At 69.6% G+C, this 57,671-nt stretch carries 46 protein-coding genes (2 of these 46 only partly in view); 21 read left to right on the top strand and 25 right to left on the bottom strand.

Annotation, left to right across the window (positions count from 1 at the left end; translation table 11 throughout):
• The 6 genes from ACT535_RS16315 to ACT535_RS16290 all read left to right on the top strand — a co-directional run.
• On the top strand, positions 1–1,241 hold the 3' portion of the coding sequence (locus tag ACT535_RS16315) for an acetate--CoA ligase (protein WP_476365220.1). Its footprint begins 445 nt before the window's first position; 1,241 of the gene's 1,686 nt are visible here — the last part of the coding sequence; the start codon falls outside the window, past its left edge; the stop codon is at positions 1,239–1,241.
• Positions 1,225–1,962, top strand: coding sequence for an FCD domain-containing protein (locus tag ACT535_RS16310; RefSeq protein WP_168459528.1), 738 nt, complete (start codon positions 1,225–1,227; stop codon positions 1,960–1,962). Before ACT535_RS16315 ends, ACT535_RS16310 begins: the two co-directional genes overlap by 17 nt.
• A complete protein-coding gene (locus tag ACT535_RS16305) occupies positions 1,959–2,678 on the top strand; it encodes a nitroreductase (RefSeq protein WP_476365219.1) in 720 nt (239 codons plus the stop codon). Before ACT535_RS16310 ends, ACT535_RS16305 begins: the two co-directional genes overlap by 4 nt.
• Positions 2,679–2,766: 88 nt before the next feature.
• Positions 2,767–3,528, top strand: coding sequence for an SDR family NAD(P)-dependent oxidoreductase (locus ACT535_RS16300; RefSeq protein ID WP_476365218.1), 762 nt, complete (start codon positions 2,767–2,769; stop codon positions 3,526–3,528).
• A 155-nt stretch (positions 3,529–3,683) separates the two neighbouring features.
• Positions 3,684–4,919: an ABC transporter substrate-binding protein gene (locus tag ACT535_RS16295; RefSeq protein ID WP_476365217.1), complete on the top strand. Its 1,236-nt coding sequence runs from the start codon at positions 3,684–3,686 to the stop codon at positions 4,917–4,919.
• A 57-nt stretch (positions 4,920–4,976) separates the two neighbouring features.
• Entirely contained in the window at positions 4,977–5,747 is a 771-nt protein-coding gene (locus tag ACT535_RS16290; protein WP_476365216.1) for an MOSC domain-containing protein, read from the top strand.
• 30 nt (positions 5,748–5,777) lie between these two features.
• On the opposite strand, the gene ACT535_RS16285 is transcribed toward ACT535_RS16290, so the two are convergent.
• The 9 genes from ACT535_RS16285 to ACT535_RS16245 form a co-directional block, all read right to left on the bottom strand.
• Positions 5,778–6,707, bottom strand: coding sequence for a LysR substrate-binding domain-containing protein (locus tag ACT535_RS16285; RefSeq protein WP_476365215.1), 930 nt, complete (start codon positions 6,705–6,707; stop codon positions 5,778–5,780).
• Positions 6,708–6,813: 106 nt separating this feature from the next.
• Complete coding sequence (locus ACT535_RS16280; RefSeq protein ID WP_476365214.1) at positions 6,814–7,848, bottom strand: CobW family GTP-binding protein; 1,035 nt, start codon at positions 7,846–7,848, stop codon at positions 6,814–6,816.
• The gene (locus ACT535_RS16275) at positions 7,845–8,141 is read right to left on the bottom strand and encodes a hypothetical protein (protein ID WP_476365213.1); all 297 of its coding nucleotides are present in this window, start codon (positions 8,139–8,141) and stop codon (positions 7,845–7,847) included. Before ACT535_RS16275 ends, ACT535_RS16280 begins: the two co-directional genes overlap by 4 nt.
• Before the next feature lie 34 nt (positions 8,142–8,175).
• Positions 8,176–9,057, bottom strand: a complete 882-nt coding sequence (locus tag ACT535_RS16270) for a polysaccharide deacetylase family protein (protein ID WP_168459535.1) — start codon at positions 9,055–9,057, stop codon at positions 8,176–8,178.
• 18 nt (positions 9,058–9,075) lie between these two features.
• Entirely contained in the window at positions 9,076–9,990 is a 915-nt protein-coding gene (locus ACT535_RS16265) for a PDR/VanB family oxidoreductase (protein WP_476365212.1), read from the bottom strand.
• Between the two features lie 230 nt (positions 9,991–10,220).
• Entirely contained in the window at positions 10,221–11,822 is a 1,602-nt protein-coding gene (locus ACT535_RS16260) for a TolC family protein (protein WP_476365211.1), read from the bottom strand.
• Positions 11,823–11,826: 4 nt separating this feature from the next.
• Positions 11,827–13,764 (bottom strand): FUSC family protein, encoded by a 1,938-nt coding sequence (locus ACT535_RS16255; protein ID WP_476365210.1) that lies wholly within the window; start codon positions 13,762–13,764, stop codon positions 11,827–11,829.
• Complete coding sequence (gene mdtN, locus ACT535_RS16250) at positions 13,748–14,797, bottom strand: multidrug transporter subunit MdtN (RefSeq protein WP_168459538.1); 1,050 nt, start codon at positions 14,795–14,797, stop codon at positions 13,748–13,750. The genes ACT535_RS16255 and mdtN overlap by 17 nt, the downstream gene beginning before the upstream one ends.
• Before the next feature lie 3 nt (positions 14,798–14,800).
• Positions 14,801–15,124 (bottom strand): YtcA family lipoprotein, encoded by a 324-nt coding sequence (locus tag ACT535_RS16245; protein WP_476365209.1) that lies wholly within the window; start codon positions 15,122–15,124, stop codon positions 14,801–14,803.
• Positions 15,125–15,351: 227 nt separating this feature from the next.
• Here ACT535_RS16245 and ACT535_RS16240 point away from each other — a divergent pair, with 227 nt between their 5' ends.
• Complete coding sequence (locus tag ACT535_RS16240) at positions 15,352–16,473, top strand: linear amide C-N hydrolase (RefSeq protein WP_476365208.1); 1,122 nt, start codon at positions 15,352–15,354, stop codon at positions 16,471–16,473.
• Positions 16,474–16,495: 22 nt separating this feature from the next.
• On the opposite strand, the gene ACT535_RS16235 is transcribed toward ACT535_RS16240, so the two are convergent.
• The 3 genes from ACT535_RS16235 to ACT535_RS16225 are packed head-to-tail and all read right to left on the bottom strand — an operon-like array spanning position 16,496 to position 21,821.
• Complete coding sequence (locus tag ACT535_RS16235; protein ID WP_476365207.1) at positions 16,496–19,597, bottom strand: efflux RND transporter permease subunit; 3,102 nt, start codon at positions 19,595–19,597, stop codon at positions 16,496–16,498.
• Positions 19,594–20,652, bottom strand: coding sequence for an efflux RND transporter periplasmic adaptor subunit (locus tag ACT535_RS16230; protein WP_476365448.1), 1,059 nt, complete (start codon positions 20,650–20,652; stop codon positions 19,594–19,596). Before ACT535_RS16230 ends, ACT535_RS16235 begins: the two co-directional genes overlap by 4 nt.
• A gap of 14 nt (positions 20,653–20,666) precedes the next feature.
• The gene (locus ACT535_RS16225) at positions 20,667–21,821 is read right to left on the bottom strand and encodes an efflux RND transporter periplasmic adaptor subunit (RefSeq protein ID WP_476365206.1); all 1,155 of its coding nucleotides are present in this window, start codon (positions 21,819–21,821) and stop codon (positions 20,667–20,669) included.
• A gap of 236 nt (positions 21,822–22,057) precedes the next feature.
• Between ACT535_RS16225 and ACT535_RS16220 the strand changes: the two genes are divergently transcribed.
• A complete protein-coding gene (locus tag ACT535_RS16220; RefSeq protein ID WP_168459544.1) occupies positions 22,058–22,639 on the top strand; it encodes a TetR/AcrR family transcriptional regulator in 582 nt (193 codons plus the stop codon).
• 63 nt (positions 22,640–22,702) lie between these two features.
• The gene (locus ACT535_RS16215) at positions 22,703–23,593 is read left to right on the top strand and encodes an alpha/beta fold hydrolase (protein ID WP_476365205.1); all 891 of its coding nucleotides are present in this window, start codon (positions 22,703–22,705) and stop codon (positions 23,591–23,593) included.
• 9 nt (positions 23,594–23,602) lie between these two features.
• On the opposite strand, the gene ACT535_RS16210 is transcribed toward ACT535_RS16215, so the two are convergent.
• The 3 genes from ACT535_RS16210 to ACT535_RS16200 form a co-directional block, all read right to left on the bottom strand.
• The gene (locus tag ACT535_RS16210; RefSeq protein ID WP_476365204.1) at positions 23,603–24,709 is read right to left on the bottom strand and encodes a YeeE/YedE family protein; all 1,107 of its coding nucleotides are present in this window, start codon (positions 24,707–24,709) and stop codon (positions 23,603–23,605) included.
• 80 nt (positions 24,710–24,789) lie between these two features.
• Complete coding sequence (locus ACT535_RS16205) at positions 24,790–25,161, bottom strand: ArsR/SmtB family transcription factor (RefSeq protein WP_024280680.1); 372 nt, start codon at positions 25,159–25,161, stop codon at positions 24,790–24,792.
• A 32-nt stretch (positions 25,162–25,193) separates the two neighbouring features.
• On the bottom strand, positions 25,194–25,574 hold the full coding sequence (locus tag ACT535_RS16200) for a thioredoxin fold domain-containing protein (protein ID WP_168459548.1): 381 nt from the start codon (positions 25,572–25,574) through the stop codon (positions 25,194–25,196).
• 116 nt (positions 25,575–25,690) lie between these two features.
• Here ACT535_RS16200 and ACT535_RS16195 point away from each other — a divergent pair, with 116 nt between their 5' ends.
• The gene (locus ACT535_RS16195; RefSeq protein ID WP_476365203.1) at positions 25,691–26,416 is read left to right on the top strand and encodes a cytochrome c biogenesis CcdA family protein; all 726 of its coding nucleotides are present in this window, start codon (positions 25,691–25,693) and stop codon (positions 26,414–26,416) included.
• A gap of 9 nt (positions 26,417–26,425) precedes the next feature.
• Positions 26,426–26,992, top strand: a complete 567-nt coding sequence (locus ACT535_RS16190; RefSeq protein WP_476365202.1) for a SoxW family protein — start codon at positions 26,426–26,428, stop codon at positions 26,990–26,992.
• Positions 26,993–27,028: 36 nt separating this feature from the next.
• On the opposite strand, the gene soxX is transcribed toward ACT535_RS16190, so the two are convergent.
• Both soxX and soxA read right to left on the bottom strand, forming a co-directional pair.
• The gene (soxX, locus tag ACT535_RS16185) at positions 27,029–27,655 is read right to left on the bottom strand and encodes a sulfur oxidation c-type cytochrome SoxX (RefSeq protein ID WP_476365201.1); all 627 of its coding nucleotides are present in this window, start codon (positions 27,653–27,655) and stop codon (positions 27,029–27,031) included.
• 14 nt (positions 27,656–27,669) lie between these two features.
• Positions 27,670–28,500 (bottom strand): sulfur oxidation c-type cytochrome SoxA, encoded by an 831-nt coding sequence (gene soxA / locus ACT535_RS16180; protein ID WP_476365200.1) that lies wholly within the window; start codon positions 28,498–28,500, stop codon positions 27,670–27,672.
• Positions 28,501–28,755: 255 nt separating this feature from the next.
• On the opposite strand from soxA, the gene soxY reads away from it, so the two are divergent.
• The 7 genes from soxY to ACT535_RS16145 all read left to right on the top strand — a co-directional run bounded on the left by soxY (position 28,756) and on the right by ACT535_RS16145 (position 35,507).
• A complete protein-coding gene (soxY, locus tag ACT535_RS16175) occupies positions 28,756–29,244 on the top strand; it encodes a thiosulfate oxidation carrier protein SoxY (RefSeq protein ID WP_476365199.1) in 489 nt (162 codons plus the stop codon).
• Between the two features lie 87 nt (positions 29,245–29,331).
• A complete protein-coding gene (gene soxZ, locus ACT535_RS16170; RefSeq protein ID WP_024280673.1) occupies positions 29,332–29,661 on the top strand; it encodes a thiosulfate oxidation carrier complex protein SoxZ in 330 nt (109 codons plus the stop codon).
• Between the two features lie 97 nt (positions 29,662–29,758).
• Positions 29,759–31,453 (top strand): thiosulfohydrolase SoxB, encoded by a 1,695-nt coding sequence (gene soxB / locus ACT535_RS16165; RefSeq protein ID WP_476365198.1) that lies wholly within the window; start codon positions 29,759–29,761, stop codon positions 31,451–31,453.
• 77 nt (positions 31,454–31,530) lie between these two features.
• On the top strand, positions 31,531–32,844 hold the full coding sequence (gene soxC, locus ACT535_RS16160) for a sulfite dehydrogenase (protein WP_476365197.1): 1,314 nt from the start codon (positions 31,531–31,533) through the stop codon (positions 32,842–32,844).
• Positions 32,828–33,601, top strand: coding sequence for a c-type cytochrome (locus ACT535_RS16155; protein ID WP_476365196.1), 774 nt, complete (start codon positions 32,828–32,830; stop codon positions 33,599–33,601). Before soxC ends, ACT535_RS16155 begins: the two co-directional genes overlap by 17 nt.
• Positions 33,602–33,709: 108 nt before the next feature.
• A complete protein-coding gene (locus ACT535_RS16150; RefSeq protein WP_029555570.1) occupies positions 33,710–34,231 on the top strand; it encodes a DsrE family protein in 522 nt (173 codons plus the stop codon).
• Between the two features lie 4 nt (positions 34,232–34,235).
• Positions 34,236–35,507, top strand: coding sequence for an FCSD flavin-binding domain-containing protein (locus tag ACT535_RS16145; protein WP_476365195.1), 1,272 nt, complete (start codon positions 34,236–34,238; stop codon positions 35,505–35,507).
• Between the two features lie 6 nt (positions 35,508–35,513).
• Here the strand turns inward: ACT535_RS16145 and ACT535_RS16140 are convergent, their stop codons facing one another.
• On the bottom strand, positions 35,514–36,659 hold the full coding sequence (locus ACT535_RS16140; RefSeq protein ID WP_476365194.1) for a cupin domain-containing protein: 1,146 nt from the start codon (positions 36,657–36,659) through the stop codon (positions 35,514–35,516).
• Between the two features lie 275 nt (positions 36,660–36,934).
• On the opposite strand from ACT535_RS16140, the gene arsH reads away from it, so the two are divergent.
• Together arsH and ACT535_RS16130 are read left to right on the top strand one after the other, a co-directional pair.
• A complete protein-coding gene (gene arsH / locus ACT535_RS16135) occupies positions 36,935–37,657 on the top strand; it encodes an arsenical resistance protein ArsH (RefSeq protein WP_476365193.1) in 723 nt (240 codons plus the stop codon).
• Positions 37,654–38,838 carry an MFS transporter gene (locus ACT535_RS16130; protein ID WP_476365192.1) on the top strand — a complete coding sequence of 395 codons (1,185 nt, stop codon included), beginning with the start codon at positions 37,654–37,656 and terminating at the stop codon, positions 38,836–38,838. The genes arsH and ACT535_RS16130 overlap by 4 nt, the downstream gene beginning before the upstream one ends.
• Before the next feature lie 3 nt (positions 38,839–38,841).
• On the opposite strand, the gene treY is transcribed toward ACT535_RS16130, so the two are convergent.
• From treY to ACT535_RS16095, 7 genes are read right to left on the bottom strand one after another with little or no spacing between them, the layout of a single operon-like run.
• Complete coding sequence (gene treY / locus ACT535_RS16125; RefSeq protein WP_476365191.1) at positions 38,842–41,364, bottom strand: malto-oligosyltrehalose synthase; 2,523 nt, start codon at positions 41,362–41,364, stop codon at positions 38,842–38,844.
• Entirely contained in the window at positions 41,361–43,394 is a 2,034-nt protein-coding gene (malQ, locus tag ACT535_RS16120; protein ID WP_476365190.1) for a 4-alpha-glucanotransferase, read from the bottom strand. Before malQ ends, treY begins: the two co-directional genes overlap by 4 nt.
• Positions 43,391–45,142 carry a malto-oligosyltrehalose trehalohydrolase gene (gene treZ / locus ACT535_RS16115; RefSeq protein ID WP_476365189.1) on the bottom strand — a complete coding sequence of 584 codons (1,752 nt, stop codon included), beginning with the start codon at positions 45,140–45,142 and terminating at the stop codon, positions 43,391–43,393. Before treZ ends, malQ begins: the two co-directional genes overlap by 4 nt.
• The gene (gene glgX, locus ACT535_RS16110) at positions 45,139–47,241 is read right to left on the bottom strand and encodes a glycogen debranching protein GlgX (RefSeq protein ID WP_476365188.1); all 2,103 of its coding nucleotides are present in this window, start codon (positions 47,239–47,241) and stop codon (positions 45,139–45,141) included. The genes treZ and glgX overlap by 4 nt, the downstream gene beginning before the upstream one ends.
• Positions 47,241–49,472, bottom strand: a complete 2,232-nt coding sequence (glgB, locus tag ACT535_RS16105) for a 1,4-alpha-glucan branching protein GlgB (protein WP_476365187.1) — start codon at positions 49,470–49,472, stop codon at positions 47,241–47,243. Before glgB ends, glgX begins: the two co-directional genes overlap by 1 nt.
• Positions 49,469–52,753: a maltose alpha-D-glucosyltransferase gene (treS, locus tag ACT535_RS16100; RefSeq protein ID WP_476365186.1), complete on the bottom strand. Its 3,285-nt coding sequence runs from the start codon at positions 52,751–52,753 to the stop codon at positions 49,469–49,471. Before treS ends, glgB begins: the two co-directional genes overlap by 4 nt.
• Positions 52,750–55,947 (bottom strand): alpha-1,4-glucan--maltose-1-phosphate maltosyltransferase, encoded by a 3,198-nt coding sequence (locus ACT535_RS16095; RefSeq protein WP_476365185.1) that lies wholly within the window; start codon positions 55,945–55,947, stop codon positions 52,750–52,752. The genes treS and ACT535_RS16095 overlap by 4 nt, the downstream gene beginning before the upstream one ends.
• A 289-nt stretch (positions 55,948–56,236) precedes the next feature.
• Between ACT535_RS16095 and ACT535_RS16090 the strand changes: the two genes are divergently transcribed.
• Positions 56,237–57,671, top strand: the start of a protein-coding gene (locus tag ACT535_RS16090; RefSeq protein ID WP_476365184.1) for a beta strand repeat-containing protein. Its footprint extends 3,542 nt past the window's final position; the window shows 1,435 of its 4,977 coding nt (coding positions 1–1,435); it begins with the start codon at positions 56,237–56,239; the stop codon falls past the right edge of the window.

The raw sequence follows: 57,671 nt of genomic DNA, 5'->3' as shown, positions 1-57,671 counted from the left end.
TCGCGAACGTGATGGGGGAGGTGCCGGTGCGCCTCGCCCTTGCCGGTCCCCGCGGCGGCGCGCCCGGCTTCGAGCCGCTGGAGGAGGCGCTGGCCTCTGGCGACGAGGCCTTCGCGCCGGTGACCGTCAAGGCCGACGACCCCGCCGTCCTCTATTACACCTCCGGCTCCACCGGCCAGCCGAAGGGCGTGCTGCACGCCGCGCGCGGGCTCTATGCCTGGCGCGGCTCGGCCCTCGCCTGGCTCGACCTACGGCCAGGCGACACCATCTGGTGCACGGCCGACACCGGCTGGAGCAAGGCCGGCACCTCCATCCTGTTCGGGCCGTGGAGCTGCGGCGCGGCGAGCTTCTTCTACGACGGCCCGTTCGACCCCAAGGAGCGCCTGCGGCTGCTGGAGCGCCATGGCGTGACCGTCTATTGCGCGCCGGGCACCGAGCTGTTCCGCGTGGTGGATGCCGGCGTCGCCGAGCACGACCTCTCGCGCCTGCGCCACACCGTCTCCTCGGGCGAGACGCTGAACCCCGCGGTGGCGGCGCGCTGGCAGGCGGCGACGGGCATCCCCATCCTGGAAGCCTACGGCCAGACCGAGACGCTGATGACGCTGCTCAACTATCCCTGCCTTGCCCCGCGCGAGGGCTCTATGGGCAAGCCGCTGCCGGGCCTCGACCTCGCCATCATCGACGGCGCGGGCAACCGCCTGCCGCCGGGGGCCGAGGGCGACATCGCCCTCCTCACGCCGAACCCGCAGATGATGCTCGGCTATCTCGACGAGCCCGAGCGCACCGCCGCCGCGTATGTGGAGGGGCCGGAGGGGCGCTGGTTCGTCACCGGCGACCTCGGCATGGTGGATGCGGACGGCTATTTCTATCACCGCGGTCGCAATGACGACGTCATCAATTCCGCCGGGTACCGCATCGGCCCCTCGGAGGTGGAGAACGCTTTGCTCGATCATCCGGCGGTGCAGGAATGCGCGGCGGTGGCGGCGCCCCATCCCGAGCGTGGCGAGATCGTGAAGGCCTTCGTGGTGCTGCGCCCCGGCTTCACCGGCGACGAGGCGCTGGCCGCCGCCTTGCAGGATCACGTGAAGCGTGTCACCGCTCCCTACAAATATCCCCGCGCCATCGCGTTTCTCGGCGAGCTGCCGAAGACCATGACCGGGAAGGTGCAACGCAAGGTGCTGCGGGACCTGGAGAAGGCCCGCGCCGCCGAGAGGATGGTTTCCGATGACGCTCGCGCTTGATCCGGTGCAGGTGGAGCCCGCCTTCCGTCTCGTCGCCCGCACCATCGAGGACAAGATCCTGGCGGGCGAGATCGCGCCGGGGGATCTTTTGCCCTCCGAGGCCGGGCTCGCCGAGAAGCTGGGCGTGAACCGTTCCACCATCCGCGAGGCCATCCGCGTGCTGGAGCAGAACGGCTTCGTGCGGCGCGAGGCGGGCAAGAAGAAGCTTTATGCCTCCATTCCCCAGTCCGGCGACATCTCGCGGCGGCTCACCGCGGCCATGGTGCTCCACCAGGTGACGTTCGAGGAATTGTGGGAGGCCATGTTCGCCATCGAGCCGGCGGCAGCCGCCTCCGCCGCCCAGCGCAGCGATGAGGCCGACCTCGCGGCGCTGGAGCGCAATCTCGAGGAGACGCGCAAGGCGCTGAAGGATTCCACCAGCCTCACCGCGCTCGACATCGAGTTCCATGAGCTGGTCGCGCGGGCCACCCGCAACCGCGCCATCCAGATGGCCCGTCTGCCGCTCTCCGAGCTGTTCTACCCGCCGTTCCTGAAGGTGATGTCGCGCCTCAATGCCGGCGAGCGCCTGCTGGTTGCCCATGAGGCCATCTTCGCCGCCGTCCGCGACCACGACGAGAAGCGCGCGCGGGACTGGATGGAAAAGCACATCCTCGATTTCAAGCGCGGCTACGAGCTGGCCAATCTCGACATGGCGACCCCCGTGGACATGCCCGGAAAATGAGTGCGCCCGCTTCCTCCCCCGCCGCTGTCCCGTCCGGTGCCCTCTCGGCCGAAGAGGCCATCCGCTCCCGCCGCTCCATCCGCGCCTTCCTGCCGGAACCGGTCGGCGACGAGACGGTCGCGGCCATCCTGGAGCTGGCGGCCCGCGCGCCCTCCGGCACCAACATCCAGCCATGGCAGGTGCTGGTGCTGCGGGGCGAACCGCTCGCGGCGCTGGCGCGGGAGCTTCATGCCCTCTCCCTCGCCGGCGATCCAGGGACGGAGGAATTTGCCTATTATCCCCGCCAGTGGCGCGAGCCCTATCTTTCCCGCCGCCGCAAGGTGGGGTGGGACCTCTATGGCGCGCTCGGCATCGCCAAGGGGGACGGCGAGCGGATGCGCCGGCAACTCGCGCGCAACTTCCTCTTCTTCGACGCGCCGGTGGGGCTGATCTTCACCATCGACCGCGACCTGGAGCGGGGCTCCTGGCTCGACTACGGCATGTTCCTTGAGAACATCATGATCGCCGCGCGGGCATTCGGCCTCCATACCTGCCCGCAGGCCGCCTTCAACGCCTATGGCGCCGTCATCGCGCAGCGCCTCGCCATTCCCCCGACGCAGATGATCGTCTGCGGCATGGCGCTCGGCCATGCCGATCCCGCGGCGCCGGAGAACACCTTCACCACGGTGCGTGAGCCACTGGAGCGCTTCGTTCGCTTCGTCGACGCGATCGCCTGAGCCGCAGGCGACATTTCATTCCCGATCGTTTCGCCCGTCCCGCCCCTGCGGGGCGATCGCCGACCCATGCCCGATGAATGAGGTCATCATGGATCTGAAGGACAAGGTTGCCATCGTCACCGGCGCCGCCTCCGGCCTTGGCAACGCGACCGCGCGCCGCCTTGCCGGCCTCGGCGCCCGCCTCGCGTTGGTGGACTTGCAGGAGGCGGGCATGTCGGCCCTCGCGCAAGAGACGGGGGCGCTCGCACTCGCCTGCGATGTCGCCGACGGCGCGGCGTCCGAAGCCGCCTTCGCGCGCATCCTCGCCGAACGCGGCCGCCCGCACCTGCTGGTGAATTGCGCGGGCATCGCACCCGGCGCGCGGATCGTGGAGAAGGAGGGGCCGGGCTCGCTGGCGGAGTTCGAGCGCATCGTCCGGGTCAACCTCACGGGCACCTACAATTGGCTCCGCCTCGCCGCCGCCGCCATGGCGGGAAACGAGCCCGACGCGGAGGGCCAGCGCGGCGTCATCATCAACACCGCATCGGTGGCGGCCTATGAAGGCCAGATCGGCCAGACGGCCTACGCGGCGGCGAAGGGCGGCGTGGCGTCCCTGACCCTGCCGGCGGCCCGCGAGCTGGCGCGCCACGGCATCCGCGTCGCCGCCATCGCGCCCGGCCTGTTCGGCACGCCCATGGTGGAGGCGATGACGCAGGAGGTGCAGGATCGCGTCTTCGACGTCATCCCGTTCCCGAAGCGCGCCGGCCGGCCCGACGAGTTCGCCCGGATGGTCCTCGGCATCGTCGACAACCCGATGGTGAACGGTGCGGTGTTCCGGCTCGACGCCGGATTGAGGATGCAGGCCCGATGAGGCCATCGACGCGGCCGCCCCATGCCGGACGGATTAGCTGAACTCATTCATCCGCGTGAATAAATAGCTTGTGAAGACATGCGGCCCGATGGGAACTGGAAGGCAATCAAACTGGGAAAAATTCCAGGCGATCACTTCCAGAACGAGGGTCCAAGATGGATCACCTAAGGTCGTTTGCTTCGGTGCTGGCCGCTTTGGCCTTGTTGATGCCCGCAACGCACGCATCTGCACAGAATTCGGGCGCCAGCGCCTACTCCGACGGAATTATCAAGCTCGGTGTTCTCACCGACATGTCGGGCCCCTATGCCGATTACGCGGGACCCGGTTCCTACGCCGCGGTCAAGATGGCGGTGGAGGACTTCGGCGGCAAGGTGGGGGAGACGCCCGTCGAGGTGGTGGTCGCCGACCACCAGAACAAGAGCGACATCGGGGTCTCCGTCGCCCGCTCCTGGTACGACGTGGACAAGGTGGACGCCATATTCGACATCTCCAATTCCGCCGTGGCGCTCGCGGTCATGGGCGTGACGCGGGAGAAGGACAAGGTGGTGGTCCTCGGCGGCGTCAGCTCCCCGAAGGTGACGACGGATTCCTGCACCGCCAACAGCGTCCAGTACATCTACGACGCGAACATGCTGTCGAACGTGGTGGGCAAGGCCATCGTGCGCGACGGCGGCAACACCTGGTTCTTCCTGACGGTCGATTTCGCCTTCGGGCATGGGCTGGAGAAGACCACCGCCGACGTGGTGAAGGCCAGCGGCGGCAAGGTTCTGGGCAGCGTGCGCTTCCCCCTGAACACCGCGGATTTCTCCTCCTTCCTGCTCCAGGCCCAGGCATCGAAGGCCAAGGTCATCGCCCTCGCCAGCGCCGGCGCGGACACCACCAACGCCATCAAGGGGGCGACCGAGTTCGGCATCTCCGCCGATGGCAGCCAGCGGGTGGCGACGCTGCTGACCTTCATCACGGACGTCCATTCCATGGGCCTTCAGCAGGCGCAGAACCTGCTGCTGGCCACCGCCTTCTACTGGGACCGGGACGAGGCGACCCGGCAGTTCGCCAAGCGCTTCTTCCAGCGCACCGGGAAGATGCCCACCATGGTGCAGGCGGGCATGTATTCGGCGGCGACGCACTACCTCAAGAGCGTTGCCAAGGCCGGTACCGACAGCGGCGCCAAGGTCGTCGCCCAGATGAAGGCCGGGCCCATCGATGACTTCTTCTCGCGGGGCGGCCGGATCCGGCCCGATGGCCTGCACGAGCACGAAATGCAGCTCATGCGAGTGAAGACCCCGACAGAATCCAAGGCGCCGTGGGACTATTACACGCTGCTGGCGACGGTTGCCGCGGCCGATGCGGTCTCGCCCATGACGCCCGGCGCCTGCGCCATCGCCCAGTAGGCCGGTGCGCGGCGGTCACGCAGCGATCGCCGCGCCCGCATTCCCCGTGAGGTGAACATGCGTGTCGTCTCCCTGTTCCGGTATCCGTTCAAGGGCCTGTCCGCCGAGCCCATGGCGGAGGTCGCGCTCGAGGCGGGGTTCGGCTTTCCCCGCGATCGCGCCTATGCCGTCACCGACGGGTCGCTCGCGTTCGATCCCGCCGCGCCGCGGCCTGCCCCGAAGACCCAGTTCCTCATGCTCGCCCGGTATGAGAGCCTGGCGCGCCTGAAGTGCCGATACCTGGAGCAGCCGGACCGGCTGGAAATCCGCGACGGGGACGAGGCGCAGACCTTCCCGCTCGATGACGCTGAGGGCCGCGCCGCCCTCGCGCGCTTCCTCGCCGCCGTCGTCCAGGCGCCGCTGCCGGGGAGCCCGGAGGTCGTCCATGCCGCGGGGCATCAGTTCACCGACGTCAGCGTCCATTCGGTCGCGCTCATGCGCTCGATTTCACTCATCAATCTCGACACGGTTGACGACCTCTCCACGCACTTGTCCATGGCGCTCGATCCCATCCGCTTCCGCGCCAACCTGTATTTCTCCGGCTCGCTCCCCTGGTCGGAGCTGGAATGGGTGGGGCGGCGGATGGCCATCGGTGAGGTGGTGCTGAAGGTGGTCCGGCGCACCCGGCGCTGCGCCGCCACCAGCGTCGATCCGGGGCGGGCCATCCGCGACGTGAACCTGCCCATCGCCATCCGCGACTACCAGGGCCACGGCGACCTCGGCTTCTATGCGGAGGTCGAGGCCGGTGGGCGGATCATGCCCGGCGCGCAGCTCCGCTTCATCGACTAGAGCGGCGGCCCCAGGTCCTGGAACCCGCCGTCAGCACTGGCCGACGAGCCAGCTGGAGAACAGCTTCACCTCGCTGGCGAGGGCCTTCTCCTTCGGGCACAGGAGATAATAGCCGCCGGCGCTCTGCACCCGCAGGGGGAAGGGCTGCACCAGCTGGTCGCTCCATTCGAGATTGTCGATCTCGATCGTCGGCACGCAGGCGATGCCCTCGCCGTCCCGCGCAGCCATGACCGCCATGAAGGAGTGGCCCACATCGATCCGCCCCGCCCCCTCGGTGGGCGGTGCGCCGGCGGCATGCAGCCAGGCGGGCCAGCAGTCCGGCCGCTTGAGGTTGTGGATCAGGCGGAAGCGCGCCAGATCCTCCACCGAGGCGACCGGGCCGTGCCGCTCGAACAGCCGGCGGCTCATCACCGGGGTGATGCGGTCTTCCCACAGGGGCGTGACCGCCACGTCGTCCCAGCTCTCCGTCATCCGGAAGGATATCTGCGGCGCGGCGGGGTCGTGGATCGCGCCCGGCAGCTTGCCGACCCGCAGCGCGACGTCCACCCCCTCTCGCTTGAAGCTGACGGGCTCCAGCGAGGAGGAGACCTGCAGGCGGATCTCGGGATAGGTCATCATGAAGGTCGTCAGCCGCTGCATCAGCCACAGCACGCCGATGGTCGGCAGGACGCTCACCGACAGCGCGCGCGCCTCCTGCAGGCTCTGGACGGTGGCGCGCTCGATCTCGTCGAGGGCGGAGGTGGCGGCCTCGAGATAGCTCTGGCCAAAGGGGGTCAGCTCCACCTGCCGGGTCAGTCGCCGGAACAGGGGGGCATGGAGGAACTCTTCCAGAAGCTTGATCTGCCGGCTGACCGCGCCCTGGGTCACGTTCAGCTCGTCGGCGGCGTTGGAAAAGCTCAGATGGCGCCCGGCGGCCTCGAATGCGCGCAGGGCGAGGAGCGGCGGCAGGCGGCGCTTCATCGTTTCCCTCCGGACAGGGTGCGCGGGCTCGATGCCGGTGCCGGGCGCAGGTTGGGGCGGGCGGATGCCTGCATCGGGGGAGCTTAGCCTTTCGCGGGGTCCGGGCTCAACGCAGGTCGCGCGCTGCATGCTCGTCCTGCGCCGGAGTGCTGGCGAGGGATGCAGGCCCCACGCAGGCGGTGAACGATCGCGCGATTAGATGTTGCGGCGGCCCATCCACGATGAACACCAGGAAAGAGGATGTCCCGGCCGCCTCCCCGGCGGGCCGGTGCTCCGGGAAATAGGCGATGTGCCGCACGCAGTTGAGGAGCACCGGCGCATCTGCGCCCTCCAAGTGGAGGAAGCCCTTGATGCGCGGGATCCTCTCCCCGTGCCGGTGCAGCAGCAGCGACAGCCACAGGGCGAGCCGCGTCCAGTCCAGGCGCCCGGACATGCTCAGGCAGAAGGTGTCGGGGGCCGGAGGCCGGCAGGCAAAGCGCCCGGTGGCCGCCAGGAACGCGCTGTGCGCCAGCCGGTCGGCGCGCAGGTGCCGGGCCTCCGCCACGAGGCCGTCGAATGCGGTCTCCGCCGCGCTCAGGCACGGCGCCAGGGGCTGCAGCGCGGCCGCCCGCGCCGCGGCCGCGGCGGTCTCCTGCGGCGTCGCCAGGTCCACCTTGGTGAGCAGCACGATGTCCGCCCCCGCGATCTGGCGCCGATGCTCCACGGTGCCGACGCTCTGCGCGTCGTGCAGGCAATCCACCAGGGTCACCACCAGGGCGATCCGCAACTGGCCGTCGAGGAAGGGGTCGGAGACGATGGTGGCGATCACCGCCAGCGGATCGGCGAGGCCGCTCAGCTCCAGCACCACCCGGTCGAAGTCGCCGCGCGCGCGGTGGAGCGCGAGCACCCGGTGCAGCTCCTCCTTCACCCCGCGGTCCATGCGGCAGCACAGACACCCGTTTGCGAGCAGGGCGACGGCGGTGGAATCGCTGCGCAGGAGCCGGTCGTCCACGCCGAAGGCCGCCGCCTCGTTCACCAGCAGCAGGGCGCCGGCGAGGGCGCCGCTCTCCTGGGCGCGGCGCAGATAGGTGGTTTTGCCACTGCCGAGGCTGCCGGTGACGATGTGGAGCGGGATGCGCCGATCGCCGGCGGCCGGGGTCATCGCCGTGCGGCTCCGAGCGCTTCCACGCCGGCGATGAACGCCTCGTCGAGCGGATCCATCTCCCGTCCCGACAGGCGCCTGACCCCCTCCCATACCTGCGGGAGGCTCTCGACGATCAGGGTGCCGCCGGAGCGGTCTTCCAGGATCCACGCCGACAGCATCCAGTCCCGCACCCCGATGCCCGCGAGCGCGCAGAAGGCGGCGAGGGCGCGTGCCTGGGCCATGCGCGCGGCCGCCGGGGCCGCGGCCGGCACACCGGCCGGCAGCCGTCCGGCGTCGGACCAGTGCGCCATTCCGGCCCACAGGCCACACATCCCGCACATGGCCTCAGCCCGCGAACGGATGGGCGCGGTCGAACGCGACGGCGATCTCCTCCAGCGTCCTGAACGTAACCCCCGGCCGGCTGGCCATGTGCTCGATCAGCCGGGAGAGCATGCGCAGCACCTGCGGCCGGCCGGCCACATCGGGATGCAGGCAGAAGCTGACCACCGCCTCGTCCAGCTCCTCATAGATCCAGTCGAACTGCTCGCGCCACAGCTCCTCGATGTCCCTGGGATTCATGAAGCCGTGGCTGTTCGGCGACTTCTTGATGAACATCATGGGCGGCAGGTCGTCGAGGTACCAGCTCACGGGGATTTCGATCAGCCGGGTCTCCCGCCCCCGGACGAGCGGCTTCATCCAGCTGGCCGCCGGCTGGCCGTAGTCGATCGCCGTCCAGCTGTCGCCCGTCCGCAGCCGGTAGCACGAGACGTCCCGGTGCATCATGGAATGGTCGTAGAGCACGCCCCGATCCATCAGCAGCTTGGGCGTGTTGGGGCTCAGCTCCCACCACGGCGCCGCGTAGCCCACGGGGCGGCGGCCGGCGAGGGCGGTCAGCAGCTCGATGCAGCGGTCGAGCACGTCGGCCTCCTGCGCGGGCGACATGGCGAGCGGATTTTCATGGGTGTAGCCATGGAGCCCGACCTCGTGGCCCCGCGCCACCACCTGCGCCATCTCGTCCGGAAACGTCTCGACGGAGTGGCCGGGAATGAACCAGGTGGTCTTGAGCCCGTAGCGGTCGAACAGATCCAGCAGCCTCAGGCTGCCGACCTCGCCGGCGAACAGGCCGCGGGAGATGTCGTGGGGCGAATCCGCGCCTCCGAAGGTGCCGATCCAGCCGGCGACCGCATCGACGTCGACGCCGAATGCGCAGGTGATGTTCTTGGCCATGCCAGTCCGTCCAGGGTTTCAGAGATCGAGAACGAGGGGGGCGCCGGGCGCGGCCCGGGCGGTGCATATGGCGACGTAGCGGTCGCGCTCGGGTTCGCCGAGGCAGGTGTCGCGATGGACCGGCGTCCCGGCCAGCCAGCGGGTGGCGCAGGTGCCGCAATAGCCTTCGCGGCAGGAATGGTCGACATCGAGCCCGGCGGCGATCAGGCGGTCGAGAATGCTCTCGCCGGGCCCGATCTCGAGCGTGAGGCCGCTCGCCTTGCAGTCCACGGTGAACGCCCCGTCGTCGGGGCCGTCGGTCGCCCGCGGGTCGGCGCCGAAGGCCTCGAAATGGAGAGACAGCCCCTCGCACGACCGCCCGGCGTCGCGCACCGCCGCCATCAGGCCGGAAGGGCCGCAGCAATAGACATGGGTGCCTGGGGGCTGGGCATGCAGCAGGGCCGGGATGTCGAGCCGGCGCGCGGGATCGCCGCCGTCGAGCACGAACTGGACCCGGCCGTGTCGGCGGGGGCCGAGCAGATCCTCGTAATAGACGAGGCTTTCCTCGCTCCGGCTGCAGACCACGAGGTGATAGGGGCGGCCGTCGCGCTCGCAGGTCTGCGCCATGCAGAACAGGGGGGTGATGCCGATGCCGCCGGCCACGAGAAGCGTCCGTGGCGCGGGCCGGAGCGGAAAATGGTTGCGGGGCGCGCTCACCTCCAGCGTTTCGCCCACCCGCAGATGCTGGTGGATCCAGCGCGAGCCGCCGCGCCCCGCGTCCTCCCGCTGGACGGCCACGACATAGGGCTCTCCCGCCTGGAACGGGCGCACGAGAGAGTATTGACGGGCGCCGATGCCCGGCAGGTGAATGTCGATATGGGCTCCCGCCTCATAGGCTGGAAGCTGAGCGCCGTCGGATGCTTCGAGAACCAGTTCGCGCGCCGTTGAATTCAAGTTCCGGCTGGTTGTGACGTGAACTATTATTCTGCGGCTGTCCGCATCTTTCATCTGGACGCACCCTTTCAGTCTTGACTGTCAGGGTTGCAGTGATGCCGGATCGCGGCAAACGATTTGTCCTGCCGCATGGATCAGTTTTGCTCATGGGCCGGAGGGTCGCGTCCCGGCGTGTCGCCCGCCGGGGCCGGCTGGCCGCTCAGCCCCGGGTTATCGTCACCGGGCAACCCTTATCGGGCCACGAGCCCCATCGGGACATCGCGCGAGGTCATGGCGCCGAGGACGAAGGCGAGGTTGGCCGCCGCGGCCAGCGAGGCGGCGTGGGCATCCGAACGGGCCTGGCGGGCCACCAGCAGCCCGCTGTCCGCGGCCGTGGCCACCGATATGTTGCCGACGCCGGCCTTGTAGGCGGAGAGCGCCGCGTCGTAGGTGACGGCCGCCGCGTCCGCGAGGGCGGTCGCCGCCCGGTAGGAAGCGAGCGCCGAGCGCAGCGTGTTGGCGCTGGCAACGATCTCGCGGGCGGCGGTGTCCCGCACCTTGTCGAACGTCGCCTCGGTCGCCGCGGCGAGGGACTGCGCATTCTGCACCTGCGCCGCCCTGAGGCCGCCGTCGAAGATGGGTACGGTGGCGCCCATCATCACGCCGGAGGCGGAGGAGATCTGTCCGATGTTCGGCAGCCCGGACGCCGACAGGCTGGTATTGCCGGTGGCGGCCACGGCGCTGAGATAGACCTTCGGCATGAATTCCGCCTGCGCCGCGGCGATGCCCGACTGACTCGCCTTCATCGCCGAGAAGGAGGCGAGCACGTCCGGCCGGCGGGCGAGGGCGGCCTCGATCATCTTTTCCGTGGGCGTTCCGATGCTCTCCGGCAGGCTGCGCCCGGCCGCCGGCCGCACCCGGATCTGCGTGACCGGGCTCACCCCCACGGCCCCGAGGAGGATCTGGTAGGCGTCCCGCTCACTCCCCTCGGCCTGCACCAGGGCGAAGCGCGACTGCGCCAATTGCTGGCGCGCCTGGGCCACCTCCACGGTGTTGCCGATGCCGTTCTTCAGCCGTGCCTCCGCCGCATCGAGGATGTCGCGGCTGTTGGCGAGGGTCTGGCTGGCCGCGTCCACCCGGCTGCGCGCGGCGCCGTAGAGGAAATAGCTGCGCGTGACATCGTAGATGATCTTCTGGTGGACCCCATTGAACAGCACGTTGGCGGCGTTGGACGTCTCCTTCGCCGTCTGGTGCAGGGCACTGCGCTGGCCGAAGTCGAACACCAGCCACTGCAGCGCCACCTGCGGCGACAGGCCGGTCACCGTGCTCTGCACCTGGTTGACGCCGCCGATGGTGAGGGGCAGCGGGTTGGCGAACGTCTGGTAGCCGCCGATCACATTGGCGGTGATGAGGGGCACGTAGGTCGCCTCCACCATGCCGGCCGCCAGCGCCGCCTGCCGGGCCTGCTGCCAGGCGAGGCGGGTGGCCGGGTTCTGGCTCTGGGCGAGGTCGATCAGCTCGGCGAGGCCGTAGGTCCGGCTCGGGGAGATGTCCGGCGTCGGCTTCATCAGCGCGGCGGCGGGCTCGGGGGGCACGGCGAAATTCGGCGCCGGCGGGGAGGCCGGAGCGCCTGCCGATGCGGCCCCGGCGGCGGGCCCTGCCTCCGCCGTCGGCGCCGGCGGTTGCGCATCGGCCTGCTGCTTGGGCGTCCAGGGCTGCGAGGGGTCGGCCGGCGCGCTGTCGAGCGCGTTGAGGGCGCAGGCCGGCAGCAGCATGCAGGCCAGCAGGAGGAGGGTGCGGCGGATGAAGCTCGCAAAGGGGGTCGGCCGCGGGCGCGGAGGGGGGCGCATCATGTCCTCACCCCGCCGCCAGCCGCTCGATGCGACGGACCTGCGCCGCGAACCCGCCGCGGTCGCCCTCGCCGTCGCCCGTGTCGGGGAGGCTGCCGCCGCCCCGCGCCACGTCTTCCGCGGCGCGGGCGAAGAGCGCCTTGGTTTCCGCCGAGGGCGCGCCGGCGAAGAGGAGAACCGGCAGGGCCGCGCGCACTTCCGCGATCAAGGCGTCGAGGCGCGCGATGCGGGACGGGGCCGGGCGCTGCGAGGCCGGCTCGAACGGCAGCAGCAGCAGGTGCTGCCGGGCCTTCTCCACCTCGGTTTCCACCAGCGATGCGTCGTCGACCGCCTCTGCGCGCGCGGCAGGCTCCCGTTCCGCCAGCCGTGCCAGCGCGGACAGCGCTCGCGACAGGCGGGCCTGGACGTCGAGGACGGCGCTCTTCGGCCAGATGCCGGTAAAGATGAGGTAGACCACGAGGTTGCCGAGCAGGATGCCGACGATGCGATCCCGCCCCGCCGCCATGTCGAGGCTCGGTGCGAACCCATTCAGAATGGTGAGGAGGAAGGCGAGCCCCACCTGCACCCCGGCGTAGGAGATGCGCTCGCTGCCGGCCGAGATCCAGGCCGCGGGGAGGATGCCGAGGAAGACCAGCGCCATCAGCCCGCCCACCGATTCCAGATGGGGAATGACGAACAGGATGGACAGGAAGCCCAGCCCGGCTCCGAGCAGGCATCCGGCGATGCGGAGCGCCAGCTTGTGGACGGTCTCCGCCGTCGTCCCCAGCGTCGCGACGTAGCAGGTGATCATGGCGGTGTGGATGCCCGTCCAGCCGATCAGCGAATAGGTCACGTAGCACAGAACCGCCGCGGCCGTGGTCTTCAGGGCATAGCGCTGGTAGTCCGGATTCGTGAAGGCGTCGGCGGCGAGGAAGGGGGGCTTCGGGGCCACCGCGTCGGTGCCGCCGTCGTCCCGGGCGAGGCCGGCGAGGGCTGCCGTGACGGCGGCTTCTTGGGCAGTGAGCGCCGCCGTGACGGCGGCTTGGGCAGCGGAATCCTGCGGGCTTCCTGGCCCGGCCCCAGGCATGGCTTGGGGCAGCGGCGCCGGCGGCCGCTGGCCGGCAGCCACGCGCCCGGCGGCCATGCGGCAGTGCTCCGCGAGCGCGGCGCGGGTCTCCGCCGTCATCCCGGAGGGGAGGGCGGCGACGGCGAGCAGCAATTGGTAGCTGGTGCGCGCGGCGCCGGACAGCCACGTCACCTCGGCGGATGGAGCGGTGTGGAACAGGCGGGCGAGCGTCACCTTCTGTCCGTCGGCGTCGATGCCTTCGGCGAGGGGCGCGGCGAGCCGTTCCGGCGCGGTGTCCGGCGGCAGCGACAGGGCCTCCGCGACCGCCGCGAGGCGTTCCGCCACCGTCCTGCGCAGCAGGCGATGGGGAGAGGTGCCGAACACGAGGTTGAAGACGATCATCAGCACCATCGGCATGGCAGCCATCTGCCACGCATAGAGCAGTCCCCGCGTGGCGATCTCCCCCGCCGGGAGTTGGTCCACCAGGGTCAGCACGAAGACGATCACGAGGGCGATGATGGAGCCGGTCTCGCCGAGCTGCGAGGCCGCGCCGAGGAACACGAAGACGAAGGAGAGGAGCGCCAGGATGGCGATGCGCAGCAGCGGTTCATCCGCCGTCGCCGCGATCAGCGGCGCCATGGAGAGCACGACGATGCCGGCGAGAATGATGAGGCCGATGCCCTGGCCGACGCACTCCGCTCCGTCCGGCCGGGCGAGAAAGATGACGAGGTAGCAGCCGATGGCCGCTTCCGGCACCCTGTAGACCATCGCCACCGCAGCCACGAGCGCGCACAAGAGCGCCACGCGCCATGTCAGCCCGGCCCGGTCCGGGAAGGGCAAGAGGTCGCGCCACGCCTGGCGCGCCATGGCCGGCCACGGCCGGTCAGCAGCGGCTGCCATGATGCACCGTCGCTGTGGCGGAGGCGCCGATGCGCATGAGGCTCTCAGGTGGATCGAGGAGACGGATGCGCACCGGGAAGCGCTGGGCGACGCGCACCCAGTCCAGCGACTTGGGCACGATGGGCATCGTCCGCGGCAGCTTGATGAGTTCTTCCGACGCCACGCCCCAGCCGATCCCCTCGACCCGGCCGCGGATGGGCCGGGCGCGGTCCGCCAGGGCATAGACGGTGGCGCAATCGCCGGCGGCGATTCGGGGCAGCTCCGTCTCGAGGAACGCGGCGGAGACGTACCAAGCGCCGGTGTTGATGAGGGTGAAGACCGACTGGCCGGAGATGATGAACTCGCCCGGCGATACGGCGAGGCCCACCACCTTGCCATCGAACGGCGCGCGGACCTCGGTATCGGCGAGCGCCCGCTGCGCCAGCCCCAGCGCCGCCCGTCGCGCGTCCACCAAAGCGGCTGCGGCTGCGGCGTCGCTGACCAGGGCGTCGGCGGCGGCCTGCTGGTGCAGGGCCTGCTTGAGCGAGATTTCGGCATCGCGCCTGGCGGTGGCGGCGTCGTCCACCTGCTGGGCGCTCACATAGCCCTTGGGCCGCAGCGCTTCGAGGCGGCCGAGAGTCTGGCTGGCCAGTTCGAGGTTGGAACGGGCGCGCGCCACCTGCTCCTGCGCGATCACGGCGTTGGAGCGTGCGGCCGAGACGGCCCGCTCCCGGTCCGCCAGGGCCGCCTCGGCGATCCTGAGGTCAGCGGCGGCCTGCTCGGCCTGCAGCCTGTAGGAGGTGGCATCGAGCGCGAACAGCAGCGCATCCTTGCGCACGCTGCCGTTGTCCTTCGCCTCGATCACCGAGATGCGCCCGGGGACGGCGGCCGAGACGTTCACCGTGTCGGCGGTGACGATCGCATCCTGGGACAGGGGATTGGTTTCGGCAGTGTGGATATAGCGCCAGCCGAAGACCACCGCTGCCGCCACCGCCACGAGGCTGACGACGACACCGGCCGTGCGCCGGGGGAGGGCCTTGTCCGCGTTTTCCACGACCTATCGCCCGAAGCTGACGATGGAGACCAGGAAGCCGATGCCCGCCGCCACGCAGACATAGACGGGCAGGCGCGCCGGGATGACGTCGTCGATGCCGAGGCGGATCAGCACCACCCGCACCAGCACGGCACCGACGATGCCGATGCCGGCGCACAGCAGCCAGGAGGGAAAGAAGGCGCCGAAAAAGGGAATCGACGGCGCGCCGGCCGGCACGCACCCGCCGAGGGCCGAGGCCGTGATTACGGCGGTCACGAACACGGGGACCTGAAGGCTTTTCAGCCGGACGATGCCCCTGCGGAGGTCGCGGATCAATCGATGGGACACCTGGGACGATCCTCCGCCAATGAACCTGCACGGGGGACGGATGCCGCTCTTGAGCGGTATTCCCGTGCATCGTCCCATCTTCAAGTCCTAACAAGAGCTTAACGCTAAATCAAACCCGGAAGGCGTTGAAGCGTGGTTGTACGCGGCCTTTGCGCACGGCGCGAAGTGTGCGACCAAGCGCGGGGCCGCGCACGGTGCGGGGCGTCCGATTCCGGGGAGACGCCGGCATGTGTACAGCGCTCGTCTACAGGGATGCCGCGGGCCGGTCTTATCTCGGCCGCACGCTCGAACTGACGGTCGAGCTGCCCTATGAGCTGGCCTACTTCCCGGCGGGGGTCCCGGTGCGCTCGGCGGTTCCCGGCCATCCGGCGCTGGCCTATGCAGTCGAGCACGCCTTTCTCGCCATCACCATGCCCGGGCGGGTGCCGACGCCGCAGGCGCCGCTGGGCATCGCGGACCTGAAGGTCGTCGAGGGACTGAACGACACGGGCGTCACCTTCAGCGTGCTGTCCTATCCGTCCGCCGCCGGCCGGGGGCAGGCGGTGGAGATGACGCGCGCGGTGCTCGCTGCCTCCGACCTCGGGAGCTGGGTGCTGGGCCGGTTCGCGAGCGTCGCGGAGGTGAAGGCGGCGCTCGGCAGCCAGCCGGTCGTGCTGGAGGCGCTGGCCATTCTCCAGGGGGCGGTGTCGCCGTTCCACTATGTGGTGAACGACGCTTCGGGCGCCTCGCTGGTGATTGAGTTCCACAAGGGCACGATGGAGCTTTACGACAACCCCGTGCGGGTAATGACCAACGGCCCCCGCTTCGACTGGCACCTGACCAATCTCGACAACTACACCTTCCTCAGCAACGTGGACCGCCCGGCCGCGACCTTCGGCGGCTATGCGGCCCGCCAGCCGGATTCCGGCATCGCCACGGCCGGCCTGCCTTCGTCCAGCACCTCGGTCGGGCGCTTCGTGCGGGCGGTTTACTATGCGCAGTTCGCCGAGCCGGCGGACACGCCCGATGGGGCGGTGAGCGCGCTCGCCCATGTGATGAACAATTTCGACCGCCCGCGGGGCGTCTCCATCGATTATCCGGGGGCGGGCGGCGGCCACATGGAGGTGGCGGGGCTGAAAGAGGACGGCGCGCGGCCCTACGCCACCGAGTTCACCTCCTGGACCAGCCTGTCGGATCTCGACCGGCGCCTGTTCTTCGTGCGCGACTATGCCGGCATGAACTTCACCCGCTTCGACCTTGCCGCGCTCGCGGGCACGGCGACGCCGCGGGTGCTGCCGCTGGCGCGGCTGTCGGCGCTGCCCGTGGACGCGACCGACGCCCTGAAGGCCGCGCAGCCGTCCGCCGCCTGAGCCGGACGGCTGTCGCCGCCGTTCAGGCCGGGCTGTCGGCGTGGGCGGCGGGGGCAGGCCCCGCCGCGGCCGCATCGTCCCCCGCCTTCGGGGCGGGGATGCGGAACCACGCGACATAGAGCGCCGGCAGGAACAGCAGCGTCAGCACCGTTCCCACGATGATGCCGCCCATCATGGCGTAGGCCATGGGCCCCCAGAACACCTCACGGGCGATGGGGATGAGGCCGAGGCTCGCCGCCGCGGCGGTCAGCAGGATGGGCCGCATCCGGTGCTCCGTCGCCTCCCGCACCGCGTCCCACGGCGGGCGGCCCTCGGCGCGCAGATGCTCGATCTGCACGATCAGGATCACCGAGTTGCGGATGAGGATGCCGATGAGGGCCAGCACGCCGAGGATGGCGACGAAGCCCAACGGCGCACCGCTCGGCACCAGCGCGGCGACGACGCCGATGAGCGCCAGCGGCGCGACGGCGAACACCAGCACCAGCCGCTGGAAGCTCTGCAGCTGGATCATCAGGATGGTGGCCATGATGAACAGCATCAGCGGCATTACCGCGAGGATTGGCGCCTGGCTCTTCTGGCTCTCCTCCACCGCGCCGCCGATGACGACGCGATAGCCGGGCGGCAGCTTCGCGTTGAAGGCGGCGACGGCGGGGGTGAGCTGCTCCACCACCGTGTTCGGTTGCGCGGCATCGATGATGCCGGCCTTCGCCGTGATGGTCGGCAGCCGAGAGCGGCGCCAGATGGTGGGCTGCTCGATCTCGTAGCGCAGGGTCGCCACCGCCGCGAGCGGCACGGAGCGTCCGCCGGAGCCGGGCAGCTGCAGGTCGCGCAGGGTCTCGATGGACTGGCGCTCCTGCGCAGTGGCGCGGCCCAGCACGGTCACGAGATAGATGTCGTCCCGCACCTGGGTGATGGACGTGCCGTCCAGCACGCCGTTGAGCGCGCCGGCAATGTCCTCGGAGGTGACGCCAAGCTGGCGCGCCTTGTCCTGCAGCACGTCCACCTTGATGACGCGGGCGGGCTCCATCCAGTCGAACACCACGTTGCCGAGGTGCGGGTTGCCGCGCATGACGCCGGCGAAGGCGAGGGCATAGCTGCGCACCTGCTGGATGTCCGGCCCGCTCACGCGGTACTGCACCGGGCGGCCGACCGGCGGGCCGATGTCGAGGAAATGCACGAAGGCGTCGGTGCCCGGCATGGCCTTGTCGAGATAGGCCTGGAACTGCCCCTTGAGCCGGTTGCGCTCCTCCAGCCCCTTGGTGACGATGATGGTCTGGCCGAACGCCACGTCCGCCGGCTGCACGTCCACCGGCAGCACGAAGCGCGGGGCGCCCGTGCCCACATAGGTGGACCAGTGGTCGATGTCGGGATTGCCCTTCAGCACCTCCTTTTCGAAGCGCGCCATCTGGGCGTTGGTCTCGGCGATGGAGGCGTTCTGCGGTAGGTTCCAGTCGACGATCAGCTCCCGGCGGTCGGAGGACGGGAAGAACTGCTGCTGCACGAGGCCCATGCCGGCGAGGGACAGGATGAAGACGAGGATCGTGATGCCGATGGTGGCCCAGCGCCACAGCATGGCCCGCTTCAGGATCGCGGCGAAGGCACGGGCGAAGCGGCCGCCGCCTTCCTGATGATGCGGCAGGCTCTTGGGCAGGATGGCGACGCCAAGAAGAGGCGTGAACAGCACGGCCACCAGCCACGACACCAGCAGGGACACGGCGATGACGACGAACAGGGTGAAGGTGAATTCGCCCGCATTGGAATTGTTGAGGCCAATGGGGATGAAGCCCGCCACCGTCACCAGCGTGCCCGACAGCATGGGAAACGCCGTCGAGGTGTAGACGTAGGTGGCGGCCTTCCTGAGCGTGTCGCCGGCCTCCAGCCGCGCCACCATCATCTCCACCGCGATCATGGCATCGTCCACCAGCAAGCCGAGGGCGATGATGAGCGCGCCGAGCGAGATGCGCTGGAGCGAGATGCCGGAATAGGCCATCACCAGGAACGTGATGGCGAGCACCAGCGGGATCGAGATCGCCACCACCAGCCCGGCACGCAGGCCGAGGCTGACGAAGCTGATGGCGAGCACGATGATGACCGCCTCCATCAGGGCGCGGGTGAAGCCGCCCACGGCCTCCTCCACGATCTGCGGCTGGTCGGAGACGAGATGCACGCCGACGCCCACCGGCAGGTCGGCCTCGATGCGCGCCATCTCCGCCTTCAGCGCCTCGCCGAACTGCAGCAGGTTGGCGCCGGCCTTCATGCCGATGGCGAGGCCGATGGCCGGCTCCCCATTGAAGCGGAACAGCGACTGGGGCGGGTCCACATAGCCGCGCCGGATGGTGGCGATGTCGGTGAGGGGGAAGAAGCGGCCGTTGATCCTGAGGTTGATGGCCTTGAGGCTCTCCTCGGAGGTGAACTGCCCGTTGACGCGCACGGCGATGCGTTCCGGCCCGGCCTGCAGCACGCCCGAGGGCACCAGCGCGTTCTGTGCCTGGAGCGCGGTGAGGACGGCGCGCTGGTCGATGCCGAGCGCAGCCATCCTGCGGGTGGAGAATTCGAGGAAGATCACCTCGTCCTGCGCGCCGATGATGTCCACGCGGCCCACGTTGGGCACGGTGAGGACCTCCGCGCGCACCTCCTCCACCCGGTCGCGCAGCTGGCGCTGGGTGAGGCCGTCGCTGGTGAAGGCGTAGATGTTGCCGTAGACGTCGCCGAACCGGTCGTTGAACTGCGGCCCCGTCACCCCCTGCGGGAACGTACCGCGGATGTCGTTGACCATGTTGCGGACCTGCAGCCAGGTGGGCACCACGTCGCGCGCCTTGGTGGTGTCGCGCAGGTTCACGAAGATGGTGGTCTGGCCCGGCACGGTGAGGCTGCGGGTGTAGTCCAGCGCCTCAAGCTCCTCGAGCTTCTTCTCGATGCGCTCGGTGACCTGCCGGGTCATCTCCTCCGCCGAGGCACCGGGCCATTGCGCCTGGATCACCATGGTCTTGATGGTGAAGGCGGGGTCCTCCTCGCGGCCGAGCTGCAGGTAGGACAGGAAGCCCGCGAGCACGAAGGCGAGCATGAAGTACCAGACGAGCGAGCGGTGCTCGAGCGCCCAGTCGGACAGGTTGAACGACTTCACGGCTGGGCATCCTGCTCTAGACGCACTTTCTGGCCCTCGGACAGGCTGTGGACGCCGGCCGTCACGAGGCGCGTTCCCACGGCCAGTCCGCCGGTCACGCGGGTTCGGTCACCGGTGGTGGCAGAAACGGCGACTTCCTGCGCATGCACCGTCCGGTCGTCGCTTGCGACACGCCAGACGAAGGCCTTGCCGTCGCGGGTGAAGACCGCCGATCCGGGAATGAACAGGTCGGCGGCAAGATCGCCGGCCGGTCGCGCCGCCACCGTGCTGCCGAGCCGGAACGCCTCGGGCGGATGGTCGAGGGTGATGCGCACGCGGCGGGTGCGGGTCACGCTGTCGGCCTGGGGGGCGATCTCGCGCACCCGGCCGGTCGCGGTCGGCGCCCCGTCGAGCTGAAGGCTGACCTGGAACGGCGACCCGATCCGCACGTCGCCGATGAAGTCCTCGCCGATATCCACCACCGCCTCGCGCACGTCGGGCCGCGCGATGGTGACGACGCTGCGCCCGGGGGAGACCACCTGCCCGGCCTCCGCGCCCACCGCCGTGACGACGCCGGCGAACTCGGCCTTCAGCTGGGCATAGGCCAGCTGCTCGCGCGCCTTGACGAGGTTCGCCTGGGCGCGGGCCACAGAGGCCTCGGCGGCGGCGCGGCTCTGCTCGGCGGTCTCGAATGTCGCGCGGCTGGTGGCGGCGGTCTCCAGCAGGGTCCGCTGGCGCTGCTCCGTGCCGGACGCATTGGTGAGCTGGGCCTGGGCGTTGGCCACCTCCGCGAGGGCGGAGCGCACCGCGAGCTTCAGGGCGGTGTCGTCGATGGCGGCGACGACCTGATCCTTCGCGACCACATCGCCCACGTTCACCGACCGCACGAGCAGCCGCCCCAGCACGCGGAAGCTCAGCTCGGTCTGCACCTGCGGCTCGATGGTGCCCACCACTTCGAGCCCATCGCGCGACAGGGGTTGCACCACCGCCGTGAGCACGGGACGGGGCGGAACGGCGGGGGCGGCCGCCTGCTCGCCGCAGCCGGCGAGGGCAGCCGTTGCGGCGAGCGCCAGCATCAGATGGGCGTGTCTCACGAGCCGCTCTCCAGGGTGTAGTCGACGGTCTGGCCGGTGCTGAGGCGCTTGGCGCCCTCCACGACCACGATGTCTCCCGGCGCGAGGCCGGAGGAAATGACGATGGAGCCGGTCTCGAAGGCGTCCACGGCGACCCTTGCGAGGGAAACCGCGCGGGTCTTCGGATCGATCCGCCAGACGGCCGGGTCCGCGCCCTCGGACGCCAGCGCGCTCCAGGGGAGGACGATGCGCGGCCGTGCCTTCGACGTCACGGTGGCGGTCACCGGGCTGCCGAGGGCCATGGCATCGGGCGGCGCATCGATGGCCACCTTCACCCGCACCGTGCCGTTGCTCGCGTCTATGACGGGCGAGACCTCCCGAACGCGCCCTTGCGCGGCGACCTTGGGATCGGAGACCAGCGCCACCTTGATGCGATCGGCGTCGCGGTTGCGGAAGAAGGTTTCGTAGACGTCGAACACCGCGTCGCGCGTGCCGTCCTCGGCCAAAGTGAACGCCGCCTGTGCGGGCTGCACCACCTGCCCCACCTCGATGGTGCGCGCGGTGATGACGCCCGCCGCGCCGGCCCGCAGCTCGGCATAGCCCAGCGCATCGCGCGCCGTGCCGAGCTGGGCCCGCGCGGTCTCCAGCGCGCTTTCCGCCGCGCCGGCCGTCTCGGTGGCCTGATCGTAGGTGGAGCGGGTGGTGTAGCCCTTGGCGAGCAAGGTCGCCTGCCGATCGAAATTGGCATTGGCCACGCGCAGCCGGGACTCGGCGGCGGCGACGGCGGCCGTCGCGGCGTCGAGGTCGGCCTGCTGCTCGGTGGGGTCGATGCGCGCCAGGAGATCGCCGGCCGCGACGTGCGCGCCCACGTCCACCAGCCGTTCCGTGACCCGACCGCCGACGCGGAAGGAGAGCTGGGTGAGCACCTTGGCCTCCACGTCCCCGGTCAGCGAGGCGGAGGTCGCGCGGTCCGTCATCGCCACGGTCGTGGCCCGGACGAAGATAGCGGGCCGCCCGGCCTCCGGCGTTTTGCGGGGCGTTGCTTCCCCGTCGCAGGCGGCGAGCAGGCCCGCCAGGGCAAAGACCGAGATCAGTGCGGCCGTCGGCCGTCGCGCAGGCGAACGGGCGCCCGCTCCGGCGTTTGCCGCCGGGTCACGATAGAAGGCGTGCATGGGGGATCAGGCCGTCCTGTTCGGGAACCGGGGCACGGCGCAGCCGGTTGGCGAATGTCGAGCGGGCATCTGTCTGAAGGGCGCGCGCCGGTGCATAGGCATGGAAATCTCCACTGCGGAACCTCGCGCCCCTCGGTTCTGCTATCCATCTAGATCAGCCGGCGGGCGGAAGTCAACAGCTGTTGACCTCTTGCCCGTGGCCTCCTACGCCTCAAGACCGGACGAGGACGGATGTGATGACCAAACCGCGTGACAGCTCGGCGCCCGCGCCCGGGCGGGAGAGAATCCTCGCGGCTGCCGTCGCGCGGTTCTCGCGGCAGTCCTACGACGAGACCGGACTGCGCGAGATCGCGGCCGACGCCGGCGTGGATGTCGCCTATGTGCATCGTGCGTTCGGCTCCAAGGAGCAGCTGTTCCATGCCGCTGTGAAGCGGGCGATGCAGACCGAGACGTTCCTCGATGATCTCGGCACCGATCCGGCCCGCATGCTGGCGGCCCATGTTGTGTCCAAATCCAAGGCAGACGCGGACTGCGAGGCCGGGCCGATGGGCATCCTGCTCCACTCCCTGACCAGCCCGAAGGCGGCGGCGGTGCTGCGCGCGGTGGTGATCGAGGACTTCGTGGCGCCGCTGGGCACGCAGCTTGACGCCAACGCCACGCAGCGCGCGGCGCTGGCGGCAGCGCTGCTGATGGGGTTCGGCATCCTGCGCGACGTGCTGGAGCTTCCGGATCTGACGGAAGGACCGGGCGGCGCCCTGGAGCGCGGTCTCGCCGATGCGCTGGCGGTGGTCCTGGGGCAAGGAAATCCGAAAATTTAATCCGGGTAATATTGACGTAAATTTATCCGGGTCTTAATTGGGGCGTGTCTCACGGACTGCGCTATGACCCTCGCGACGGCCAACAGCCTCGATCTCGCCTATGACAGCTTCGGCTCCGCGGACGACGCGATTTTGCTGATCGCCGGCCTCGGCGTGCAGAGGCTCCGCTGGCCGGACCCGTTCTGCGCCGCCCTTGCCGGGCACGGCTTTCGCGTGATCCGCTTCGACAATCGCGACGCCGGCGGCTCCACCCATCTCGGCCACCACCCGCCGCCGGACCTCGGCGCGCTCATCGCCGCGCTGAGGGCGGGGCGGCAGCTGGAGGTGCCCTATACCCTCCTCGACATGGCGGCCGACGCGGTGGGCCTGCTGGATGCCCTCGCCATTCCCCAAGCGCATGTGGTCGGCCTGTCCATGGGCGGCATGATTGCGCAGATCATGGCGAGCGAGCATCCCGGACGGGTGCTGTCGCTCACCTCCATCATGTCCGGCACCGGCAATCCGACGCTGCCGCAGGCCGAGCCGGACGTGATGGCGCTGATGTTGCGCCCGGCGCCCGATCCGGCTCGCGACGAAGCCGGCTTTCTGGCCCATAGCCTCGCCTTCGCCCGGCGCATCGCCGGCCCCGCTCATCCGGTGGACGAAGCGGTCCATCGCCGCCTTGTCCTGGAGGAGGCGAAGCGCAGCCATGATCCCGCCGGAGCAGGACGGCAGCTCGCCGCCATGGTCGTGGCCGGGGACCGCCGCGCCCGGCTCGCGACCATCGGCGTGCCCGCGCTGGTCATCCACGGCGCGTGCGATCCCTTGATCCCGCCGGCCTGCGGCGCCGACACCGCCGCCGCGATCCCCGGCGCCGAATTCCTGCTGATCGAGGGCATGGGCCACCATCTGCCGGCGAGCCTCCACGCGAGGGTGGCGGATGCCATCGTGCGTCTGGCGCGGTCCGCGCGGTAGCGCGCGCCCTCAGGGCTTGTTGTGGAAGCCGAAGCGGCCGGCCACGCTCTGGCGCACGAAGCCGGTGAGGGAGCCTTCCATCAGCAGCGCGATGCCGAGCCGCGCGCCCACCGCCATGCCCGCCACCCCGAGCGGCCAGGACAAGGCGAAGAGGGACCCGGCCGTGAGTCCCTGCCCGATGGTGCAGCCACCGCAGAGGATGCCGCCGGACCCCATGAGCACCGCGCCGAGCAGATGGCGCTTCATCTCCCGCGGGTCGTCGAACGCCTCCCAGCGGAATTCGTCCGCGAGGCGGGCGGCGGCGAAGGCGCCGAGGGCGACGCCGAACACGCTGCCGGCGCCGAACTCGGCGAGGCTCGTGGGCTCGAACAGCACGCCAAAGAGGGCGCGCGCCACCGGCGAGACGAAGGTGAGGCTCTGCGGGGCGGTAGGGTGGGCGAACTCGTCCACCAGCCAGGTGGTGGCGAGCCAGCCGGCCACCACGCCGAGGCCCAGCATCACGCCTGCGGTCATCAGCCGTCCGGCGCGGCGCAGCCTGCGGTCGGCGAAGGCCGGCGCCACCAGCGCGACGCCGGCGACGGCGGTGAGGATGCCGCGGAAATCATGGCCCGTGAGCCGCCCCATGATGGAGGGCAGGTCGCTCGCGGTGCCGGCCGGCAGCAGAAGGGCGACGCGCTCCAGCCCGTCCACCCGGAGGCCGGCGAAGATGCCGCGCAGGGTCGCGTAGGCGACGGCGCCGAACACCAGCAGCACGACGAGGCTGCGCAGGTCGCCCGAGCCCAGGCGCACCAGCGAGCCGAACGCGCAGGTGCCCACCAGCGCCATGCCGAGGCCGAACAGCACGCCGCCGGTGAGGATGCCGAGCCAGGGCAGGGCGGTGGTGACGTAGTTCGTGCGGTCCGGGCTGAGAATGCCGGCCATGGCGAGGGCCTGCGTGCCCAGCACGGCGAGGCCGAGGGCGAGCGCGAACACCTTCATGCGGCGCCAGTCGTGGCCCACCATGGCGTCTTCCAGCGCGCCGAAGGTGCAAAGGCGGGCGCGGAACACGGCGAAGCCGACCACCCCGCCCACGGCGAGACCGGCGAGCGCGGTCCACCAGGGGCTTGAAACATCCATTGCGCGCCTTCCTCCCTGAGATGGCCGGAGCGGGACTTGTGAGACGTCCCGTCGCCGGCCCGGCGCATTTTTACTGAGGCTTACTTTGCGTCCGATGCGGGGGTGCCGCAATACATGTCGTAGATGACCGAGATGACCCGGCGCACATCATCGTTGGCGAGGCTGTAATAGATGGTCTTGCCGTCGCGCCGCGTGGTGACGAGATCATCGAGGCGCAGGCGCGCCAATTGCTGGGAGACGGTGGGCTGGCGGAGCGAGAGGATGTTCTCCAGCTCCGTCACCGAGCGCTCGCCTTCCGCCAGCAGGCACAGCAGCAGCAGGCGGTTCTCGTGGGAGAGCGCCTTGAGGAAGTCGCTCGCCTTGCGGGCGTTGCGCATGAGGCGGTCAAGCTCGGGCGAGATCTCCGGGCCTTCCCGCAGCTCGTCCTCAAGGCGCCTGGAAACGATCGACATCTGCCTGCCTTCTCAATCCCGGCGGGGCGGCCTCACGGCCGCGGGCCCGCGCTCTTGTCCTCGATGGAGCCGAGCAGGCCCCAGAACGCTTCATCTGAAGCATAGCCGGTAATGCGCCCGACTTCGCGCCCCTCGTCCACCAGCACGAAGGTGGGCGTGAAGCGGACCGGGGCGGCCAGCACCACGTCGCGCGGCGTGCCGTCGGACAGGTCCACGCGCCGGAGCGGGGCGCGCTGGCCCTCTTCGGTCTTCTCGTAGATGGGCGCCACGTCGTGGTCGAACTTCAGGCAATAGGCGCAGCCCTTGCGCTCGAACATCAGCAGTTCGCGCGCCGAGGCAGCAGGCGCGAGAAACACCGAAAGGCCGGCCGCGATGAGGCCGGCTGCGAGCGTGAGGCACGCTGAAGGGCGCATGAATTCACAATCCCGACGTGGATTTCACGAGACATATTATCGCATTCGCATATATCTTGGGCAAGGACCAATCCGCGCACCTTCAAAGACGCGGTTTCCCACGATCGGGGAGGAGCATGTCTCTCGATGTCAGCCTTGCAGGGGCGTTCCTTGCCGGCCTGCTCTCGTTCGCCTCGCCCTGCGTGCTGCCGTTGGTGCCGGCCTATCTCGGCTTCCTCGCCAGCGCCGCGACCGAGGGCAGTGACGGCGCGCCCGCGCGGCGCGGCGTGCTCGGCGCGGCGTTGCTGTTCGTCCTCGGCTTCGCCTCCGTCTTCATCCTGCTCGGGGCCACCGCCTCTTCGCTGGGGCGGGTGCTGATGGATCATATCGAGACCCTGACGCTGCTCTCCGGTGCATTGCTGGTGGTGTTCGGGCTGCACATGACGGGGCTGGTCCGCATCCCGCTGCTCTACCGGCAGGCGCGGCTGGAGCCGATGGCGCGGCCGGCGGGGCTGATCGGGCCCTATGTGGTCGGGCTCGCCTTCGGCTTTGGCTGGTCGCCCTGCGTGGGACCGGTGCTGGCGGCGATCCTGCTCGTTGCCGGCGCCGAGGCGTCGGTGGGGCGGGGGATGCTGCTGCTGGGCATCTACGCCGCCGGCATCGGCATCCCCTTCCTCATCGCCGCCGCGTTCACCGAGCGGTTTCTCGCCTGGACGCGGGCGGCGCGCAGCCGGCTCGGCCTCGTGGAGAAGATCGCGGGCGGGCTGCTCATTCTCACCGGCATCGCCTTCATGACCGGCTTCATGCCGCAGATCGCCCAATGGCTGCTTGACGCCGCGCCCGGCCTCGGCCGCATCGGATAGGAGGACCCCATGGCACATCCCACGCTCAGCCGCCGGCGCCTCTTGCAGGGCTCTGCCGGGCTCGCGGCGGCGCTCGTTCCCGCCGCCGCGCAGGCCAAGGCGCACCTCGGCGACGACGGGCTCTATACGGAAGATTGGTACGTGGACAGCTTCCTCGACCTGCCGGAAGACTTCGCCGCCGCGCGCGGGAAGGGGCGGGGCTTCGCGCTGCAGTGGAGCCAGCGCGGCTGCATCTATTGCAAGGAGCTGCACACCGCCTATTTCGCTGATCCGGCCATCGAGACGCCCATCCGGGAGGCGTTCGACATCGTGCATCTGGACCTGTTCGGCGCGCGGGAGGTGACATTCCTCGACGGCGCGAAGCTCAGCGAGAAGGCCCTCGGCCAGCGCGAGCGCATCCGCGCCACGCCCACCTTCCAGTTCTTCGCGGAGGTGGATGGGAAGCCGAAGGAGGTGGCACGCATGCCGGGCCTGCTGCCGCGCCCGGAATTCTCCGCCCTGTTCCGCTATGTGGCGGAAGGCGCCTATGCGAAAGAGCCCTTCGATGCGTGGCTGGGCCGGCAGGGCAAGGGCTGAAAGGGCGGGGACGCCGGAGCGCCCCCGCCGGTCTCGTCATTTCGCCGGCTTGTTCACCGGCGAGTTGGGATCGAACAGATAGGCCACCACGTCCTTCATCTGCTCCTCGCTGAGCACGCCGTTGTGCCCGAAGCGCGGCATGGGTGAGCAGGCGAAGACGGCCTGCGCGTTGTAGACCTTCGCGTAGGCGGCTTTCGCATCGTCGGCGGAGAATTTCCGGTCCGCGCCGTAGTTGACGAGGCTGGGGCCAAGGGTGCCGTAGCTGACTTCCTTCGGGTCCATCTGGTGGCAGGCGTAGCAATTGCCGCCGCTCACCGTGCCGGGCGGATCGGAGAACTGGCCGCCGCGCCCGTTCTGCGCAACGTCCGCTCCCTTCTTCCAATCCCCCAGAACGCTGCCCTGCGGATACTTCACCGTCTTGGCCTCGCGGGCCATGATGGCCTCCGCCTGCTTGGCGGACGGCTGGTTGCGGGTGACCGAGCAGATTTCCATGGTCTCGTCCGGCACGAGCCGCGCGGCCCAGCCGTCGGGCAGCTTGGTGAAGCTCTCCTTCACCACCCTGTCCACCACGGCGGGCGGGGCAGGGGGGATCTGCTGGGCGAGGGCGATTCCGGGAGCGACCTGCGGGAGAAGAAGCGCCGCAGCGATGATGATTCTCTTCATGGCTCTTCCTCCCCTCAGCGCTTGATGGACGGCACGTTCAGCTCGCCCCCGGCCGCCTGCGCCTGCAGGAAGACGGTGAGCGCGGTGACGGCTTCGGACGCATAATCGGGCGGAGGCATCCGCATCTGGCGATAGCAGTCCCACAGCCGGTGCTGCATGGTCCTGAGCGAGCTCTGGGAGACGCGGTAGGTGGGCCAGGAGGCCATGGTGAGCTGGGCGTCCTTGCCCGGCTTGTCGAGCTGCGGCAGGCCCTGGAGCCGTATGCGCTTGCCGGGATCGCCGTGGCAGGTGGAGCAGGAGAAGTCGTTGATGGACGAGCGCCGGTAGAACAGCGCCTCGCCGATGGCATAGGCCTCCTTCTCCTTCGGGTTGGCGAGCGGGATGTCGATCTTCATGCCGTTGGACTTGTTGGCGATGAAGGCGACCAGATCCTCCATGTCCGAGCCGCGGCCGGGTCCGGAGAAGGGCTTGGCCATGATGGGCTTGATGTCCACGCCCTGGATCTTGTCCATGCACCACAAGAGGCGCTGTTCGAGGTCCATCACCTTGCCGGCATCCGCGAAATAGCGCGGCAGAGCGGCATAGGCGCCTTCGAGCTTGCCCGGCCCCTGGCCGAGGTCGCAGGCTTCCAGCGAGACGTTCTTGGTGCCGCGTGGATCGGCCCATATGGCCTCGCCGCGATCCACGGCGAGATAGCCGGGATTGGCCATGGGGTCGTTGATCATGGCGCGGTAGCGCTCGATCTCCTTCTCGCTCGCATCGTCCTGCGCGCGGGCCGTGACGAGGGGTGAGAGCGCCAGAGCAAGGGCGCACAGGCATGTGAGAAGCGTGGCTTTGGGTCGCATGTATCCTCCCCAGCGAGACGTCCGCGGCGTGGGGCCTTCTGCGTGAAGCCCTTGAGCCGCGGCGATCCACTTGCGACGCTCCATCCCTCATAGATGGATGCGATCGGCGGATAGGAGCTACTTTACATTCAAAAAATTCGATATCACAATATGTGAAATTGATCCCCGGCGACCACCGCCGTCGCGGGGACGAAATTCAACAAGAACAACGCCAAAAGCCGGCGCTCGATCGCCGGTCGTGCCAGGAGGAAACGCATGCCGCTCCACCCCGACGCCACCCTTGCGCCCGCGCACGGCCTCCCGACACGCCGCCGCGCGCTGAAGCTCGCGGGCCTCGCCGCGTTCGCGGCCGTGCTGGCCCCGCGCATGGCGCTCGCCACCGAGGCGCAGGTGGCGGACGAAATGAAGAAGCTGTTCGCCGGCAAGGCCATGGGCGAGGGCAAGATCAAGCTCGACATGCCGGAGATCGCCGAGAACGGCCTCGTCGTGCCCATCAACATCGATGTGGAAAGCCCGATGACCGACGCGGACTTCGTGAAGTCCGTCCACGTCTTCGCCGACGGCAATCCGCTGCCGCAGGTGGTGACCTATCACTTCACCCCCGAGAGCGGAAAAGCCTCTGCCTCCACCCGCATGCGGCTCGCGCAGACCCAGAACGTCATCGCCGTGGCGGAGATGTCCAATGGACAGCTTTATTCGGCCAAGGTGCAGGTGAAGGTCACCATCGGCGGCTGCGGCGGCTGATCCGACAGTCGAATCACGGCCCGAACACACAAAAGAACAGAACAGGCGCGCGCCAGACCGCCGCCGAGCAGAAACCGGAGGAAACCCATGGCCCTCAAGTCCCAGCCGCGCGTGCGCGTGCCTGCCCAGGCCAAGGCGGGCGAGATCATCGAGATCAAGACCCTGATTTCGCACGAGATGGAAAGCGGGCAGCGCAAGGACGCCGCCGGCAAGACCGTGCCGCGCGACATCATCAACAACTTCCAGGCCGCGTTCAACGGCAAGCCCTTCTTCACCGCGGAGTGGTTCACCTCCATTTCGGCGAACCCCTACCAATCCTTCTTTTTCAAGGCGAAGGAGAGCGGCGAGTTCACCTTCACCTGGAAGGATGACGGCGGCGCCGAGCAGAAGGCCACCGCGAAGCTCACCGTCGCCTGAGGCGGCGCCCCTCGCATTGTTCCGTTGACGGTGGATATGCCGCCGGATCAGGCGATCCGGTGGGCGGTCCCGCCATGACCTGAGAAAGCGTGGCCCCATGATCTCAAGGCGCGATTTTCTGTCCGCCGGAACGGCCCTCGCCGGCCTGCTCGCCGCCTCCGGCACGGGGCTGGCGCAGGCGGTCGGCGCGCAGGCGCTGAGCCAGGCGGACTTGCTGAAGTTCGGCAACGCCGGCACCTTCACCATCCTGCACATCACCGACATCCACGCCCAGCTCGTGCCGCTCTATTTCCGCGAGCCCTCCACCAATCTCGGCGTGGGCGACGCGCGGGGCGTGCCGCCGCACCTCACCGATGCAGCCTTCCTCAAGTATTTCGGCCTGAAGGCCGGCACGCGGGACGCCTATTCCCTCACGTCGGAAGACTTCACCCAGCTTGCCCACACCTATGGCCGCATGGGCGGGGTGGACCGCATCGCCACGCTGGTGAAGGCCATCCGGGCCGAGCGCGGGGCGGACAAGGTGCTGCTGCTCGACGGCGGCGACGGGCTCCAGGGCTCCTGGTCCTCCCTGAAGACGCAGGGCGAGGACATGGTGAAGGTGTTCTCCGCCCTCGGCACGGACGCCATGGTCGGCCACTGGGAATTCACCTACGGCGCGGATCGCGTCACCGAGATCAAGGAGAAGGCGCCCTTCGCCTTCCTCGCCCAGAACGTGCGCTCCGCCGAGTGGCAGGAGCCGGTGTTCGATGCGGCGAAGACCTTCGAGAAGGGCGGCGCGAAGGTCGCCGTCATCGGCCAGGCCTTCCCGCGCACCCCCATCTCCAACCCGCGCTGGATGATCCCGGACTGGGAGTTCGGCATCCGCGAGGAGGAGATGCAGAAGCAGGTGGACGCCGCCCGCGCCGGCGGCGCCGATGCGGTGGTGGTGCTCTCCCACAACGGCTTTGACGTGGACCGCAAGATGGCGTCCCGCGTGTCGGGCATCGACGTGATCCTCACCGCCCACACGCACGATGCCATGCCGCGCGTGGTGGAGGTGGGCAAGACCCTGCTGGTGGCCACCGGCTCCCACGGCAAGTTCGTGTCCCGCCTCGACCTCGACGTGAAGGACAAAAAGGTCACCGGCTATCGCTTCCAGCTCATCCCGGTTTTCTCGGACGTCATCACGCCGGACCCGGAGATGGCGAAGCTCGTCGCCGACATCCGTGCGCCCTATGCCAAGGATCTGTCCCGCGAGCTGGGCCGCGCCGACAGCCTTCTCTACCGCCGCGGCAATTTCAACGGCACGTTCGACGACATGATCTGCGATGCGATCATGAAGGAGCGCGACGCGGAAATCGCCCTCTCCCCCGGCTTCCGCTGGGGCGGCACGCTCTTGCCGGGCGATCCCATCACCTTCGACGCGATCGCCAATGCCACCGCCATCACCTATCCCGCCTGCTACCGGAACACCATGACCGGCCGGCAGCTGAAGGACGTGCTGGAGGACGTGGCCGACAACATCTTCCATCCCGATCCCTACTTCCAGGGCGGCGGAGACATGGTGCGCGTCGGCGGGGTGGGCTACGCCATCGACGTGTCCAAGGGGACGGGCCAGCGCATCTCCGACCTCACCTTCCTGAAGACCGGCAAGCCGCTGGAGGCCGACAAGGCCTATACGGTCGCCGGCTGGGCCTCCATCGCCCAGAATGTGGAAGGCCCGCCGGTGTGGGAGCTGGTGGAGCGCTACGTGACCGACGCCAAGTCCGTGAAGATCGCCCCCAATGCCTCGGTGAAGGTGACCGGCGCATGAGGCGCGCGGCCATCCCAGGACCGCATTCCGATCAAAATATTCAAAACTACGAATAAGAGAATATCAGGGAGGAGGCCATGTCCGACACCAGTCTGCCCCCGACGGAGCGCGCCAGCGGCGCGACACCGTCGCTTTCCCGGAGGCGCTTCCTCAACCTTGCGGGCATAGGCGCGGGCGCCGTTGCCGCCGGAGGCGGGGCGGCCCTTGCCGCGCCGGCCGCCGGAACGCCCGATCCCAACATCGTGCCGGTGCCCGACTGGACCAAGACCCTCGGCGCGCCGGTCAACGAGAACCCCTATGGCAAGCCCTCGGTGTTCGAGAAGGACGTGGTGCGCCGGGAGGTGACTTGGCTCACCGCCAGCTCGCAGAGCTCGGTCAGCTTCACCCCGCTCTATGCCCTCGACAGCGTCATCACTCCCAACGGCCTGTGCTTCGTGCGGCACCACGGCGGACAGGCGGAGATCGACCCGGACAAGTATCGGCTGATGATCCATGGCCTCGTGGACAAGCCCCTCGTCTTCACGCTGGAAGACCTGAAGCGCATGCCCGGCCGGGTGAACCGCGCCTACTTCCTCGAATGCGCGGCGAATTCCGGCATGGAGTGGCGCGGGGCGCAGCTCAACGGCTGCCAGTTCACCCACGGCATGATCCACAATCTCTTCTACACCGGCGTGCCGCTGAAGACGCTGCTGGACATGGCCGGCGTCAATCCCAAGGGCAAATGGGTGCTGGCCGAGGGCGCCGACGCGGCGGTGATGACGCGCTCCATCCCGCTGGAAAAGGCCATGGACGACTGCCTCGTCGCCTTCGGCATGAACGGCGAGGCGCTCCGGCCCGAGCAGGGCTATCCGGTGCGGCTCGTGGTGCCGGGCTGGGAAGGCAACATGTGGGTCAAGTGGCTGCGCCGCCTCAAGATCGGCGACCAGCCCTGGCAGCAGCGGGAGGAGACGTCGAAATACACCGACCTCCTCGCCGATGGCCGCTCCCGCCGCTTCACCTTCGTGATGGATGCGAAATCCGTGGTGACGAGCCCGAGCCCGCAGGCGCCCCTGAAGCACAAGGGGCCGAACGTGCTCACCGGCATCGCCTGGTCCGGGCGCGGAACCATCGCGCGGGTGGACGTCTCGCTGGACGGCGGCCGCAATTGGACGACCGCCCGCCTCGACGGGCCGGCACTGCCCATGTCCATGACGCGCTTCTATCTCGATTTCGACTGGGCCGGGCAGGAGCTGATGGTGCAGTCCCGCGCCATGGACGACACCGGCTATGTGCAGCCCACCAAGCAGGAGCTGCGGGCCATCCGCGGCACCAATTCCATCTACCACAACAACGGCATCCAGACCTGGCTGGTGCGCTCCAACGGGGAGACGGAAAATGTGGAAGTCGGCTGAGAGGCTGCTTGCCGCCACCCTTCTCGCCGGTGGGCTCGTCGTCGCTGGCGTCGCCGTGGCGGAGCAGCCGGGCGGAAAGCCCACGGCGAAGGCCGAGAAGGCCGGCACCGACAAGGCCCGGCAGGCGGTGAACGTACCTGCGGCAGCCCCCGCGCCGCCGGTCGCCGCCAAGGCCATCGCCCTCGGCCGCCCCGCTCTGCCCGAGGAGATCGCCGCCTGGAACATCGACGTGCGCGCCGATGGCGAGGGCCTGCCGCCGGGCAAGGGCTCGGTCAAGGAGGGCGAGGAGCTGTTCCTACAGAACTGTGCCCAGTGTCACGGCGAGTTCGGCGAGGGCGCGGGCCGCTGGCCGGTGCTGGCCGGCGGGCGCGGCACCCTGAAGTCCGAGCGGCCGGAAAAGACCATCGGCTCCTTCTGGCCCTATGCCTCCACGGTCTATGACTACGTGCACCGGGCCATGCCCTTCGGCAGCAACCTGTCGCTCACCCCGGATCAGACCTACGCCATCGTCGCGTATCTTCTGAACCTCAACGATCTCGTGCCCGAAGACTATGTGCTCTCGAAAGAGAATTTCCCGAAGGTGGACCTGCCCAACGAGGCGAATTTCTACGACGACGACCGGGAGACTTCGGAAAAGGCCTTCTGGAAGAAGAACCCCTGCATGAAGGACTGCAGCGGCGAGGTCCATGTCACTGCCCGCGCGCAGATCCTCAACGTGACGCCGGACGGCGATCCGCCCAAAGGAAATCTGGAGTGAGGAATCTGGAGTGAGGCGCGCCGCCCGCCCCGCCGTTGCGGAACGGGGGCGGCGGGTGGCACAGTTGAAGGCACACGGCGCGCCAGACGCCGATGACGGGAGAAAACCATGCCCCAGTTCGACCGCCGGGCCTTCCTCGGCACCATGGCCCTTGCGGGCGCCGCGCCAATTGCGGCCTCGACGTCGGCTCATGCCGCCGTGCAGTCGCTCCAGCTCGCCGACATCAAGAAGGAAGCGGACACCGCCTGCGTCTACCACGTGGACTATGGCGACCATGCCCGGTTCGCGCAGACGCTGAATAACATCAACAACCACTACGCCTCCTACGGCGCGGACCCCTTCGCCCTGCAGATCGTGATGGTGGCCCACGCCGGGGGCATCAAATTCTTCCTCGACAATCTCAACGGCACCATGTGGGAGAAGGAAACCCTCGATCCCACGCTCAATGAGAAGATCGCCGCCCTCGCCAAGAACGGGCTGAAGGTCTACCTCTGCGCCTACACCTTCGAGCGCAACCATGTGCCCAAGGAGAAGGCGCGCGATGAAGCCTTCATCGCCTTCGTGCCCTCCGGCATCGCCACGGCGGGCGCATTGCAGGGCAAGGGGTTCGGCTACCTTAAAGTCGGCTGACGGCATGAGCCGCGCGGGCGTCTCGCGGCGGGCGCTGCTGGGCGGTTCGGCGCTCGCGGCGGCAGTGCTCTGCGCGCCGCACGTCGCCGCGCAGGGGAAGCCGCGCGTGGTGATCGTGGGCGGCGGTGCGGGCGGGGCGAATGCCGCCCGCGCGCTGCTGCGCGATGGCCGCGTGGAGGTCACGTTGGTGGAGCCGGAGCCGCGCTACGTGGCGGTTTTCCATTCCAATCTCTGGCTCGGCGGCGTCATCGATTTTGCAACGCTGGAATTCAGTTACGACGGCCTCGCGCGGGCCGGCGTGCGTGTCGTGCCGCAGCGGGCCGAGGCCATCGACCGGGAACGGCGGGAGGTGCGGCTCGCCGATGGCGGGCGCCTTGCCTACGACCGCCTCATCGTCTCCCCCGGCATCGATCTCGATTATGAGAGCGTGCCCGGCTGGAGCCGCGCCGCCGAAGCGACCATGCCCCACGCCTGGAAGAGCGGCGCGCAGCTCCGCATCCTCAAGGAGCGGCTGGATCGGGTGCCGGACGGCGGCCTGATCGTCATCATCGCGCCGCCCAACCCCTTCCGCTGCCCCCCGGCGCCCTATGAGCGCGCCTCCATGATGGCGCATCGGCTGAAGAGCACGGGGCGCGGCGGGGCGCGCATCGTCATCGTCGACCCGAAGCCGAAATTCTCCATGCAGGGCCTCTTCCAGGAAGGCTGGGAGGGCCACTATCCCGGCATGGTGGAATGGATGGCGCCGGACATTTCCGACGGCCTCGTCTCGGTGGACCCGGCCACCGGCACCGTCGTCACCGGATTCGAGACCTATCGCGATGCGGCGCTGGTGAACGTGATCCCGGCGCAGAAGGCCGGCGCCATCGCCCGGCAGGCGGGGCTCGCCGACGCCTCGGGCTGGTGCCCGGTGGATGCCGGTTCCATGGCCTCGACGATGGACCCGGCCGTCTTCGTCATCGGCGATGCCGCCATCGGCGGCGAGATTCCGAAATCCGCCTTCGCCGCGGGAAGCCAGGCGCAGGTGGCGGCGCGCGCGCTGCTCTCCGGCCTGTTCGGCGAGGCTGCCCCATCGGCCAGCTATGCCAGCACCTGCTGGAGCCTCATCACGCCCGACGACGCGGTGAAGGTGAGCGGGCTGTACCGGCCGCAGGACGGCCGCATCCGTGAGGTGGAAGGCACCGTCTCAGGCGCCGGCGAGCCGGCGGCCCTGCGCCGCCGCCAGCGTGAGGAGAATGCCGACTGGTATCGCGCCATGGTCGCCGGCATGTTCGGCTGAGCCGGCCTATTCGTAGAGATAGCCCACGGGGCTGCCGGCGAGGCGGTCCGAGCGCAAATCGGCGCGGGTGATGATCTGGCCGGCGAGGGCGTCGATCTCGTCCCGCTGGTTGGGCGTCCACATCTTCAGCGCATCGAAGCCGTTGAGGAGGCCGAGCCGCAGGATCTGCGTGTCCTCGCCGATCTCCGCAAGCCGGATGGCGCCTGCGCCGGCGGTCACCGTGTCGCCCGTGGCCAGCTCGATCATCTTTCCCGCACCATCCGCGAAAGCGGCGGTGCCTCGAATGAGGCGGTAGACGACGACCTCGCCCTTCGCCAGCCCCTCCGCATCGGCCGCCGCCGCCGACTTGGGCAGCACCGCGCCGCCGCGCGGGTCGGTGGCGATGATGTGGCCGGTGACGAGATGGCCGCTTGGCACCTCGATGCCGAGGTCGCGCACATGCACCGGCAGGGGCGAAGCCACCGGCCCCAGCGCGTCGGCCGGGTAGGGACGGAACAGCGCGTCGAGGGCGAGCGGGTCTTGGACCCAGAAGCCGGCGCCCTTTGGCCGGTTGTGGAGCGGGTGTTTCCACGCGGTGCGGGGTGTCTCGTCCTCGCGGATCTCCTGCGGCCCGACCACGGTGGGGTTCGGGAAGGTGGAGGGATCGGTGATGAAGGCTTCCAGGAACTTGCCGGAATAGCCCATGCAGAGCGGGTCCGGCACCACGGTCTGCGGGGTCTTCAAATTCTCTTCCGTCGAGAGACCCGACCATGTGTAGAAGAGCTGGCGGTGGACGATGGCGCTTTGCAGCATCGCCGCGCCCGGCCCCACGTAATGGACCTTGCCGTCATAGTCGAAGGTGAACATGCCGGAGGTGACGAGCACCAGCTGGAAGCCGCCCGGCGGCAGGTGCAGGTGGAAGTCGGTGGGCCCCGTGTCTTCGCGGTAGATGGGCAGGTTGGTCGCGACCTCCTGCAGCAGGAAGGCGCCGTTATTGGCATGGAGGCCTTCCAGTGCGCGATGATAGAGCGCCTGCGGCCGGTACACCGGATCGTAGCTGATGTCCTTGTAGCGATCGATGGCGATGAAGGCGTCGCGATTGAGCGTGATGCGCGCGCCGTCCGGTCGCATGAGGCCAGGCCATTTGAAGTCACCGATGGACTGCAGACCCATGGCAATCTCCCGTGATGTCGAAGGCTATATTCTGTCGATGATGCGTGGCGTCAATCGAATAGTTCGGGAAGGGCGGAAGTGGCGGGATATGGACCGAAAAGTCTCCCCATTCTGCGTATTATTTGTACTTTTGCTGATGTTTTGACTTTCTGCTGCCCAAGCCGAATGCAGGTCCTGCCGACCCCTCGCCGCGCCGGCTCCGCGCCGATGGGTGCTGTGGGCCGCGCCCGACGCTGCTATGAGAGCGGCGGAGCGAGATCAGGCGAGGCGTACCCGTGACCGACGACACTTTGCCCAACGTAACCGAGGCCCTGTTTCACGTCCCGAGCCTCGACCGGCTGATCCCCGCCGCGCCCGCGCGCCATCCGCCGCGCATCCTGCTGCTCTACGGCTCCCTGCGCGAACGCTCCTATTCCCGTCTGCTGACGCTGGAGGCGGAGCGGCTGCTGAAGCGGCTCGGCGCGGAAACGCGGGTCTATCACGCGGATGGCCTGCCTTTGCCCGATGGCGCCCCGGTGGAGCATCCGAAGGTCGCGGAGTTGCGCGAACTCACCTTGTGGTCCGAGGGGCAGGTCTGGTGCAGCCCGGAGCGGCACGGCGCCATGAGCGCGGTGATGAAGGCGCAGATCGACTGGATCCCCCTCGCCCTCGGCGCCATCCGCCCCACCCAGGGCCGCACGCTGGCGGTGATGCAGGTGTGCGGCGGCTCGCAATCCTTCAACGCGGTGAACCAGATGCGCATCCTCGGCCGCTGGATGCGCATGCTCACCATCCCCAACCAGTCGTCCGTCGCCAAGGCCTATCAGGAGTTCGACGAGGCGGGCCGCATGAAGCCCTCCGCCTATTACGACCGGGTGGTGGACGTGATGGAAGAGCTGGTGAAGTTCACCTTGCTCACGCGCGACATCTCCCCCTACCTCACCGACCGCTACAGCGAGCGCAAGGAAGCGGCCGAGGCGCTGGAGGCGCGGCTCGCCCTCGGCGCGGCCGTGCGGTGAGCGCCGCCGCTTCACCCGCCGGGACGGAAGGCGCGGGCCGTTCGGTCATCGCCGCGCTGGGCGTGGTGCAGATCCTCACCTGGGGCTCGTCCTTCTACCTGCTCACGGTTCTGGCCGGGCCGATCGCCGCGGACACCGGATGGCCGCTGCAAGGCATCGTCGGCAGCCTCTCGCTGGGGCTGCTGGTGGCGGGCTTCATCTCGCCGAAGGTGGGCGTGCTCATCGGAGCCCACGGCGGACGGCCGGTGCTCGCCGGTGGGTGTGCGCTGCTGGCCTGCGGCCTCGCCGTGCTGGCGCTGGCGCCCGGCCCGCTGGTGTTCGCGCTGGGCTGGTGCATCGCCGGCGCGGGCATGGCGGCGAGCCTCTATGACGCTGCCTTCGCTGCGCTCGGCCGGCTCTACGGCGCGGGGGCGCGGCGGGCCATCACCACCCTCACCCTGTGGGGCGGTTTCGCCAGCACGGTGTGCTGGCCCATCACGGCCTATCTCGATGCGCACCTGGGGTGGCGCGGCACCTGCCTCGTCTATGCGGGCGTGCATGTGGTGGTCTCCATCCCGCTGGTGGTGGCGTTCGTGCCTGCGGTTGCGCGGCGGGAAGAGACCGGCCCGGCGCGGGGCGGGCCGGTGGTGCTTGGCGGACGCGAGCGCATCGCCTTCCTGCTCATGGCCGGTATCGTCACGCTCATCGGCACCATCGCCTCGGCCATGTCGGTTCAGGTGCTGGCGCTGCTCCAGTCGCGCGGCCTGAGCCTCGCCGAGGCGGTGGCCGCCGGGGCGTTCATCGGGCCGGCGCAGGTGTTCGCGCGGATCATCGAGCAGATGTCCGGCGGGCGGCATCATCCGCTGTGGACGATGATCTGGGCGGTGGCGTTGATGGGCCTTGGGCTGGTGCTGCTGGCGGCGGGCTTTCCCATCGTTGCGGTGGCGCTGGTGGCCTATGGCGGCGGCAATGGCCTCTTCTCCATCTCCAAGGGCACCGTGCCGCTGGCCGTGCTGGGGGCGGAGCACTACCCCGTCCTCGCCGGCCGCCTCGCCCGTCCCGCATTGCTGGCGCAGGCACTGGCGCCGCTCGGCGCCGCGCAATTGCTGGCGGTCTGGGGCGCCGGCGCAGCGCTCTCGGCGCTGATCTTTCTGTGGCTCGCGGCGGCGGTGCTGCTCGCGCTGCTGTGGCGGCGCGTGTAGACCTCAGGCTCTCTCGCCCATCAGCAGGGCGAAGGGCCAGGGCGTGTTGGTGGCGAGATCGGCCGTGGACGGCACGGGCTCGGAAAGGCCGGGCAACGCGAACCGCCAGCGGAACCCGTCCGGCAGCTTTATCCCCTGCCACGCGGTCGGTTGGAGACCGCCGGCCGGCGTCACCTGCTCGAACGTCCGCACCGGGCTGGCGACCAGCAGTGCTTTTCCTCCGCTGGTGCGCAGGAAGCCGACCATCGGCAGCGCGCTGCCCACCTCCAGCGGCACATACTCCCCGCGAAACAGCTCCGGCGCCTCCGCGCGCAGGCGGAGCAGCGTGCGGATGAGGTGCTGCTTGCGGGCATCGGCGCCCGCGCGCGGCGCATCGAGCGCGGCACGGCGACGGGTGAAATCCACCGGGCGTCGGTTGTCCGGGTCCACCAGCGACAGGTCGAGGAATTCCGTGCCCTGATAGAGGTCCGGAATGCCGGGGGCGGTGAGCTTGAGCAGCGTCGCCACCAGCCCCTTCGCCTCCGCCGCCGGGCGGAGGAGATCGACGAAGCGGGACATTTCCCGCCGCATGTCCTCCCCCTCCGGCGCGGTGAGGATGAAGCGGGCGAGGCCGTGCGCCTGCGCCTCGAAGTCCTCGTCCGGCCGGTCCCAGGAGGTCACGCGCTTGGCCTCGCGCAGCGCCTTCATCTGCCAGCCTTCGACGCGGGCGAGGAAACCTTCCATGCCGGAAGCATCGTCCGGCCAGGCGCCCACCAACGTCTCGATGAGCATGATGCGGTCGGCGACATCCACGGACGGCGCCTGCGCCTTCAGCGCGTCCAGCCAGCGGTCGAGGAGGGCGATCCACAGGTCCGCGCATTCGGAGAGGATGGAGAGGCGGGCGCGCACGTCCTCGCCGCGCTTGTGGTCGTGGGTGGCGCTCGCCAGCATGGCGGCGGGCCAGCCGGCCGCGCGCGCCTCGGCGGTCCGGTGCCAGTCGGCGACGCTGCCGCCGCCGGTGGAGGGGTTGGAGCCCACCTCGTTGCGGGAGAGCAGCGGGCCGTAGCGGTAGAAGGCCGTATCCTCCACCGACTTCGCGGCCACCGGGGAGGACAATTGCTCGAACCGGGTGATGGCGGCCCGCCGCGGGTCGGCGTGGGGCGCGTCCGCCGTGAGGGGGCCAAGCCAGTCGGCGATGCGGTCGAGGTGCCATTCATCGCTGGGGAAGCCGCTCCCGCGCGCCGCCGCGATGGCCGCGTGAAGCGCTTCCACCCCGGTCTCGCCCGTCCCGGCGGCATAGGAGCGATAGCGGGGGAAATGGACGAGGATTTCGATGAGGCAGCGCCGGAGCGCCGGTCGCGGCCTGTCGCGGTCGGCGAAATCGGCGGTGGCGAGGGCGGCGAGGGCATCCACCGCGCTCTCCAGCGGTGCCGTGAAGGACCGGGCGATGATCTCGCGCCGCGCCGGCTCTTCCTCGGCGGAGAAGGCGGCGGGGCGGCCGCTGCGGGCGGCCCAGTGGGTCGCGAGGCGCGCGAAGCCGTCTGCGTCATGGAGGAGACGGCTCACCTCCTCCATGAAGTCGTAGCCGGTGGTGCCGTCCACCTCCCAGCCGACATGGAGGCTTTCGCCCGTCGCGAGGATCTTCTCCACCACCAGCCACGCCCGCCCGCGCAGCGGCTCGGGCCTGTCGGCCTCGCGCGCCGAAAGCTCTGCCCGAAGACGCCGGCAATAGGCGCCGGGGTCGGCGAGGCCGTCCACATGGTCCACGCGCAGGCCGTCGATGAGGCCTTGGGCGTAAAGGTCCAGCACCTTCGCATGGGTGCGCTCGAACACGCCGGGGGCGTCGGCCCGCAGGGCGGCAAGTTCCGTTACGTCGAAGAAGCGGCGCCAGTTGATGGCGTCGGGCGCCGTCCGCCAGAAGGCGAGCCGGTAGTTCTGGCGCTCCAGCAGCGCATGGAGATGCCGGGCGGTGTCCTCCCCGGCAGGCGTTGCGGCGGCGGGGTCAGCCTCAAGCGCCGCGGCATCCTCGGGGCGCAGCGGAAAGAGGTGGTGGAAGTAGCGCACCGCCCGCCCGGCCTCGGCATCGCGCACCAGCTTCAGGTCGCCGCCCGCCAGCACCTCGTGATAGGGCGCGCCGAGGAAGGGCGCCAGCAGCCGTCCTTCGCCGGCCTCGAAGTCGATGTCGAACATGGCCGCGAAGGGACTCTCCCGCCCGTTGCGCAGCACGTCCAGCCAATAGGGGTTCTCGTCACCGCCGACGCCCATATGGTTGGGCACGATATCCACCACCAGCCCCATGTCGTGGCCCCGCAGCGCGGCGACGAGACGCTTGAGACCCTCCTCGCCGCCGAGTTCGGGATTGACGAGGGCGGGGTCCACCACGTCGTAGCAATGGGTGGAGCCCGCTCGCGCCTTCAGGATGGGCGAGGCATAGACGTGGCTGATGCCGAGGTCGGCCAGATAGGGCACCAGGGCGGCACCGTCATCGAAGGTGAAACCCTTGTGGAACTGCAGGCGATAGGTGGCGCGGGGGATGGCGGAGGTCATTGCTCGGCGGCCCCTTCGCCGCGGGTGCTCTGGAGGAGGGAGAGGCGGGCCTTCACTTTCGGCGCGGCGAGGAGGTCGCCGGCCGGGGCGGCCATGCGGCGGCGCCAGTTGGGGTGCTCGTCCACGGTGCCGGGGAGGTTGGGGCTTTCGTCGAGGCCGAGGAGGTCTTCCAGCGGGATGATCGCGAGGTCGCACGCGCTTTGCGCCACATAGGCGATGGCGGCATCCACGGCGTCCGACCCATCGGCGAGGGTCGGCGCGATGCCCGTCTCGGCCGCCGCCGCCGCGAAGGCCGTGCGTTCGCCGTCGCGGGCGGTGAGGGCTTCGGCGGCCACGTCGCAGGCGGCGATGCGGGCGCGCCAGTGGAGGTCGCGGCCCGCCCACCAGCCGGCGATGGTGGGCAGATCGTGGGTGGAGGTCATTCCCGCCGCCTCCCGCTGCCACGCCTCCGGCGGCAGGAAGCCGCCGTCCGTGTCGCGCTCGAACGGCAGCACGCGCATGCCGAGGATGCCGCGCGCCGTCATCTCCTCGCGCAGACCTGCCGGCACCGTGCCCAGATCCTCGCCGATGGCGATGGCTCCATGGGCATGGGCCTCGATGGCGACGAGGCGCAGGAGGTCTTCCAGCGGATAGGTGAGATAGGCGCCTTCACCCGCGCCCGCGCCATCGGGCACCAGCCAGAGCCGCCGCAGGCCAAGGATGTGGTCGATGCGCACCCCGCCGGCATGGCGCAATGCCGCGCGGATAGCAGCGAGGAACGGCTCGAAATTCAACGCCGCCAGCGCTGTGGGCGAGATGGCGGTGAGGCCCCAGTTCTGCCCGGCCACATTGATGAGGTCCGGCGGCGCACCGATGGCGAGGCCGGCGAGGAGGTCGCCCGGCCGGCTCCACGCCTGGCTGCCGGTGGGATCGAGCCCCACGGCGAGGTCGGCGATGAGGCCGATGCCCATGCCGGCCGCCCGCGCGCGGGCTTGGGCATCGGCGAGGCTGCGGGCAGCGAGCCATTGCAGGAAGAGATGGAAGCGCACCTCCCCCACCTGCGCCGCCGCGAAGTCCGCGACGGCGGGGCTTTCGGGATCGCGCAGCGGGGCCGGCCATCTGCGCCAATCGGGGCCGTGGCCCTCCGCAATCATGGCGGCGTGCAGCGCCTCGAACAATGCATGGCGGGCGAGGTCATCGCCGGGATGGGCGGCGAAGGCGGCAAAGCCCGCGGCGGCCTCGGGGGCGCTGTCCAGCGTCTCGAACAGATGGCGCAGGTGGGCGAGCTTGCGGCGCGCCGCGCGTGGCCAGTCGATGAAGGGGGCGGCGTCCTCGTCCCCCCCTGCGATCGCCTCCGGAGGGAACAGCGTGGCGGGGTCAGCGAGGAGGGGGTTGAGCGCCAGCCGGCTGGAGGGCGCATAGGGGCTGAAGCGCTCGGGTGCGGCCGAAAACAGCGCGTGCAGCGGGCTCAGCGCCACCGCGTGCGCGCCAAAGCCGGCGAGCCGCTCGGCCAGCGCCGCGACGGCGCCGAGATGGCCGATGCCGCCATCGCCCGCCTGCCGCAGCCCATAGACCTGCGCCGCCACGCCGAAGGCCCGCGCGCGGCCGGTGCGCTCCGCCACCGAGGGCGCGTGGCGGGGCGCCACGGCGAGGCGCAGGCTCTCCCCGCCGATGCGCAGCACGTGGTAGCCGGGCTCTTCGGGCGCGGTGAAGACAGAGCCCTCCCGATGCGGTCGCAGGATGAGGCAGCGGGGCGTCTCCCCCTCCAGCTCGACCGGGACGGAGGGCACGATGCCCGGCAGCACCACCTCGCGGCCGGCATCGGCGGTCATCAGGCCGGGCAGCCCCTGTGGCGCCTGAAGCGCGGCGAGGGAGCGGGTGATGTCGGCGGCCGTGTCGCAGGGATGGCCGAGGGCGGTGAGCACGCGCTCCAGCGTTTCCACCGGCACGCGGTGGGGCCGGTCGAACGCGTCCGCCCATTCGATGGAGACGCCGGCCGCACGGGCCAGCGCCTCGATGGGCGAGGAATCGGGGCGGCGGCGCGCAGTCATGCCTCTGCGCCTTCAAGGAAAGCGAGGGTGGCGCGGGGCGGGATGGCGGAATCGTCCACCGCGCCGCTCGACACGATGAGGTGCAGAGCGGCGGGCAGGTCGGCCGGGCAGGGCTCCGCGCCGAAATTGGCAGCGAGGGTGAGCACAGCGCCGTCCTCCATGCGCCAGCGGGCGATGACCGCCTGATCGGAGACGGCCTGCGCGCCGAGGTTCATCGCGCCCTTCAGGCGCGGCACCACATGCGCGTGGCGGGCGGCGATCATGTCCTCGACGAAAGCCTCCCAGTCCTCGGCATCCGGCGGCGGCACGGGGATGGAGGCGGCGAAGGTCGCCTCGGCGTTGGGGTCGGGGATGGTGGCGCGGCGCGCGGGGTCGGCGAAGGCCGCGAAGCGCTGGAACTCCGCGCGGCGTCCCTCGCGCACGAGGTCGGCCAGCCCTTCGGCATGGTCGGTGAAGAAGAGGAAGGGCGTGCGCGCGCCGATCTCCTCGCCCATGAACAGCATGGGGATCTGGGGGCTGAGCAGCACCAGCGCCAGCGCCGCGCGCACGCCATCGGGATCGGCCAGCGCGAGGAGCCGCTCGCCGAAGGCGCGGTTGCCGATCTGGTCGTGGTTCTGGACGAACGACACGAAGGCGGTCGGCGGCAGATGGCCGCTCGGCGTGCCGCGTGGCCGGCCGAGGTTCGCCGCCTCCTCGCCCTGATAGGCGAAGCCTTCGGAGAGGCAGCGGGCGAGGCGGCGGGCGGGGGCGTCGGCGAAGTCGCCGTAATAGGCCTCCCGCTCGCCGGTCAGCAGCACGTGGAGGCAATGGTGGATGTCGTCGTTCCACTGGGCATCGAACGGGCGGGGCAAGAGGGCCACGTCGTTGTGCTCGTTCTCCAGCACCAGATGCACGGGACGCTCCGCCGGGAGGCGGGCGCGGATGGCGCGGCCGAGGGCGGCGAGGGCTTCCGGCGGCAGGATGGCGTGGACCGCATCGAGCCGCAGTCCGTCGAAGCGGAACTCCTCGATCCACATCAGCGCGTTTTCGAGGAAGAAGCGGCTCACCTCCGGCCGGTCGAAGGCCACGGCCGGCCCCCACGGGGTCGTCTGCTCCGGGTGGAAGAAGTCCGGCGCGTAGAGGCCGAGATAATTCCCGTCCGGGCCGAAGTGGTTGTAGACCACATCGAGCAGCATCATCACGCCATGGGCATGGGCGGTGTCGACGAGCGCTTTCAGGTCTTCCGGCGTGCCGTAGGCGGCGGCGGGGGCGAAGGGCAGCACGCCGTCATAGCCCCAATTGCGCGCGCCGGGGAAGGCCGCGATGGGCATCAGCTCCACGGCCGTGATGCCGAGGGCCGCCCAGGCGGGGATCTTCTCCGCCACGCCCGCAAATCCGCCGCAGAGGCCAGCGTGGACTTCGAGGATCACCGCTTCGTGCCACGGCCGCCCGGCCCAGTCCGTGCGCCAGCGATAGGCGGCGGGATCGGTGACGAGGCTGAAGCCGTGGACATCCTGCGCCTGCGCCCGCGAGGCGGGGTCGGGAAAGGCCGTGCCGTCCGGAAGGCGGAAGCGGTAGCGCGTGCCCGGCCCCACCGGCGCCTCGACCGCGAACCACCCGCCCCCGCGCGGCGCCAGCGCAAGCCGCACGCCGGTGGAAAGCTCCAGCTCGATGGCGTCAGCTCCCGGTGCCCAGAGGCGGAAGAGCGTGCCGTTGGACGTGAGGAGCGGGCCGAAGGCGGTCGTCGTGTCGTGCCGCGTTCCGCTCATGCACCGCCTCCGGCGATGCGCCCGCGCAGCAGCACGAGGGACTGGGGCGCCACCTCCACCTCCTCGCCTTCCACCAGCATTTCCGGCGCGCCGGGATTGGCGCTGTCGATCATCAGGATGACCGGCGTCGGCGGCGGAATGCGGAAGCTGCGCGGCTCCTGCGTCGCGTTCAGCATCAGCGTCATCACGCAGATGGTGCTGTCGTCGCCGTGGGCCGCCCGGCGCAGGGTGAGCAGGCGCGCCTCCGCCGCGTTCCAGTCGTCCGGGGAGGGGGTTTGCGCCTTCTCGTCGAACCAGGCGATGTCGGTGATGCCGGGCGCCAGCTCCCGGTCGCCATAGAGGAAGGAGCGGCAGCGCAGCAGAGGGTAATCGTGCCGCGCCTTGGCGAGGGCGGCGACGAAATCCGCAAGGATCTGCCCGTCGGGGCCCTCCAGCAGCGACCAGTCGATCCAGGAGGTCTCGTTGTCCTGGCAATAGGCGTTGTTGTTGCCGTTCTGCGTGCGGCCGAATTCATCGCCGGCGAGCAGCATGGGCGTGCCCAGCGCGAGGTAGACCGTGGCCAGCATGGCCCGCTCCAGCCGCGCCCGGCGCTCGCGGATCTCGGGATCGTCGGTCGGCCCCTCGGCGCCCCAGTTGGCGGAATAGTTCTCCGAGTGGCCGTCGCGATTGTCCTCGCCATTGGCCTCGTTGTGGCGCTCGGCGTAGGAGACGATGTCCTTCAGCGTGAAGCCGTCGTGGGAGGCGATGAAGTTCACCGACGCCCACGGCCGCCGGGCGCGACGGTCGAAGATGTCGCCGGAGCCCGAGAGCCGTGCGGCAAGCTCCGCCCGCTGGCCCGCATCGCCGCGCCAGAAGCGGCGCACCGTGTCGCGGAAGCGGTCGTTCCACTCGGCGAAGCCGGGCGGGTGGTGGCCGAGCTGGTAGCCGCCGGGGCCGATGTCCCATGGCTCGGAAATCAGCTTCACGCGGGAGAGCACCGGGTCCTGCCGCAGCACGTCGAAGAAGCCCGAGCCGGGGTCGAACCCGTACTCCTCGCGGCCGAGGGTGACGCCGAGATCGAAGCGGAAGCCGTCGATGCGATAGTGGGTCACCCAGTAGCGCAGCGAATCCATCACCATCTGCAGCACGCGCGGGTGCGAGAGGTTCAGCGTGTTGCCGGTGCCGGTGTCGTTGATGCAGTAGCGCGGCTCGTCCTTTACCAGCCGGTAGTAGGAGCGGTTGTCGAGCCCGCGGAAGCTCAGGGTGGGGCCGAGCTCGCTGCCCTCGGCGGTGTGGTTGTAGACCACGTCGAGGATCACCTCGAGCCCCGCCGCGTGCAGCCGGCGGATGGCCACCTTGAACTCGTTGCGGTCGCCGGCGGACAGATAGCGCGGCTCGGGCGCGAAGAAGGAGAGGGTGTTGTAGCCCCAGTAGTTCCTGAGGCCCTGCGAGACGAGATAGCGGTCCTGCACGAAGCCGTGGACGGGCAGCAGCTCTACCGCCGTCACCCCCATGCGCTTCACATGCTCGATGAAGGCGGGGTGGGCGAGGGCGGCAAAGGTGCCGCGCTGGTGGGGCAGCACATCGTCGCGCAGCATGGAGAGGCCGCGCACATGGGCCTCGTAGATCACCGTGTCGGACCACGGCGTTTGCGGCGGGCGGTCGTCGCCCCAGGAGAAGCTGTCGTCCACCAGCACGGCCTTTGGCATGGCCACCGCGCTGTCGCGCCGGTCATAGGAGAGGTCGCCGCGCCCGGAGGCGACGCGATAGCCGAACAGCGCATCCGACCACTGCACCTGCCCCGCGACCTGGCGGGCATAGGGGTCCAGCAGCAGCTTGTGCGGGTTGAAGCGGTGGCCCTCTTCCGGCTCGTAGCGGCCATGGGCACGGAAGCCGTAGAGGAGGCCGAGATGGGCGTTGGGCAGATAGCCGTGCCACACCTCGTCGGTGCATTCCGGCAGCGGCATCCGCGCGATTTCCCGCCGGCCGGAGGGATCGAAAAGGCAGAGGTCGATGCCGTCCGCATTGGCGGAGAAGACGGCGAAATTCGCCCCCAGCCCGTCCCACGTCGCGCCGAGCGGATAGGGTTGTCCGCTTTCGAGCCGCTCCGGCTTCGCCATTACTTGTCTCCCGTATGTACGAAGAGGAGGGTGGACAGGGGGGGAAGGGTGAGTTCGAGGCTCTGGCCTTCGCCGTGGGCGGGCGCGTCCCGGGTTTCGACGCCGCCGTAATTGCCCATGCCGGAGCCGCCATAGAGGGGCGCATCCGAGTTCAGCACCTCGCGCCAGCGCCCGGCATGGGGCACGCCGATGCGGTAGCCCTGCCGCGGCACCGGCGTGAGGTTGATGACGGCCAGAACGGGCGCGGCATCGGGCGCGAGGCGCAGGAAGGCGAGGACGCTGTTCTCCGCATCGTCGCCCACGATCCAGCGGAAGCCTTCCGGCCGGTCATCGAGCGCATGCAGCGCCGGCAGCTCGCGATAGGCGCGGTTGAGGTCGCGCACGAGGCTCTGGATGCCGCGATGGGCGGGATCGTCCAGAAGGAACCAGTCGATCTCCCGGTCGTGGCTCCACTCGCGCTCCTGCCCGATCTCCCCGCCCATGAACAGCAGCTTCTTGCCGGGATGGGTCCACATGAGGCCGAGCAGGGCGCGCAGGTTCGCCCGTTTCTGCCAGGTGTCGCCCGGCATCTTGCCGATGAGCGAGCCCTTCCCGTGCACCACCTCGTCGTGGGAGAGGGGCAGCACGAAGCGCTCGGAGAAGGCGTAGACGAGGGAGAAGGTGAGCTCGCCGTGGTGGTGCCGGCGGTAGATGGGCTCGCGCGCCATGTAATGGAGCGTGTCGTGCATCCAGCCCATGTTCCATTTGTAGGAGAAGCCGAGGCCGCCCTCTTCGCTGGGCCGGCTCACGCCCGGCCATGCGGTGGATTCTTCGGCGAGCGTGATTGCGCCCGGGCAGCGCTCGGCCACCACCGCGTTGAGGTGGCGCAGGAAGTCCACGGATTCCAGATTCTCCCTCCCGCCGAAGCGGTTGGGTATCCATTCGCCGGCCTTTCGGCTGTAGTCGCGGTAGAGCATGGAGGCGACCGCATCCACGCGCAGCCCGTCCACGTGGAAATGCTCCAGCCAGTGCATCGCTGAGGCGATGAGGAAGCCCGCCACCTCGCGCCGGCCGAGATTGTAGATCAGCGTGTTCCAGTCCTGATGGAAGCCCTCGCGCGGGTCGGCGTGCTCATAGAGCGCGGTGCCGTCGAAATGGGCGAGGCCGTGGGCATCGGACGGGAAATGCGCCGGCACGAAATCGATGATGACGCCGATGTCCTCCCGGTGGCAGGCATCCACGAAGGCGGCGAAATCCTCCGGCTCGCCGAAGCGGCGGGAGGGCGCGAACAGGCCGAGGGGCTGATAGCCCCAGGAGCCGGAGAAGGGATGCTCCGTCACCGGCAGCAGCTCCACATGGGTGAAGCCGAGATCCTTCACATAGGGCACGAGGCGTTCCGCCAGCCCGAGCCAAGACAGCGGTTCGCCGGTGGCCGGATCGCGCAGCCAGGAGCCGGCGTGCACCTCGTAGATGCTGATGGGCGCCGAGGGTGCGTTCCGCGCGGCGCGCGCCGCCATGAAGGCCTCGTTCCGCCAGCGGTGGGTGCGGGTGGAAGGCACCACCGAGGCGGTCTCAGGCGGCAGTTGCGTCGCCCGCGCCACCGGGTCCGCCTTCAGCGGCAGCAGGGCGCCGTCTGGCCCGACGATCTCGTATTTATAGTGCGCACCTGGCCCGACGCGGGGAATGAAGATCTCGAAAACCCCGCTGGCGCCGCGCCGACGCATGGCGTGGCGGCGGCCGTCCCAGCTGTTGAAGTCGCCCACCACGCTCACGCGCCGCGCATTGGGCGCCCAGACAGCAAAGCGCGTGCCCGCAACCCCCTCCACCGTCACCGGCGCGGCACCGAGCGCATCCGTGAGGCGGAAGTGGCGGCCCTCAGAGAAGAGATGCAGATCGAGGTCGCCCAACAAGAGGCCGAAGGCGTAGGGGTCTTCGGTGTCTTCCGTCGCCTCGGCCCAGCGGATGGAGAGCGTATAGGCGCCTTCCGGCACCGGGCCGCAGAACAGCCCCTCGATGGGACCCTGCTCCAGAAACAGCGCCTGCGCGCTCCCCTGCGGCCCCGCGGTCGGGCGAACGGCTACCGCCTGCGCCCCCGGCACGAACACCCGCACGAAGCGGCCGTGCGGCCCCTCGTGCGGCCCGAGCACGGCGAAGGGGTCTTCCAGCCGCCCGTGTGCGAGCTGATCGAGAACGGCGGGATCGAGCGGCGGCACGCGGCTCGTCTGGGTGGGAGTCCTCTCCACGCGGTTCATGCGCGGGCGTCCGCGTCGAGGTCGGCGACGAGGCGGGCGAGGCTGCCGAGGGCGATGGGGAGCCAGTCCGGCCGGTTGTCCATTTCGTAGGTCACCTCATAGGCCGCCTTCTCAAGAAGGAAGAGGCGGAGCAGAGCGTCGTTGCGGGTCGCTTCCGGGCCGCTTTCGTCGAGCCCCGCGCCCTTTCGGTAGGCGGCAAGCAGGGTCTGCGGCACGCGCGCCTGGAAGAGATCGGCGATGCGGCCGAAATTGACGTCTCCCGCCGCCTGGGAGGGCCGACGCCGCGCGCGCACCGCATAGTCCAGCGAGCGCAGGATGCCGGCCACGTCGCGCCAGCCGCTGTCCTTGGCGCGGCGGGCGTCCACGGGCAGAGCGGGCTCGCCCTCGAAATCGATGATGACCGCATCGCCCTGCGCCACCAGCACCTGCCCGAGATGGAAATCGCCGTGGATGCGGTGGAGGAGGGCGCCTTCACCCGCCGCGATGAGGCGATCGATCTCGGCGGCGATGGCCGCGCGCCGGTCGAGGATGCAGGCGGCCTTCTCGCGGTCGCGCTCTGCCAGCGTGTCGAGCCGGTCAGCAAGGCCCTTCAGCGCGGCGTCCATGCGCCCGCCGATGCGGCTGCGCCACGCCTCCAGCGCCTTGCGGCCGGCGGGCTCCGGCGCGAAGGCGGTGTCGTCCGTCTCGGCGGCGAGCAGCCTATGCATCTCGCCGAGATGCAGGCCGAGGCGCTCGGCAAAGCCCAGATAGGGAGCGAGGAGGTCGTCCTGCTGGATGCCCTCGTGGCCAACCTCATCAGCGGCGCGCTGGAGGAAGGAGAGGGTGAAGGTCCAGGCATCGCCCTCGCCCGCCACATAGGCCTGCAGCACGGCGAGCACCTGCGGCGCGCCACCCTCCGGCTCGTGGACGATCTCGCCGAGGAGCGTCGCGGTGTTGGCGAAGCCGCGCTCGGTGAGCGCGCGGCTCATCTCCGCCTCGGGGTGAACACCGGGCGTGATGCGGCGGAACAACTTGAGAATGGCCGTGTCGCCATAGATGAGCGAGGAATTCGACTGTTCCGCCGAAAGGAACCGCACCGGGGCGCCTTCGGGCATGGCGGCGCGCGCGAAGGCTTCCGTCTTGCGGAAAACGATGCGGCCGTGGGAACTGGGCACCTCACCGTCGCGGCCAATCAGGTCCATCACATCGGCGGCGAATTCGGGCAGCGCGAACGCATCGGTGAGATAGCCGGTGCGCCGCCCGCGGCGCACGCGGGCCAGGGCGAGCTGCTGGGGCAGGGACTGGCCCGCCTCGTCGTCCCACGAAATGCCGACGGGGATCTGGTAGAGGTCCGTTCCGCCGGCGCGTTTGGTTTCCACCATCACGAAGGCGCGCTCGCGCTTCTTGCCGAGACGCGCGGTCATGGCGATGCGTGCGGACTGGAGGGCTTCCCCCTTGCCGGCGTACCAGCGCCTCTTGGGCAGATAGGCCGGCAGAACGTCGGCCTCGAAGCTCTTGCGGTGGGCGGCGGTGATCATCTCTTCCGGCGCCCCCTTCAGCACGAAGGTGAGATATTCGGGCATGGCCTCGGGTGCCGGGGTGTGCCAGTCCGGCGATTGCGCGTCGGTGGCGAGGAGAAACCAGTAGAAGCCGTAGGGCGGCAACGTGAGCAGATAGGTGAGCTGGCCGATGGGCGGGAAGGGCGAGGAGCCGAGCAGTTCCAGCGGAATGCGGCCGGCAAATTCCGAGAGGTCCAGCTCCACCGCCTGCGGCGAGCGGGAAAGGTTCGCGACGCACAAAAGCGTCTCGCCCTGGTGCTCGCGCAGATAGGCGAAGACTTTTCGGTTCTTCGGATAGAGAAAGCGCAGCGTGCCGCGGCCGAAGGCCGGATGGGCGCGGCGCACGGAGAGGAGCTTGCGCGTCCAGTTCAGCAGCGAGTGGGTGTCGCGGCTCTGCGCCTCCACATTGATGGCCTGGAAGCCGTAGAGCGGGTCCTGGATGGGCGGCAGGACGAGGCTCGCGGGGTCGGCCTTGGAGAAGCCGCCGTTCCTGTCCGGCGACCATTGCATGGGCGTGCGCACGCCGTCGCGATCGCCGAGGAAGATATTGTCGCCCATGCCGATTTCGTCGCCGTAATACATCACCGGCGTGCCGGGCATGGAGAGAAGAAGCGACTTCATCAGCTCCACACGGCGGCGGTCGCGCTGGAGCAGGGGGGCGAGGCGGCGGCGGATGCCGAGATTGATGCGCGCGCGCCGGTCGGCGGCGTAGAAGTTCCAGAGGTAGTCGCGCTCGCTGTCGGTGACCATCTCCAGCGTCAGCTCGTCATGATTGCGCAGGAAGATGGCCCACTGGCAATTGGCCGGAATATCCGGCGTCTGACGCATGATGTCGGTGATGGGAAAGCGGTCTTCCTGCGCAATCGCCATGTACATGCGCGGCATGAGCGGGAAATGGAACGCCATGTGGCATTCATCGCCCTCGCCGAAATACTGCTGGGTGTCCTCCGGCCACATGTTTGCCTCGGCGAGCAGCAGACGGCCGGGATAGGCGGCGTCCAGCTCCGCGCGGATGGTCTTCAGGATGGCGTGGGTCTCGGGCAGATTCTCGTTGGAGGTGCCCTCGCGCTCCACCAGATAGGGCACGGCGTCGAGCCGGAGGCCATCCACGCCGAGGTCCAGCCAGAAGCGCATCACGCCCAGAACCGCCTTCAGCACGGCGGGATTGTCGAAGTTGAGATCCGGCTGGTGGGAATAGAAGCGGTGCCAGAAATAGGCGCCGGCCACCGGATCCCACGTCCAGTTCGACTTCTCGGTGTCGAGGAAGATGATGCGCGTGCCGGCATAGGCCTGGTCATTGTCCGACCAGACATAGAAGTTTCGATGCGCCGAACCGGGCTTCGCCTGCCGCGCGCGCTGGAACCAGGGGTGCTGGTCGCTGGTGTGGTTGATGACCAACTCGGTGATGACCCGCATCCCGCGCGCATGGGCCTCGCGGATGAAGCGGCGCGCGTCGGCCATGGTGCCGTAATCGGGATGGACGTTCTTGTATTCGGAGATATCGTAGCCGTCATCGCGGCGCGGAGAGGGGTAGAAGGGCAGGAGCCAGATGCAGGTGACGCCGAGGCTCGCGATGTAATCGAGCTTCGAGATCAGCCCCGCGAAGTCGCCGATGCCGTCGTCATTGGCATCGAAGAAGGACTTCACATGCAGCTGGTAAATCACCGCGTCCTTGTACCAGAGCGCGTCGTCTTCGGTGGTGGAGGCCGGCGCGGAAGAGGTGGGGGCGGAATGGACGTTCATGCGGCGCCTCCCACGGGACGGATGCGCCAGATGGCGTAGGGCAATTCGGCCGGATCGAGGTGGAGGGTCTGCATCTTGCCGGTCCAGGTGAAACGGGTGTCGCGCACCAGATCATCGACCTCCACGGACGCATGGTCGGGCAGGCCGAATTCCCACAAAGGCACTTCGAAGGCGGCGGTGCGGGGGGCGTGGGGATCAAGGCTCACCGCCACGAGCACCATCTCGTCCTCGCCGGGCAGGCGCTTGCCGAAGTAGAGAATCTGCTCGTCGAAGGCGTTGTAGAAGGTGACGTTCAGGTGGGATTGCAGCGCCGGGTGGGCGCGGCGGATGGCGTTGAGCCGCGTGATTTCGGCGACGATGTTGCCGGGGCGTGAGTAATCGCGCGGACGGATCTCGTATTTCTCGCTGTCGAGATATTCTTCTTTCCCCGGCACCGGCTCCGCCTCGCACAGCTCGAAGCCGGAATAGAGACCCCACAGCCCCGACAGCATGGACGCCAGCGCGGCGCGGATGAGGAAGCCGGGACGGCCGGAGCGCTGGAGGAAATAGGGGTTGATGTCCGGCGTGTTGACGAAGAAGTGCGGGCGGTAGATGTCCCGCGCCGGCGCGCGGTTCAGCTCTTCCAGATACTCCCGCAGCTCGGCCTTGGTGTTGCGCCAGGTGAAGTAGGTATAGGACTGGGAGAAGCCGACCTTGCCCAGCCGATACATCAGCTTCGGCCGCGTGAAGGCCTCGGCGAGGAAGATCACGCCAGGGTCGCGGCTGCGGATGTCGGCGATCAGCCACTCCCAGAAGGGGAAGGGCTTTGTGTGTGGATTGTCCACCCGGAAGATGCGCACGCCGAGGCGCACCCACCCCTCCACCACGTCGCGCAAGGCCAGCCACAGTTCCGGTACCGCGCCCTTCGCGTAGAAATCGACGTTGACGATGTCTTCGTATTTCTTGGGCGGGTTCTCGGCGTAGCGGATGCTGCCGTCCGGCCGCCACTGGAACCAGTCGGGGTGCGCCTTCAGCCAGGGATGGTCGGGCGAGCACTGGATGGCGAAATCGAGCGCGATCTCCAGCCCCTCGTCCCGCGCCGCCGCGACAAGGGCGCGAAAGTCTTCAAACGTGCCAAGCTCGGGGTGGATCGCCTCATGCCCGCCGGCCTCGGTGCCGATGGCATAGGGGCTACCGGGATCGTTCGGCCCCGCATTCAGCGCATTATTGCGGCCCTTGCGATGGGTGCGACCGATGGGATGGATGGGCGGGAAATAGAGCACGTCGAAGCCCATGTCCCGGATCGCCGGCAGCCGGCCGATCACGTCGCGCAGCGTGCCGTGGCGGGCGGCGTCGTCGGTGACGGAGCGGGGAAACAGCTCGTACCAGCTCGCGAATTGGGCGGCCTCCCGGTCGCTCTCGATGAGGTAGCGCTGAGCCGCTCCAGCCGCGAAGGCGCGCGGGTCGGCCTCGGCCATGGCCGTGGCCAGGGCAGGGGACAGCAGCGCCTCCACGGCGGCCGCTTCGCTCCCCTTCAGGCGCTTGAGGTGATCGCGGATCATGGCGCGCGCGCCCTTCGGCGCGGTCTGCTGCGCGGCTTCGAGCAAGGCGCGCCCTTCGGCGACCTCGACGGCCAGCGGCTGCCCGGCCTCGCGCTTCTTGCCGAGGTCGCGGCGGAAGGTGCCGAAATGGTCCCACCAGGCCTCGATGAGGAATTCGTGGCGGCCCACGCGCAGCAGGGGAAAGCGCGCCTGCCAGCGGTCGTTCACGGTGGGCACCAGCGGCGCGCGCTGCCACGTCGTCTCGTCCATGGCGCGCCAGCGCAGCTCGGCGGCGATCTTTTCGTGGCCATCGGTGAAGATGTCCGCCTCCACCGTCACCACATCGCCCACGCTGCGCTTCACCGCGAAGCGGCCGCCGTCCACGCTCGGCGTCACCCGCTCGATGGCGATGCGCGGCGCGGCGGTGAAGGGCGCCACAGCCGGGCCGGGCGCGCGGATGGGCGCTGTCGGGGAAAGGTCCATGGCGGCAGTGCCGCCGGGCGGCAGGTCGTCGGCGATGGGGCCGGCAAGCGCGAGGCCAAGGCGCGCCGCCGCTTCCCGCGCGCTCAGGGGCGCGGGGTGCGAGAGGTCGGCGTTGAAGGCGATGAGCCGCGTGCCGCGCGGGCCATCGGCCGCCACCAGCGTCACCCGCGCGCCGGGCGCCGTGAGCTGGCGCAGGCGGCGAACGTCGACGGGCTCGGCATTGAGGGCGGCGATCGCGGCCGAGAGGTCGAAGCCGAGAGCGGTCTCCGCCTCGTCCCCGTCCATGAAGGGCGTGCGCGCGCCGTGCTCGAAGCCCATGGGCATCAGCCAGCCATCGGCGAGCTGCGTGGCGGCCAGGGCCAGACGATGGCGCGCCTCGGCGGTGGCATCCGGCCCGCGCGTGGCAAGGCGGGGGCCGAACGGGTCGTCACAGAAGGCGATCAGACGGGCGTGGGGGCGGAGGGCGTTGAATTCCTCCACCAGCCAGGGCGCGCGGCCGTCCCACCAGGCAGCCGAGGCGGTGACGAAATCGAAGGCGGCGGCAAGCTCTCGTACCTCGTCGCGCGGTAGCCCCGGCGTCCAGCCGAGGGCGAGAAGCCCGGCGGCCCGCGCCGGGCCGAGAAGGCGCCGCCACACCTCGGCCGGGAGCGCCCCGGGCTCGTGGCAGCGCACCCCTCGCACGCCGGCGCGCCGCCAGCGGTCGAGATGCCCGGCCCAGAAATCCGCGAAGCGGGCGACGGCGTCGTCGTCTGCCAGCGCCACGGTGTTGCCGGCGGCGCCGGGCGAGACCCGCGGGTCTGCCGCGTGTGCCCCGCCGCTCCAGCAGCCCGGCAGCGCGGCCGGAAGGTCGCCATCACCCGCGCGGGTGCAGGCGAGGTCGATGAACAAGGAAAGGCCATGCGCCGCCGCCACATCGGCGAGATCGCGGAACGCCGCCTCGGGCGTCTGTCCGCCGAGCGGCGCGGCGAGTGTGTCGAGGGTGCGGGTGGCGAACCAGCTGTGCGGCTCCACCGGAAAGGGCCAGCCGAGGAGCAGCGTGTCGAACCCGAGCGCCGCGATCCGGGAGAGGAGCGCGTCCAGCCCCGTGCCGGTCGGCAGCGCGCGGGGTGGCACGTGATAGAGCCGGGGCCGCCGCGCATCCGACACCGGCGGCATCCGCCCGACTTCGCCCTCCATCGCCTGCCGATGCACGTCTTGCCCTCACCGATACCGTTGCCTGCGGGGAGACAATGTTTCGGGCGGTGGGGGGTTCCCCCGGCCGTGAAGAATGCTGGTGAAGCGTTGGCGGGACCTTGGGCAGATTTATTGCTCTACGTAACTCTAGGTTAACCATGATGGGAAATTCTGGGATCACCCGAAACGGCTGCTTCGCTGTCGCCGACCGGCCCCGCTGCAGCGGGCCGGGCGCGCATGCGGACGTGTGTCGCAATTCTGGTGCGGCGCCAGGGGGGCGTCGGGGATCGGGAGGGAGGACACGCGCATGTTCGGCGCCACGCACAAGCTCAAGTCCGGCCGGGCTGACATGGGCGCCCATCGGCGCGCGCCCCACATGCGGGCGCTTCTCTCCGGATCGGCGCTGGCCACGGTTCTCGCAGGGCTGATGCCGGCAACGGCCGCCTACGGCGCCTGCGTCACCTCGGGGCCGGTCGGCAACCCCACGGCGCTGGACTGCTCCGGCGCGAGCACGGCCGCGGCGGTGCTGACCGACAATACCATCACTGTCACCACCGCGGACGACACGAGCATCACGGCAGCTTTGCCCATCTCGGTCATCGTGGGCTCCGGCCTCGGCGGCGGCGACATCGTGCTGAACAACATCGGCGGCAGCTTCACGGCGACCACCGACGGCATCTCGCTGATTTCGAGCGGCGCCATCTCGCAGGCGGCCGGCACCGGCATCGGTGCCACGGTGACGGCGGACAGCTATGCCCTCACGCTTCTGCCTGCCACCGACGCCAGCGTGCGGGTGCTGGCGGGCGCGAGCCTCAGCGGCGGGGCGAGCGGCGTGCTCGCCTCCACCACCGGCAATATCGACATCGCGGCCGAAGGCGGCACTTTCAAGGGCACGACTTCGGACGGCCTCACCCTCATCGCCGTCGGCAACATCACGGTGAACGATTTCGCCGGCAGCGCCACCGGCGGCCAGAATGGCCTGTTCGCCCAGTCGGTCAACGGCACCATCACCATCGACCGCTTCACCGGCAGTGCCGATGGCACCGGTGCCAACGGCGTGTTCGCACAGGTGACCGGAACGGGCGACATCAACATCCGCAACTTCAGCGGCAGCGCGACGGCGGGCCAGAACGCCATCTTCGCCCAGGCCAATGCCGGCACCGTCGATCTCTCCGGTTTCAGCGGCACGGCGGGCAGCACCAGTGCCAACGGCATCTTCGCCCAGGTGGTCACCACCGGGGACATCTCGCTGAAGACCTTCAGCGGCAGCGCCACGGGCAGCCAGAACGGCATTGTCGCCTTCGCCACCTCCGGCGCCATCGATGCCTCCGGCTTCAGCGGCACGGTAAAGGGCACGGCCGGCAGCGGCCTCCTGCTCTCGACCACCACCGGCGCCATCACCGCCGACAATTTCGCGGCCGGCGCGGGCAGCGGGCCGTTCCTCACCGGCGGCGCAGCCGGCCTTCAGGCGCTGTCCACCTCGGGCGCCATCAGCATCCAGAATTTCGGCTCCAGCGCCCAGGGCGGGCAATACGGCATCTTCGCCCAGACCGGGGCGGGGAGCGTCAATTTCTCCGGCTTCTCCGGAACCGCGACGGGCACCAGCGACTACGGCGTCTATGGCCGCACCACCAGCGGCGCCATCACCGCCGACAATTTCACCGGCGGCAGCGCGGGGGCGCCCAACATCATCGGCGGTGCGAACGGGCTGATGCTGCTCACCGACACCGGCGGCATCAGCG

Source organism: Xanthobacter sp. DMC12 (genome assembly GCF_056314105.1).
This window is presented reverse-complemented; position numbering and strand designations above follow the sequence as displayed.

What these genes read in the sequence shown, in the direction of transcription:
- ACT535_RS16310 (WP_168459528.1), top strand. Translation starts at nt 1,225, where the DNA reads ATGACGCTCGCGCTTGATCCGGTGCAGGTGGAGCCCGCCTTCCGTCTC.
- ACT535_RS16305 (WP_476365219.1), top strand. Translation starts at nt 1,959, where the DNA reads ATGAGTGCGCCCGCTTCCTCCCCCGCCGCTGTCCCGTCCGGTGCCCTC.
- ACT535_RS16300 (WP_476365218.1), top strand. Translation starts at nt 2,767, where the DNA reads ATGGATCTGAAGGACAAGGTTGCCATCGTCACCGGCGCCGCCTCCGGC.
- ACT535_RS16295 (WP_476365217.1), top strand. Translation starts at nt 3,684, where the DNA reads ATGGATCACCTAAGGTCGTTTGCTTCGGTGCTGGCCGCTTTGGCCTTG.
- ACT535_RS16290 (WP_476365216.1), top strand. Translation starts at nt 4,977, where the DNA reads ATGCGTGTCGTCTCCCTGTTCCGGTATCCGTTCAAGGGCCTGTCCGCC.
- ACT535_RS16285 (WP_476365215.1), bottom strand. Translation starts at nt 6,707, where the DNA reads ATGAAGCGCCGCCTGCCGCCGCTCCTCGCCCTGCGCGCATTCGAGGCC.
- ACT535_RS16280 (WP_476365214.1), bottom strand. Translation starts at nt 7,848, where the DNA reads ATGACCCCGGCCGCCGGCGATCGGCGCATCCCGCTCCACATCGTCACC.
- ACT535_RS16275 (WP_476365213.1), bottom strand. Translation starts at nt 8,141, where the DNA reads ATGGCGCACTGGTCCGACGCCGGACGGCTGCCGGCCGGTGTGCCGGCC.
- ACT535_RS16270 (WP_168459535.1), bottom strand. Translation starts at nt 9,057, where the DNA reads ATGGCCAAGAACATCACCTGCGCATTCGGCGTCGACGTCGATGCGGTC.
- ACT535_RS16260 (WP_476365211.1), bottom strand. Translation starts at nt 11,822, where the DNA reads ATGATGCGCCCCCCTCCGCGCCCGCGGCCGACCCCCTTTGCGAGCTTC.
- ACT535_RS16255 (WP_476365210.1), bottom strand. Translation starts at nt 13,764, where the DNA reads ATGGCAGCCGCTGCTGACCGGCCGTGGCCGGCCATGGCGCGCCAGGCG.
- ACT535_RS16240 (WP_476365208.1), top strand. Translation starts at nt 15,352, where the DNA reads ATGTGTACAGCGCTCGTCTACAGGGATGCCGCGGGCCGGTCTTATCTC.
- ACT535_RS16230 (WP_476365448.1), bottom strand. Translation starts at nt 20,652, where the DNA reads ATGCTGGCGCTCGCCGCAACGGCTGCCCTCGCCGGCTGCGGCGAGCAG.
- ACT535_RS16225 (WP_476365206.1), bottom strand. Translation starts at nt 21,821, where the DNA reads ATGCACGCCTTCTATCGTGACCCGGCGGCAAACGCCGGAGCGGGCGCC.
- ACT535_RS16220 (WP_168459544.1), top strand. Translation starts at nt 22,058, where the DNA reads ATGACCAAACCGCGTGACAGCTCGGCGCCCGCGCCCGGGCGGGAGAGA.
- ACT535_RS16215 (WP_476365205.1), top strand. Translation starts at nt 22,703, where the DNA reads ATGACCCTCGCGACGGCCAACAGCCTCGATCTCGCCTATGACAGCTTC.
- ACT535_RS16210 (WP_476365204.1), bottom strand. Translation starts at nt 24,709, where the DNA reads ATGGATGTTTCAAGCCCCTGGTGGACCGCGCTCGCCGGTCTCGCCGTG.
- ACT535_RS16205 (WP_024280680.1), bottom strand. Translation starts at nt 25,161, where the DNA reads ATGTCGATCGTTTCCAGGCGCCTTGAGGACGAGCTGCGGGAAGGCCCG.
- ACT535_RS16200 (WP_168459548.1), bottom strand. Translation starts at nt 25,574, where the DNA reads ATGCGCCCTTCAGCGTGCCTCACGCTCGCAGCCGGCCTCATCGCGGCC.
- ACT535_RS16195 (WP_476365203.1), top strand. Translation starts at nt 25,691, where the DNA reads ATGTCTCTCGATGTCAGCCTTGCAGGGGCGTTCCTTGCCGGCCTGCTC.
- ACT535_RS16190 (WP_476365202.1), top strand. Translation starts at nt 26,426, where the DNA reads ATGGCACATCCCACGCTCAGCCGCCGGCGCCTCTTGCAGGGCTCTGCC.
- soxX (WP_476365201.1), bottom strand. Translation starts at nt 27,655, where the DNA reads ATGAAGAGAATCATCATCGCTGCGGCGCTTCTTCTCCCGCAGGTCGCT.
- soxA (WP_476365200.1), bottom strand. Translation starts at nt 28,500, where the DNA reads ATGCGACCCAAAGCCACGCTTCTCACATGCCTGTGCGCCCTTGCTCTG.
- soxY (WP_476365199.1), top strand. Translation starts at nt 28,756, where the DNA reads ATGCCGCTCCACCCCGACGCCACCCTTGCGCCCGCGCACGGCCTCCCG.
- soxZ (WP_024280673.1), top strand. Translation starts at nt 29,332, where the DNA reads ATGGCCCTCAAGTCCCAGCCGCGCGTGCGCGTGCCTGCCCAGGCCAAG.
- soxB (WP_476365198.1), top strand. Translation starts at nt 29,759, where the DNA reads ATGATCTCAAGGCGCGATTTTCTGTCCGCCGGAACGGCCCTCGCCGGC.
- soxC (WP_476365197.1), top strand. Translation starts at nt 31,531, where the DNA reads ATGTCCGACACCAGTCTGCCCCCGACGGAGCGCGCCAGCGGCGCGACA.
- ACT535_RS16155 (WP_476365196.1), top strand. Translation starts at nt 32,828, where the DNA reads ATGTGGAAGTCGGCTGAGAGGCTGCTTGCCGCCACCCTTCTCGCCGGT.
- ACT535_RS16150 (WP_029555570.1), top strand. Translation starts at nt 33,710, where the DNA reads ATGCCCCAGTTCGACCGCCGGGCCTTCCTCGGCACCATGGCCCTTGCG.
- ACT535_RS16145 (WP_476365195.1), top strand. Translation starts at nt 34,236, where the DNA reads ATGAGCCGCGCGGGCGTCTCGCGGCGGGCGCTGCTGGGCGGTTCGGCG.
- ACT535_RS16140 (WP_476365194.1), bottom strand. Translation starts at nt 36,659, where the DNA reads ATGGGTCTGCAGTCCATCGGTGACTTCAAATGGCCTGGCCTCATGCGA.
- treY (WP_476365191.1), bottom strand. Translation starts at nt 41,364, where the DNA reads ATGACCTCCGCCATCCCCCGCGCCACCTATCGCCTGCAGTTCCACAAG.
- malQ (WP_476365190.1), bottom strand. Translation starts at nt 43,394, where the DNA reads ATGACTGCGCGCCGCCGCCCCGATTCCTCGCCCATCGAGGCGCTGGCC.
- treZ (WP_476365189.1), bottom strand. Translation starts at nt 45,142, where the DNA reads ATGAGCGGAACGCGGCACGACACGACGACCGCCTTCGGCCCGCTCCTC.
- glgX (WP_476365188.1), bottom strand. Translation starts at nt 47,241, where the DNA reads ATGGCGAAGCCGGAGCGGCTCGAAAGCGGACAACCCTATCCGCTCGGC.
- glgB (WP_476365187.1), bottom strand. Translation starts at nt 49,472, where the DNA reads ATGAACCGCGTGGAGAGGACTCCCACCCAGACGAGCCGCGTGCCGCCG.
- treS (WP_476365186.1), bottom strand. Translation starts at nt 52,753, where the DNA reads ATGAACGTCCATTCCGCCCCCACCTCTTCCGCGCCGGCCTCCACCACC.